The sequence below is a fragment of the Desulfofundulus australicus DSM 11792 genome (assembly GCF_900129285.1).
GTDB lineage: Bacteria > Bacillota > Desulfotomaculia > Desulfotomaculales > Desulfovirgulaceae > Desulfofundulus > Desulfofundulus australicus.
On record NZ_FQUW01000004.1, the window covers coordinates 113,811 to 171,481 of the forward strand.

Here is a 57,671-nt window from a genome sequence, read left to right on the forward strand (position 1 = left end):
AAGCCATCACCTTTTTGCAGCGACCCATTGACCCCTTATATATCCCAGCGGCGGCGCAGGGGGTTGGGCCCCAGTTTTTTCAACTCATCAACCATTTCCTGAACTGTTTCCGCAAACCGCTTGCCCTCGGAGGCGCTGATGAAGCGGAACCACACCCGCTCTTCCCCGATACCGAACTGCTTCAGGATGGCCTTTAAGGCTGCCAGGCGGCGCCGGGCCTTGTAATTGCCACTACCATAGTGGCAGTCACCCGGGTGTCACCCGCCCACCAGCACGCCGTCAGCCCCGTCCATGAGGGGGCGCAGGATGTACAGGGGATCCACCGAACCGGTGCACATAACCCTTACCAGGCGGATGTTGGGCGGGTACTGGATACGGGAAGTCCCGGCCAGATCGGCCCCCGCGTAGGAACACCAGTTACACACCAGGCCGATGATCCTGGGTTCAAAGGAAGATACCAGCTTCAAGCCGGGCTCCCGCCGCTCCTCTCCCACCGGCTCCGCCAGGGGCGGCTGAGAAAGCATCACGCTCATGGAAAAACCTCCTCCAGGTTAATGTTTTTCAGTAGAAACGCCGGTTTTACAGCCGGCCATATCCCGAAAAGACCCGCGCCCGCAGGTACCCGTCACACCGCTTCCAGGGCCGCCTCCAGCATGGCCAGGAGCTGGGCCTTTTCGTAACCCTTCTGCTGGGAGGCGCCGTTGGGACAGGCGGCCACACAGGCCCCGCATCCCTGGCACAGGGCTTCGTTCACTTCGGCCACCCGCCGCAGGGGGTCTATGCTCCGGGCCTGATAGTCGCATACCTGCACGCAGACCCCGCAGCCCACGCAGACCTCTTCTTCCACCGTGGCGGTGATGGCCACGTTGGCCAGGCGGTCCCGGGCCAGCAGCGTCACCGCCCGCATGGCCGCCGCGTTGGCCTGGGTGATGCTCTCCCCCACCAGCTTGGGCGAGTGGGCCAGGCCGCACAGGTACAGCCCCTCCGCCGCAAAGTCCACCGGCCGCAGCTTCATGTGCGCTTCCAAAAAGAACCCGTCGCTGTTCAGAGGTACCTTGAACAGCTGGCTCAGCTTCCCGTTGTCTTCACCGGGCTCCACACCGGTGCTCAAAACCAGCGCGTCCGGTTCTATGGCCAGTTCCACCCCTAAAATGGGGTCGACCACCCTGACTACCAGCCCACCGCCCGCTGCTTCCACCACCGGCTTCTTCTCCCGGTCGTAGCGAATGAAGATGATCCCTTTCTGCCGGGCCTGCGTGTAATATTGCTCGTTCAACCCGTACACCCGGATGTCCCGGTAGAGAACGTAGATGTTTACCCGGGGGTTTTTCTCCTTCAGCTTCAGGGCGTTCTTGAGGGCGTGGCTGCAGCATATGCGGCTGCAGTAGGGACGTTCGTCGTCCCGCGACCCCACACACTGGATCATGACCACCGTGTTCAGACCCTCTACTTCCCCGCGGTAAATCCGCTCTTCCAGTTCCCGCTGCGTCATGACCCGGTCGTGCTGACCCAGAAGGTATTCCCGCGGCCGGGCTTCCCTGGCCCCGGTGGCCAGAACCACCGCCCCGTGGTTGATCTCCACTTCCTTCTCCGGCGTCCTGATGCGGCTGTGGTAGTTCCCCGGGTAACCCCCCGCTTCCACCACTTCACTGCCCGTGTATACTTGTATCTGCGGGTGGCCGGTTACCTTCTCCACCAGCCCGGCCAGAAATTGCTGCGGGTCCGAACCCTGCAGGGTATAGTAGAGATGCCTGGCGTTTCCTCCCAGCACCGCTCCCTTTTCCACCAGGCTCACGGCAAATCCCTGTTCCGCCAGGGAGAGGGCCGCCGTCATGCCCGCCACTCCCCCGCCCACCACCAGGGCACTCTTGTTGATCCCGGTGTAGGTCTGGGCAATGGGAGCCAGCAGGCGCACCCGGGCCACGGCCATGCGCACCAGATCCCTGGCCTTTTCCGTGGCTTCTTCCGGCCGGTCCCGGTGCACCCAGGAGGAGTGCTCCCGGATGTTCACGTGCTCATACAGGTAGGGGTTCAACCCCGCTTCCCGCATGACGCCCTGGAACAGCGGCGCGTGGGTCCGTGGCGTGCACGACGCCACCACCACCCGGTTCAAACGGTGCTCATGAATGCACTTTTTAATTTCCTCTACGCTATCCTGGGAGCAGGTGAAGAGGAATTCCCTCGCGTAGACTACACCGGGCAGGCGTTTGGCGTACTCCACCACCTCGGGCACCCGTACCACGCTGCCGATGTTGATGCCGCAGTGGCAGACAAACACCCCCACCCGGGGCGGCTGTTTATGCACCGGTCTTTCTGGGGGGTACTCCTTGACCCGGGTCTCACTGCCCCGGGCGGCGCTCAACAACCGGGAAACGCAGCCCGCCGCCGCGCTGGCCTCGGTCACCGTCTCCGGTATGTCCTTGGGACCGGCAAAGACGCCGCCGGCAAAGATCCCCGGCACCGACGTTACCCCGGGACTGAATTCATTAAAGCGGCAGAATCCGAAAGAATCGGTTTCCACACCCAGCCGGGAGGCCAGTTCCCTGGCCTTTTCCCCAGCCGTAAAGCCCACGGAAAGGACCACCAGGTCGAATTCTTCCTCCTGCACCTGGCCGCCGGGCAAAACGTAGCGGATGCGCAGATTTCCATTGTCCGCCTCTTCCACGTTATAGATGCGGCTGCGCACAAAACGCACGCCGTGTTCTTCTTCCGCCCGGCGGTAGTAGCGTTCAAAGTCCTTGCCGTAGGTACGCATATCCATGAAGAAGATGGTGGTCTCCAGGGGCCCGTGGCTGTGCTCCTTGGCAATTACCGCCTCCTTGATGGCGTACATGCAGCAGACCGAGGAACAGTAGTCGTGCCCCAGGCGCAGGTTGCGGGACCCCACGCACTGGATCCAGGCAATGCGCCGGGGCTCTTTTCCGTCGGAGGGGCGCACTAGATGGCCCTGGTAGGGTCCGGAAGCGCTTAAAATGCGCTCGAACTGGATGCTGGTAACCACGTTGGGGTAACGCCCATAGCCGTAGTAGGCCAGCGCCGCCGGCTCAAAAACCTCCCCGCCGGGGCTCAAGATCACCGCCCCTACATTTACTTCCAGTTCCTCATCCTGCATTTCGTGATCGATGGCCCGGGCCAGGCAGGCCCGCACGCATTCCTGACACTCGGAACAGACGGCGCAGTTCAGGCAGCGCTCCGCCTCTTTTTTTGCCTCCTCCGCGGTGTAGGTCCTTGCTTCCTCTACAAACCCCTTAACCCGTTCCTGCGGGTCCAGGTGAACCTCGGGCCGGGGCTCACACCGGGGTATTTCATGGAGTGCCTGGCGCAGGGGAGCAACCTTTTCTGCCGGTACCCCGAACTGGCGCCCCTCCTTTAAATCCTGCCCGGAGAGGTAACGGTGGATGGATTCGGCAGCCACCTTGCCGGCGGCAATGGCATCGATCACCGTTTTCGGCCCGGTGACACAATCTCCCCCGGCAAACACTCCGGGGATGCCGGTGGCCAGGGTATGGGGATCGGCAGGGATGGTGCTGCCTGCCGGGATACTTTCCTTCAAGCAGGAGAGATCCGGCTGCTGCCCGGTGGCCAGGATGACCATATCCGCCTCCAGGATAAACTCGCTGCCTTCCACGGGTACCGGGCGGGGACGGGCGCCGTCCCGGGCCTGCTCCAGCCGGTTTTTCACGCATTCCATCCCCACCAGCCTGCCCTCTTCGCCGATGAAACGCACGGGGCTGGTCAGCATGACAAACCGGATGCCTTCTTCTTTAGCCGCGGCTATTTCCTCGGGGAGGGCAGTGATTTCTCCCTCGGAACGGCGGTAAACTATGAAGACCTCACCTGCACCAAGGCGTACGGCGGTACGGGCACAATCCATGGCCGTGTTGCCCCCGCCGACTACGGCCACCCGCCGCCCGACGGTAACCGGCTCGCCCAGGGCCACCCGGCGCAGGAAACTTATCCCCTGCTCTACCCCCGCCAGATCCTCCCCGGGGACACCCGGAGTAGTGCTTTTATGGGCTCCCACGGCTAGAAAAACGGCCTCGTAATCCTGCCGCAGACCTTCCAGGGTTATGTCCTTCCCCAACCGGGTATTGAATTTGAACTCCACCCCCAGCCGGGCAAGCAGTTCCACCTCCAGGTCGACCCATTTCTTCGGCAGGCGGTATTCGGGAATACCCACCCGCATCATGCCCCCGGCCACGGGCAGCGCCTCGAAAACAGTTACCCCATAGCCCTTTTTAACCAGTTGATAGGCGGCGGAAAGGCCGGCCGGACCGGCACCCACCACGGCCACCCTTTTGCCCCGGGGCTCCTCCACCCCGGGCAGGGGAAGGGCATCGAGATTACGGTAGACCTGATCGGCAGCAAAGCGCTTTAAGGCCCTGATATTCACCGCCCCGTCCACATCCGCCCGGTGGCAGGCGGACTGGCAGGGGTGGGTGCAAACCCGCCCGCAAACGGCGGGGAAGGGATTATCACGGTAAATGGTCTGCCACGCCTCGGTATATTTTCCGACTTTAATCAGCTGCACATATCCCTGCACGTTGACCCCGGCAGGGCAGGCCGCCCGGCAGGGGGAAATGCCCCGCTTATCGATGGCGTAGGCACCGGGCGTAGCCTGGGGGAAAAGCTTGTAAATGGCCTTGCGGCTGCCCAGACCGGCGTCAAACTCACTGGCCACCTCCACCGGACAAACCCGGGCACATTCCCCGCAGCCGGTGCATTTGGCCAGGTCCACATAACGGGCCTTTCGTTTTAAAGTGGCACGAAAATTGCCTGCCTCCCCCTGCAGGGACACCAGGCTGGTATCGGTAAGTATTTCAATGTTCAGGTGCCTTCCCGTATCCACCAGTTTCGGGGAAACGATACACATGGCGCAGTCGTTGGTGGGAAATGTTTTATCCAGCCTGACCATGGTGCCGCCAATGGCCGGCTTCTCCTCGGCCAGGTAAACCCGAAAGCCGCTTTCCGCCAGGTCCAGGGCCGACTGCATGCCGCTGATCCCGGCCCCAACCACCAGTACCGAACCGGAAACTCCGTTATTTTGCTTCACCGGACCACACCCGCCTTGACCTGGATTAGCTTGCTTAAATATTAGCGAAATAAAACCAATAAGATTTACTTATAACTTCAAATATTATTAATAATGTTTTCGCCATGACTAATTGGTAATCCCATTATAACAAAGGGGGAAGGGGGATTTCAACTATATTCCGTTAAATTTTCGCCAATATTAATTATCGTATGTACATTTTAGAAATTGGAAATATGTCCGTTAGTACTCTGGAGCCCCGGCGCTATTTTCTTGCGCTGCATAAGCCGCAAAAAAGAAACCGGTGTGCTTCCTGCACACCGGTCAAAAAACAGTAAGGACCGGCACAGAGCCGGCCTTGATTATCCGCTATGCTGTCCGGTCACTGCCCTCAGCGCACCAGGGCGTTGGCCAGCAACTCGCTGACCCCGGCATAGCGCATGGGCAGCTTGTGGTAATTGATAATCTCCCGGAACTGCGCCTTGCAGTTGGAGCAGGCGCAGGCAACGACTTTGGCCCCCGTGGCCTTGAGCTGCTCCGCCTTGAGCCTGCCGTAGGTTTCCATGCGGAACTTCAGGAAACCACCCTTTTCCATGATGGCAAAGCCGCTGCCGCCGCCGCAGCACAGGCTCATTTCCCGGTTGGGCGTCATTTCGCGGAAATCGGGGCAGCAGGCCTTCAAGATCCGGCGGGGCTCTTCAAACATTCCGCCCAGGCGGCCCAGCTTGCACGAATCATGGAAGGTAACCGGCTCCGGGTTTTTCTGCGGGTCCACTTTCAGGCGGCCTTCCCGGAGCCACCGGTCCTCCAGTTCCAGGATGCTTATCACTTCAAAGGGTCTCTCCTCGGGCGGAATCAGCCTCAGGATCAGGTACTTCAACGCCTCGAAGGCATGACCGCACTCCCCGACCACCAGCTTTTTAATCCCCAGCTTCCGGGCGGTTTCCACATGGGCTTTGATCACAGCCGAAAATTCCACGTCACTGTAAAATACACCGTAGTTAACGGCGTCGTTAATCCCCGTGTTCGGCGAGTTCAGGGTCCAGTCCACACCGGCCGCATGCATGACTTCTGCAGCACCCATTACCGTCTCCGCAAAGGCCAGGTAGTCACCGGCGTTATGCATGAGCAGGTATTCCGCACCCTCTTTATCCACCGGTATTTTAATACGATAGCCCCTGGTTTCTTCAATTTCATCCTCCAGGAATTCCACCATGTCCAGGAAGGCTGCCGTGGGCATACCGGTGGCGTTACCCACCTTTAGCTGCAGCCGGGTGCCCTTTTCCTTCAGTTCGCCGGGGGCAATGCCAATTTCATCCAGGATCTTCCTGGCCTCCCGCACAATCACCCCGTTGTCAATGGCCACCGGGCAGACATAAGAACAGCGCCGGCAGATGGTGCACCGGTAAACGCTTTCCGCCAGGGCGTCAAGTTTTTCTTCCGTAAGGTCTTCCGCCCCCACCAGCCAGGGGAACAGCCTCCCCGGCAGGGTGAAATACCGCTTATAGATCTTCCGCAGCATGTCGGCCCGGAAAACCGGATGGTAGATTTCCCTGCGCCCCGTGGCCTGGTAAACGGGGCAGACCTCGGCACAGGTGCCGCACTTCATGCAGGTATCCAGGGAAAGGATGTAAGGCAACCAGAAGGTCCAGTTTTCCTTCTGCTGGAGCGATTTCCGCATGGCCTGCAGGAATTTTTCCACCCGGGGCTGCCCGGGTTTTAAAACCTCATCCGGAAGGACACGGTAGTCATCAAATACTTTTTGCGGGACTGCGGCAGACATCAGTGAAGCTCACCCCATTTAATTTTGTGGTAGGTAAAGAACTTGACCGCAAAGTGGGCCATGCGGGTAAAGGGTACGTAAATAAGGAACAATTCCAGCAGCAACAGCGGCACATGATAGTTGGCTACAATGGATAGAGCAGGTTTAAGGGTGAATAAGCTCAATAAATAAAACCTGACCTGGAAATCGGCCAGAAAACCGGTAAACAAACTGCTCAGGGCGAGCAGGAAGATAAAGATCAGGTTAAAATATTCCACCGGAACTGAAATTTTCCTTACCTCATCGATGAAAAGGCGCAACAATAACAGTGAAAATGAACCGGCAAGGGCCAGAACCCCGCCCAGCATGCCCAGATAGGGAGCAAACGGAAAACCTAATAGCAAAACAACCAGCCAGGTAACTACCAGATAAATACCATAGTGCATCATCAGCGAAGGCAGCCAGAATTTGCGGTTAAAAAGGTAGAGGCTGCGCAGGGTGAAAACTTCCGTCAGCATTTCTTTCAACTGTTCCGAAACAGTATGGGGATAAGGAAACAGTTCCCAGTGCAGGTTAACGGGAGCTTTCGACCAGAAAATTATTTTATATCCCAGGCCGAAAACAAAAAAAGCAACAGCAACATAGGGCATAATCGCGGCAATTAAATAGCCGAGGTCCATGGTCACCCTCCTCAAACGTGAAGATAAGGCTTTTCAGTTAAAATTAAAATTTAAATTAAAAAATACAAGTGAGTTTTTACCTAAGCCTGCAACCCACCTGCCTTTAACCATTTTTCTCATATTTTCTCATAACAAAACCAGAAAAGTGCACCTTTAATATTTTTGAACGGCTTCAGATATTATTTTACATAATTTCGCTGTAACTTATAAAGCAATGTCATTATAACAAAGGAACAAGCGATTTGCAACACATTTTTGCATATAATTTGCGTTACCTGCCAATATGAACGTCTTTTCAATATATTTAGAAAAAACACGATAATACCAGCACCTTGCGTTGATTTTAGACATTATTTCGCAAAAACATGGATAAAAGCAAGATTGCAAGTATAAACCCTCCCCGAAGGGAGGGATCGTGTAGTTAAAACCGGGATCTTAACCGCAACGGCGACGGCATGGAAAAAAGCAGTGCAAAAACCAGTTTGGTGACCACTAACATGGCCATCCCAGGCCGGCCCGGCGTTCGTTGATGGCCTCTATGAGCTTTTCGGCCGCGGATTCGGGGTCCGGCTCCAAAATGAAGTAACCTCCGGTCAGCCCTTTAACCTCTTCCGCAAGAATACGCTGCACCAGGGGCCCCCCCGCCACCGGGAGCATAACGCCCACGTGGGTGGGCAACCCCAGGGCCACGGCCCAGGCACCTATGGAAACGGCCTTTTCGTGCATTGCCTCAGCGCCGAGGCCACCACCGGCAGCCTGTCCAGATCCACGCCCAGGCGTCCGGCCAGCGCCGCGGCCAGGGCCGCCGCCCGGGAATTGTCCACGCAGGAACCCACGTGAAGCACCGGTGGCAGGGGTCCACCCAGCCCGTTGGCCTCACCAATGGCCGTCAGGACAGTTTTCAGGCCGCCGCCGCACAGCTCCTCGACGCTGGCCGGGTCCATAAACCCGTGGCGCATGAGGGCGCCTGCACTGCAGCCGCTGGCCAGCACCAGAACGTCTCGCTCCAGAAGCCTGCGGGCTGTGGTAATGAAGTTGTAATCCTGGGGAACTTTCACATTGTTGCACCCGGCGAAAAGGCATACACCCCGGATATTGCCGGCGGCAAGATGATCAACCAGCGGCTTCAGCGGGTCGCCGGCATCGAGCCTTCCCAGGGCACTTAAAATGGCTTCGACGGAAAAACCGGCAAGCACTTTCTTTTTCATTGCCGGGATTTCCACCGGTTTACCCCGGCGGCGGGTAAAACTTTCAATGGCCAGGCGGAGAATTTGCCGGGCGCTTTCAACGGCAGTTTCTTCGGAGAAATCAACATGCGTGGTGCCCGTGATCTTCGCCATGTCCATGGTGGTGATCACCGTCGTCCCCATGCACTCAGCCACCGTGGCCACGGCGGGCTGTATACACTGGTAGTCGAACACCATGGCATCCAGCGCCCCGGTGATGATGGCCATCTCCTGGCTCACCGAGTGGGTGCAGGGGGAGATGCCGTGGCGCATCAACACTTCATTGCCGGTGCAGCAAATACCCACCACATTAATACCTTCGGCTCCGGCTGCCCGGGCCCCGGCCTCCATCTCCTTGGCCACCAGCACTATTATGTCGGACAGTACGGGATTGTGCCCGTGAACGGCCACATTGACGGCACCGGCCTTAAGCACGCCGAGATTGCACTCGGTAACCACGGGGGAGGGCGTGCCAAAGAGGATGTCGGACAGGTCGGTGGCCATGTAGCAGCCGGCCAGATCTCCCAGGGCGCAGCGCAGGCCCCCCAGGAGCAGGTTGGACGCGTCGGCATCGCAGCCCATGGAGGTACGGTGCATGATCTCCGCTATCTCGTGGTCAATACCGGCGGGAACCAGCCCGTGCCTGGAAAAAACCTCGAGGCGGCCGGGTGGCAGGACGCTGGTTACCCATGCTACCGGCGTGTCCTTCTCATGAAAGTCCGCCAGGGCGGCCCGGGCCACGTCCAGGGCGATTTCGTTCTCCGGGCGGCCGTCTGTGGCAATGCCCAGGCGCCCGGCTACGGAGCGCAGTTTTTCCCTGTCTTTAACCAGGTAATCAGGAGCCTTGCCTTCAGCCGCCTTCTTCAGGGTATGGGCCAGGTGCTTGGCGTGGCCGGAGTGTCCCGCCGCCCCGGCGGCAATGGCCCGGTCCAGCCCCCGGGCAACGATTACGTCGGCAGTGGCGCCGCAGATGCCCACCCTGGGCTCACGGCCCGAGGGATTGATGCGGCACGGCCCCTGCAAGCAGTGGCGGCAGCACAGGCCGCCTTCACCAAACTTGCACAGGGGGCGCATGGCCTGATAGCGGTCCCACACGGTCTGGGTCCCTTCCCGCGCAGCCTTCTCCAGCATCTGCTGTACGGCGGGGTCGGTGGATTTTTTGCCGTGGTCGGCTCCGGCACTTCCACCCTTTAGAGAATTCGTTTCAGCGTTTCCTGTTAAATCAGACATTTTAAAGCCCCCCCCTTGCCCTTAATTGGAGTAGTTATTAGTATAGCTAAGGGGGGTTGTAATTTCCGTAAAACATTTTACGTTTTTTAATTAATTTTCAAAAATCATTCTCCTTAACACCTCCAGGTCCGGCACGAAAATGCTCCTCCCGGACACTTTGATAACCTGCCGGCCCTCGAAATCTTTAATTAGGGTAGCCAGCGTCTGCCGGGTGGCCCCAATTAAGCTGGCCAGTTCCTCCCTGGTCAGGCCGGTGTTCACCAGAACTCCCCCATCCCGGGGAACACCCCGGCTGCACGCCCATTGATACAACAGTTTGGCCAAGCGGTCCCTGGATTCCATGAAAACCAGCTGCTCGATCACATCCAGGGAATGCTTCAGGGCGTCTCCCAGCACCCGGACCAGGCCGGACGTCAGCTCGGGATATTTGACCAGCATCTTCTGGAATGTGTGCAGAGGCACCAGCAGCATGACCGAATCCTCCAGGGCCTGGCCGAATGCCCGGGTGTGGCCGCTGAAGATGTCCCCCGGCTCCAGCAGGGTCAGGATAAACTCCTTACCGTCGGGATAGGTGAGAAATACCTTGATGCGTCCCTCCGTGACCAGAAAAATTTCCCTGGGATAGCGTCCCGGGGAAAAGGCCATTTCCTTTTTCTTAAACCTGACCTCCTTGAAGCTGGCAGCAAATTCCTTTAGCTGCTCTTGCGACAGGCCCCCTAGCAATTTGTTGTTTTTTACAAAACCGAAATTGCGCAAAGTAAAATTCACCTTTAAGCTATTTTACCTGCAAGCCCCTGATTTCCAAGACCCCATTTCCACTTGGTTGGGTAAAAATAAAACCCCTTCCTTACGAAAGGGGTTCGTGCAATTACTTAAAAAAGCAGGCCCTGCGGTGTGGGAACCTTCAAAAACAGCCAGAATGTAGCGTACAGGGCGCCGGTCACCAGCAGTCCAAACAGGGTGGAAATGCCCAGGGAGGGCAGGTTCCGCCCCCGGTCGTTCAAGAACCACGAAAGAAGGGTGAGAAATACAAAGCTGGAAACGTAAAAACCGATGTAGTTAATGGCGGCCACATAAACCAGGGAGGCCAGAACTACCAGCCACGCCCGGGTGTAATCAATTTGCTCCTGTCCGCCCTGCTGCTCTTTGGATCCTCTAAGGCCGCGCAGAATAAGGACTGCGCCCATCAACACCAGGAAAACCTCCAGCACCAGGGGGAAGATTTTACTGGCCAGGGAGAGCTCCCGGCCTTGAAAACCAAAGAGCAGCGCCACCACAATGCTGGCTACGCCGGCAATCAGGTCCGCTTTACGCCCGGCCACTCTCAACCGCCTCCTTTACGTCGCCACCCCGCCGCCTGCTTAAAAGCCAGGAAGTGATCACCGAAAGTACGGTCAGAATAATTAAAATCAGGGAAATGGGACTGGTAAAGAACACCTTGAACACCGAGCCGTCGGCTCCGGCCAGGGCGAGGGACTTGGCCAGATTTTCCTCCGCAATTGGTCCCAGGATAATGCCCAGGGCCATGGCACCGGTATCCAGCCCGATGCGGCTGCCAAAGTAACCCACCAGGCCGAAGAAGATCATGATCATCACGTCCAGCATGCTGTTCCGGATGGCGTAGGAACCGATGATGGACAGGGCCACAACGGCTACCCCTATATAGGAGGTGGGTACGTTGAGCACCCGCGCCGTACCTTTAATTAAAATGCTACCGACCAGAACCATGAGCACGTTAACCAGCAGTAGAGAAGTAATAAAGGTGTAAGCCAGGTTACCGCTGTCGGTAAAGATCTTAAACCCGGGGGTAATGCCGTGCACCAGGAGAGCACCCATCATCACCGCCGCCACGGCGCTACCGGGAATTCCCAGGCAAAGCATGGGGATCAGGCTGCCGCCGATGGTGGCATTGTTGGCACTTTCGCTGGACGCCAATCCCTCAACGATTCCCGTCCCGTAGCGGGAGGGATTTTTATCCCAGCGCTTGCTCTCGTTGTAGGCAATGATGGAGGCAATCTCCCCGCCCGCCCCGGGCAGTATACCCACAATGGTACCGATGATGGAGGAGCGGGTTAAAATCATCTTGCAGTCCTTCCACAGCTTGCGCACCACCCGCATAAAAGCACCCGGATTGGGTTTATAGTCGGCAATATACTTCTGCCGGCTGCCCACCAGGTTGATCACCTGGGAAAAGGAAAAGAGACCGATCATGGCCGGGATTACTTCAATCCCCTGTACCAGGGGGTAGTAACCGAAGGTAAACCTGGGCACCCCCTCGATGGGATCAAGGCCGATGGTGCTCACCAGAAGGCCCAGGGCCCCGGAAACCAGCCCTTTGAACACATTGCCGGTGGACATGGCCGCAATGGTGCTCAGGCCAAAAATGCACAGCCAGAAAAACTCCGGCGCGCCGAATTTCAGGGCCAGCCGGGCCAGGGGAGCGGCCAGGAACAGCAGGAACAGGGTGCCCACTAACCCCCCGAAAGCCGAAGCAATTAGCGATGTATTGAGCGCCTCGTCGGCCTTCCCCGCCCGGCACATGGGCCAGCCGTCAAAGGTAGTGGCCACCGCGGATGGGGTCCCCGGGGTGTTGATCAGGATGGCCGAATTGGAACCGCCATAAATGGCCCCGGAATAAATGGCTCCGAGCATGATGAGCCCGCTGGCGGGATCCATGGCAAAGGTCAGGGGCACCATCAGGGCCACACCCATGGTAGCCGTTAACCCGGGCAGGGCACCGATAATAATTCCCCCGGTTAGACCGGCAATGGCCAGGAAAAGGTTAAAAGGCTGCAGGGCGTTTATCAGGCCCGCTCCGATCTGTTCCCACATCCTAAAATCCTCCTTCTTTAATGAGGGGACAGGGGACTGCCCCCTCATCCACTTTTGGACCTATGACTTCAACAGACCAAACTTGGTGAGCAGTTCCCTGGCCTTTTCATTCTGTTCACGGACGTATTTTTCAAACTCTTCCCCGGACATATATTCCGCCGGCTGGCCGGCCTTTTCCATATCCTTCAAATATTCCGGGTCCTCGGCAATTTTCTTGAAGGTGTCCCGCAGGAACTGTACCACCCTGGGATCGGTCCCCTTGGGAACCACAAAGCCCCGGCGGATGTCAGATACAATGTCAATGCCTTCTTCCTTAAAGGTGGGTACATCGGGCAGGAATTTGGAGCGTTCCTCGCTGGCCACGGCCAGAATGCGCATCTGTTCCAGGCTGCGCATGACGTCGTTGACATTGCCGATCATCACGTCGATCTCGCCGCCCAGAAGGGCCGCGTTCTGGTCGGCCGCCCCCTTGTAAACCACCTGGGTTACCTTGATACCCGTCTTATCCTGCAGTTCAAGGAGCATGAGATGGTGACCGGTGAAGGTTCCCACAATGCCCACCTTCAGCTTGCCGGGGTTTTCTTTGGCATAATCCAGGACTTCCTTAACGGACTTAAACTTGCTGTCCTTGCGCACTGCCAGCACCTGCGGGTCGTTAACCACCTGGCAGATGTACTCAAAATCATCGATGGAATACTGGGCATTCTGACCCAGGGGCTGCAGTACTATATGGGGTACGTTCACGCCGCCAATGGTATAACCATCCGGTTTGGCCCTGGCAATTTCCGCAAACCCAATGGCCCCGCCGGCACCGGGTTTGTACTGGAATACCCAGGGCTGATCGACCAGTTTATCCCAGTATTTCTGCATGAGCCGGGCCTGCACATCGCTGGAGCCGCCGGCGGTGAAGGCGATAATCATATTCACCGGTTTGGTGGGATAATTCAGTTCACTGGAAGAAGAACCGGACTGCTTCTGCCCGCAGCCGGCAGAAATAGCCACCAGGAAAACCATGATGCCCGCCAGTAACAGGGTAAATAGTTTTCTTTTTCCTGTCATTCATAACCCTCCTTGCCTGTAGGTTTATCAAAGCATAATCAAATTAACCGTACTGCTTCTTCCCCGCATCCCTTTCCTGCCCGGATCCCACCCCCTGTTTATATCAAACAGTTCATGTATGGCCCACGGATTTAACCTTCCAGGGGCCGTACACCCAGTTCTCGAGCCAGCTCGTTTAATTCTTTGAGCAGGTTATCACTGACCGGGATACCCTCATTCATCCTGGCCTGCGCCTTTATCTGCCGCCTTTCACCCGGGATGAAAATGCGCTCAAACCCCTCGGCCAGGGGAACAGCTTTTATGCCGCGGATCATATCAGCCATCCGCTCGTGGAAGGTTTCCACCGGCATCAGGCGGGATATATCAATGGCAATAAAACTGTGGCCGATGTTCACGGGCTCCAGGCTGTCGTCATAAATCCAGCCTACTTCGGGTCCGTAAGCGGAACCGGAGATTATTCCCGACATCACTTCCACGGCCAGGGCCAGGGCGTACCCTTTGGCACCGCCCACCGGCAGCACGGCCCCTTCCAGGGCCTTCCCGGGATCGGTGGTGGGCCGTCCCTCAGCGTCGATGGCCCAGCCGGGGGGAATCTCCCGCCCTTCCCTGGCCGCCAGGATGATGTTCCCCCGGGCCACGGTGGAAGAGGACATGTCCACCACCACCGGGTGCTTGTCCGTGGGAAAGGCAAAGGCAATGGGGTTGGTGCCGAAATAAGGCCGCCTGCCACCCCAGGGAGGAATTCCGGGAGGGGTGTTGGTAAAGGCCATGCCTACCATCTGCCGCCGGGCGGCCATCTTGCAGTAATAGGAAGCGGCACCGAAATGGTTGCTGCGCCTGGTGGCTACAAACCCCACGCCGCATTCCGCCGCCAGATTTATGGCCACCTCCATGGAGCGCACGGCCACCAGCTGTCCCAGGCCATTGTCACCATCCACAGTGGCCACGGCTCCCGATTTTTCCACGGTAATCCGGGGTCGGGCGTTTATCCGCCCGTTGCGAACCCGGGACAAATAGATGGGCAGGCGGCTGATGCCGTGGGTATCAATGCCTTCCAGGCTGGTATCGATCAGAACACCGGCAACTACCTCCGCATCCTCCCCGGGTACTCCGACAGCAACCAACAGTTCCCGGCAAAAACCGGTCAGGGTTTCTACGGAAAATTTTCCTGCCATCAAGGTTACCTCCTTACTTAACCACGCAGCTTGACGGTTCACCCCGCAGGATCTTGACTACCTCCTGCGCTACCAGAACAGATGTTTTTACCTGTGCTTCCTCAGTCAGACCGGCAATGTGGGGGGTCAAAATGACGTTGTCCAGTTTAAACAGGGGGGAATCCTGGGGCGGCTCCTGAACCAGCACATCCAGCGCGGCTCCGCTGATCCTGCCTTCCTTCAGAGCATGGTACAGGTCGTCTTCATTCACCACCCCGCCGCGGGAAGTGTTAATCAGGTAAGCAGAAGGTTTCATCAGGGCCAGGGTTTCCCTGTTAATCAGGTTGCGGGTGGCGCTATTTAACGGTACGTGCAGGCTGACAAAATCAGCCCGGGAAAGGACGGTTTCCAGATCGGTCAATTGTACACCAAATTCCGTACAGGCCACTTCATAGGGTGGAATAAAAGGATCATAGCCCAGAATTTTCATGCCGAAAGCCTGCGCCCGGTGAGCCAGGCGGGTACCGATTTCGCCGGTTCCAATAAGGCCCAGGGTTTTGCCGTATAGCTCCATCCTGGTGTAGAGGCGACGGTTCCAACCGCCCCCTTTTACATGAGCGGTAGCTTCCTCCAGCCGCCGGGCAAAGGTAAGCATGGCTGCAAAAACATACTCGGCCACCGAAATGGCGTTGGCGTTCCGGGCATAAACTACCGGAATACCCGCTTCCCTGGCTGCTGCCAGGTCTATGTTATCCAGGCCTACCCCCAGCCTTCCGATAACCTTGAGGCGCGAAGCTCTCCGGATCATCTCCCTGGTTACCCGGGTCTGGTTGCGCACCACCAGAGCATCGGCATCTACCAGTTCCCGGACCAGGTCCTCTTTCCACAGGTCGGCGTTATAGACCACGTCTCCCTGTTCGGAAAGGATTTGCAGGCCTTCTTCCCAGATGAACTCACTGACAACTATTTTCACACCCGTTCACTCCCGGTTTGGATTATAATTATAAATATTAGAATTTCTAATCGTCACCGGTAAAAAATATAATGCCTCTTACCTCAGAGGTCATACCACAGTAATTTACTAGTATTGTATCTGTACCTGTGGGCGGTGTCAATGGCCTAATTTTTTGATATTTACATTTTTAGTCTTTATATTGGTTAAAGGGCACGGTCAACGCTTTCGATATGTTCCAGCATGGCTTTTACAGCCGCCTCCCTGTCACGACGGGCCATGGCCTCCACAATGCGCAGGTGATCCTTGATGGACTGAACGGCACGGCCCGGAATTGCTGTGGTGCGGCTGCGCATGCGGTCGTACACATGGTACAGGCTGCTCACAATAGCAATTAAAATGTGATTGCGGGTGGCGTTAAAGATGAGCCCGTGGAAGCGGGTGTCGTGCTCCCGGGCATAGGCGGGATCAATATCGTTTCCCGTAACACGGCCCAGGGCATCTTCCACTAAACGCCGCAGGGTTTGAATTTCCTCGTCGGTGGCCCTTTCTACAGCCAGGGCGATGGCCTGAGTTTCCAGGACCTTGCGCACCTCCAGCAGTTCCTTGACTTCGTCCTTTTTCACCACCAGGAACTCACTCAGGGTATTCATTAAAGAACACACATCATTCTGGGCAATAAAGATCCCCTGACCCTTCTTAATGGTCACCATCCCCATGGTGGCCAGGGTCTGGATGGCCTCCCGCACCGAAGTACGGCTCACATTCATTAACTGGGCCAGCTCCCTTTCCGGGGGAAGGCGATCACCTGGCTTCAACTTTCCTTCAGCAATCAGGGTGCGAATTTGAGCCACAATGCGTTGAGAACGATTGATATTTTCCGAAACGACCGGCACAAACATTTGAACATCATCCCTTTTACTATAATTGCCAGAACAATCATCATAAAATCCAGGTGGAATTGGTAATACCTCATGCCTGATGCCTGAGGAAATCTTACCAAATCCCCAATCTCAAAATCAAGAGGTTAAATTCAGGCAAATTACCGGATAGATGCTTTTTCCCCGTGCACCCCCGCTTTCCGGCGCTGCAGGCACCCGGTAATTACGGCCAGAACTAACCCCACCGCCAGCGTCCCCAGCATGGAGGGAAGGCCAGGGAAATGGTGCCAGACCAGCAGGTAAATCGTGGATACGGCAATGGACATAAGCATCAAGGGGAAAGCCACCTTGAAATAGCCGATGAAGGTTATGGGATAACCCCGCTTTTCGGCCATACCGGTAACCACCACGTTGGCCGAGGCGCCAATGACGGTGCCGTTGCCCCCCAGGCAGGCCCCCAGGGAGAGCGACCACCAGAGCAGGTTCAGGTTGCCCAGGTCCCCCAGGCGGCCCATATCCTGAATGAGAGGGATCATGGTGGCCACGAAGGGGATGTTATCCACAAAGGCCGAGGCAAGGGCCGACAGCCACAGAATCAGCATAGCCGCAGGTACCAGCTGCCCGCCGGTTACATCCAGGGAAAACCGGGCAATGGCTTCAATCACACCCACCTTTTCCAGGGCGCCCACCACCACAAAAAGACCCGCAAAGAAGAAGATCACCGGCCACTCTACGGCGTGCAGGGCGTGCTCGGGATCCTCCCGGCTGAGCAGCAATAGCAAGCTGGCGCCGGACAGGGCAATTACCGAGGATTCCAGATGGACGTACTGGTGCAATACAAAACCGCCGATGGTGAGGAACAAAACCAAAAGGCACTTTTTGAGCAGCACCGGGTCCTTGATTGCCTCCCGCTCGTCCAGATCCATGATGGCCACCTGCAAATCGGGCCGGGCCACCAGCTGGCGGCGGTAGAGCAGGCACAGAACGAAGATGGTCAATATATAAATCACCACTATTACCGGGGTAAGGTTGATGACAAAGTCCATAAACCCCAAGCCGGTCTTGCTCCCAATCATTATATTAGGCGGGTCCCCGATCAGAGTAGCCGTACCGCCGATGTTGGAGGCAAGGATTTCCGCAATCAAAAAAGGTACGGGGTTAATCTGCAACTGGTTGGTAATGGCAAAAGTAACAGGGACAATGAGTAGAACCATGGTTACGTTATCCAGAAAGGCTGATAGTACCGCCGTAACCAGGGAAAGGGCGGCCATGATGCGCAGGGGCTCCCCCCTGGCCTGCCGGGCAGCCTTGATGGCCAGGTATTCAAATACTCCCGTCTGCCTGGTGATACCCACGATCACCATCATACCCACCAGAAGACCGATGGTATTGAAGTCAATGGCCAGCGTAGCCTCTTCGGGATTGATAATGCCAAAAAGAACTACCAGGGCCGCACCGGCTAAAGAAGCCACCGTGCGGTGAATTTTTTCGGAAACTATCACCGCGTAGGTTATAAGAAATACCGCTGTGGCAAAAATAACCTGGAATTGTGAAGACAAGCTATACTCCCCCCTTCTTATAAACACCATCCCTCGATCAAAATAGCCGGAATACTTTAATTTGCGGCCATACCTCATACCAGTTTATCCTAGTTTAACACAGGCCAGTAGCATCAGCAAGCCCTTGCGCTTATATCCTTTATTCGACCCCAACAGCGACTGTTAATTTTCTTTATCAGAAGAATAAGCAAAGTGGTTGACACCAGAGGAAATTAGCAGTACAATCTATCCAAAACAGCGGTCATACCACATACCACAGACCTAATCAACTGGTTAACCCGGGTATTTTAAAATACCTTAGTCTTCAGGCCGGGCCCGGCCAGCAACATAAAGTAAACATTTAAGGAGAGGGGAGGCCAGAAAATGGCGGTAAAGTTTTTTGTACACCATGAAAAGGACACCGTAGGAGTGGCAGTGGCCGACATTAAGGCCGGTGAAACCGTCACCGGCTGGGTGATGGATAACGATAATGAAGTCACCGTCACTGCCCTAAACGACATTCCCCTGGGCCACAAAATTGCCCTGTGTGATATTGCCGCCGGCGATACCGTAATCAAATACGGCGAGTCCATCGGCAAATCTACCCAGGCCATTAAAAAAGGGGAACACGTACACATCCATAACCTGAAGACTGCGAGGTGGTAATGATGTCTTTAAAATTCATGGGTTACCGCAGGGAAAACGGCAGAGTGGGAGTCCGCAACCACGTCGTAATTCTGCCCCTTGATGACATATCCAATGCCTGCGCGGAAGCAGTGGCCAACAACGTAAAGGGCGCCATCGCCCTCCCGCACCATTTCGGCCGCCTGCAGTTCGGCCGTGACCTGGAACTTTTATTCCGCCAGTTAATTGGTATTGGCAGCAACCCCAACGTAGCCGCCTGCGTGGTTATCGGCATTGAAACTTCCCACTGGACCACCCGGGTAGCCGAGGGAATCGCCAAAACCGGCAAGCCCGTGGCCATGTTTGGCATTGAGAGACACGGGGACTTCAACACCATCGAACGGGCATCCAGAAAAGCCAAGGAATTCGTGCACTGGGCCAGTGAACTCCAGCGGGAAGAATGCGATATATCAGAACTGGTGGTCAGCGTGAAATGCGGCGAGTCGGACACCACCTCCGGTCTGGCTGCCAATCCTACGGTGGGTAAAGTGCTGGAAAGGCTGACCGCAGCCGGCGCTTCCTGCAGCTTCGGCGAAACCACCGAATTAACCGGGGGCGAGCATATTGTGGCCGCCAGGATGAGAACACCGGAACTCCGGGAAAAATTCATGGCCCTTTTCAATGACTACCAGGAGCTCATCATGCGGGAAGAAGCCGACCTGCTCGGTTCCCAGCCCACCCAGGGTAACATTATCGGCGGTTTGACCACCATTGAAGAAAAAGCCCTGGGCAACATCCAGAAGATCGGCAAATGCATGGTGGACGGCGTCCTGGAATCCGCCGAATACATTCCTCCCAAAACCGGCAAGCTGTGGTTCATGGACACTTCTTCTGCAGCCGCGGAAGCCGTGACCCTGTGGGCGGCCGGCGGCGCTGTGATCCACATCTTCCCCACCGGCCAGGGCAACGTGGTGGGTAACCCCATCGTCCCGGTCATCAAACTGACGGCCAACCCCGTAACCGCTTCCACCATGTCCGAACATATCGATGTGGACGTATCCGGCATACTTCGCCGCGAGATAAACCTGGAACAGGCTGCCGACAAGCTGATGGATATGATCATCCGCACTGCCAACGGCCGCCTGACCGCCGCCGAAGTGCTGGGTCACAGGGAATTTGTCATCAACAAGCTCTACCGGAGCGCTTAATTTGACATCCCCTCCTTAATCCTTCCCCCATTTAACATAGAACGGCCCCGGGAACAGGCTTCCCGGGGCCTCTTGCTATAAGGCGGGGCAGTTATAACCCTATCATAGTTCACCGCCTGCTACCATTTAACCTTTATGGCCGGATGACAGGCAACATGATGCCACTATTTCTGCAACCGGGGCAGGATCTGCTCGAAGTAATCCAGGCTTTCCGGGTTGGACAGGGCGTCCCTGTTGGTCACCGGCCGGCCATTGACGATATTGGTAACCGCGCTTTCCACTTTCTTCATGTTCAGGGTATAGGGTATATCCGGCACATCCACGATCAGGGCGGGGACGTGCCGGGGCGAAGCTTTTTCCCGCAGGGCTTTCCTGATCTTGTTCTGCAGTTCTTCCGTCAGGGCGTAACCCGGGTTCAACTTGACAAACAGAATGATCCGCTGATCCCCCTGCCAGTTCTGCCCGATGGCCAGGCTATCGGCTATCTCCTCCAGTTTTTCCACTATGTTGTAAATCTCCGCCGTGCCGATGCGCACCCCCGACGGTTTCAAGACGGAGTCGGAGCGGCCATAGAAAGTCACCCCGCCGGTATCGCTGTGGATGACGATGTAATCGCCGTGCCGCCACACACCGGGGAAATAGCTGAAGTAAGCGTTTCTGTATCTTTCCCCGTCCGGGTCGTTCCAGAAGTACAGGGGCATGGGCGGCGCGGGGGCTTCACAGACCAGCTCCCCCTGCCGGTCATAAACAGGCCGGCCGTTTTCATCATAAGCTTTTATTTTCATGGCCAGGGCCGGGCTCTGCAGCTCGCCAGCATACACCGGGGTGATGGGACTGCCGGCGCAGAAGCAGCCATTGATGTCCGTCCCGCCGGAAATGGAGTTGAAATGCACGTCGGCCTTGATTTCCCGGTAGACATATTCAAAACCATCGGCAGACAGGGGCGAACCGGTCTGGCAGATTTCCTTCAGGGCCGACAGGTCATAATCCCGGCCGGGTTTCAGTCCCTGGCTGCGCAGGTAGTTGATGTAGCTGGCGCTGGTGCCGAACACGGTGATTTTCTCGTCCTGGGCCAGCTGCCACATTGCCCCGGCATCGGGATAGTTGGGGTTGCCATCGTAGAGCACGATAGTGGCCCCTACCCCCAGGGAGCACAGGAGCCAGTTCCACATCATCCAGCTGCAGGTGGTGATATACATGATGGTATCTTCCCGCTTCAGATCCACGTGCAGGAGCAGTTCTTTAAGCTGGTTGATCAGCACCCCGTAGCCCTGCACCATACATTTGGGTTTGCCGGTGGTGCCGGAGGAAAACATGATGTAAACCGGATGGTCGAAGGGCAGCTGCTCGAACTGCAGTTCCGTGTCCCGGGCCAGGAATTCCTCATACAGCACCGCTTTGGGAATGGTGCCCAGGTCGGGTTTATCCTCCACGTAGGGGACAACGACCACCTTCTGCAGGGATGGGATGCCCCGGGCGATTTCCGCCACGTTGGGCCGGCTGTCAAAGGCTTTCCCCTTATAGAAGTAGCCGTCCACGGTGAAAAGCACCTTCGGCTCGATTTGTCCCAGGCGGTCCAGGGCTGCCTGGGGGCCGATGTCCGTGGCACAGGATGCCCAAACGGCGCCGATGCTGGTGGCTGCCAGCATGGCCACGGCAGTTTCTATTAAATTGGGCATATAGGCGGCCACGCGGTCCCCCGGCCTCACCCCCAGCTCGCGCAGGGCGTTGGCCAGCCTGCCCACCGTTTCGTAAAGCCGGGCATAGGTCATGCGGGCGGTCTTCTGGGTTTCTCCCCGGAAAATAAAGGCCAGGCGGTCGTCCCGGTAGCGCAGGAGGTTTTCGGCAAAATTAAGCCGGGCGCCGGGGAACCATTTCGCCCCGGGGAATTTAGCCAGATCGTCCACCACCCGATCATATCCCCGGGATGCCTTGATGCCGGCAAAATCCCACATGCAGGCCCAGAAGTCCGGTATGTTTTCAATTGACCAGTTATAAAGCTGGGAGTAGCCGGTTATCTTCAAACCGTAACGCTCATTCACCATCTCCATAAACCGCGTAATATTGGCCTGCTTTTTTCTTTCTTCCGATGGTACCCACAGAGGTTTTTTCATTCCTGTTTGCCCCCTTAAAATAAACTTGCATTTTTTAAGCAACTGCCGACCGGCCGGAATCCCCGGCGCAAGCTGCCTTTATATTTATAATACTTTGAATATTCGTAATGCCGGGGCTTATTCCTGCTGCCACGATAAGAAATATTGAACACCCCTTTCTCAACCGAAATCTCAATGTTTTAAAGGAAATACAGGCCCAGGGCTATGATTATGCCCGTGTATAACAGGGTCATAGTACAGTATCCCATAATATCCCGGATACCCAATCGCGCGATGGCCAGAAGGGGTAGCGCCCAGAAAGGCTGGATCATATTGGTCCAGGCATCCCCGAAGGCTATGCCCATGGCTACCCGGGCAGGATCTGCTCCAATCTCAATGGCTGCTGGAATATTAATGGGTCCCTGCACAATCCACTGTCCGCCACCGGAAGGAACAAAAAGATTAATCAGGCCCCCGGCCAAAAAAGCTCATACGGGCAAGCTTTTCGCGGTGGACAGGGAAATAAAACCCTGAGCTATAACGGCTGCCAGGCCGGAGCTAACCATAATCCCCTGAATCCTACCGTAAAGCGGGAATTGCAGGGCAATGCCACCGGCTCCCTTGATGGCGTTATTTACTGCTCTAACATAATTTATAGGTCTTCCATGTAAAATAATGCCGACCATAAGAAAGATCATAATTACTATGTTCAAGTCCAGGGTGCCGCCTTTAACGAAATAATTAACCAGGAAAATAACCCCCATTAAACCCAGGAGCATATTAAGAATTATGCTATTCTCCACACGTTGGGCAACAGTAACCTCACCGGAAGCCGCCACTTCCTCTACCCGGTCTTCCAATAATGCCGGATCGATCTTGATGATGTGGCGATGTCCCCGGGCCATCAAATAGAAAAGAATCGGCAGGGTAAAAATAATAAACCAGGTTATAATCAGGCTCCAGGAAGAAAAAATGGTCTGGGATACCGGGATTACGCCCGTTAAATCTTCCACCAGGTGTCCCTTGGTAGCCAGGGCTAAAGGAATGGAACCGGATAATCCGGAATGCCAAACCACAAAACCGGAGTAAGCTGCAGCCACCAGCATGGGATAGTCCGCATCCCTGACTACTTTGGCTACTTCCCGGGCCAGTAAAGCACCCACCACCAGGCCAAATCCCCAGTTCAACCAGCTGGCAATAGATGCCACAAACACCACCAGCATTACCGCGGCCACCGGCCCCTGGGGAAGGCGGGCTATTGTCTTTAAAATGGAATGTACCGGCTTGCTACTGGCGAGAGCATGGCCGGTAACCAGAATCAGGGTCATCTGCATGGCAAAACTCGGTATCCCCCACAAACCTTGACCCCACATATCGACCAGTTCCAGAAAGTTTTTATCCGCTAACAACAGGGCCAGCAAAAATGATAGAAAGGTAAGGATAACGGCAAACAGGTAGGCATCCGGTAAATAATTACGGGCAATGCGTACGAAAAAGGCAGTTAAACGTGAATTTCTGAGTGCTGCCGTTCTAAAATATGGGGCTGGTACGGTAGGGACATCATCAATGGCACCTCCGTCCGGCAAATACTTGTGTCAGACAATCCGCTTATGGCACGGCCCGGCACCCAATGCAAGTCATGTTCTCGAAATGACTATTGTTCGCACGGCAATATATTCCGGTCTGGAAGCAGAAAAACCATTGCGTGGCCCGTTCAGGTGCTTCGCGCCAACAACACCACCGCTGGTCCCGCTCCACGCAAAAACCTTAAACGCCCGGCCGGTTAAAGTCCACGGGTAAAAAAACGGTAAATGTGCTCCCCTCCCCCGGGCGGGATTCCACCCGGATGCTCCCCCCGTGTTTTTCCACTATCCGCTGGGATACGGGCAGGCCCAGGCCGGTACCCTTTACCCGGGTGGTAAAAAAGGGGTCAAAGATTTTTTTCACCTGGCCGGGATCAATCCCGCAGCCGGTATCGGCGAAAATGGCCTGCACGTGGCTGCCCTCCCGGCGGGTGGTAATTGTCAACCGGCCGCCCCTTTCCATGGCCTGGACGGCATTGAGGCACAGGTTTAAAAAGACCTGTTTCAACTGCTGGCTGTCCCCGTATATTTCGGGCAAATCCGGCGCCAGGAACAGTTTTACTTCCACCCCCGCCTTCTGCGCCCGTGGTGAAATGAGAACCGCCGTTTCTTCAACCAGCTGGTTGACATCCATTGGCAGCACCCTTCCGTCCCGGGGCCGGGCAAAACTAAGCAATTCTTGAATAATCCTTTCAATGCGGATTACTTCACTGATAATGATTTCCGCCTGCTGGTGCAGCTCTTCACCGGGAGGCAGTGCCCGGGCCAGGCACTGGGCAAAACCGCTGATTCCCGTCAGGGGATTGCGGATTTCGTGGGCCAGGCCGGCCGCCAGTTCTCCCACCGCCGCCAGCCTCTCCATACGGCTCACCTGCTCCTGCAGCGCCTGGCGGGTATCCACCATCCGGTTGATGGCCCCGACTATCTCCCCCACTTCCCCGGACATGGGGTTGAAACGGAAGGACGGCTCCCTTTCCAGGCGCACCAGCCCTTCTTTGATCATTTCCACCTTGCGGGCCAGATTCCCCGACAGCACCACCGCCCCGCCCACGGCCACCAGCAGGGCCAGCAACAGCACGATATAAAAGGGCCGCAGCATCAACGCCACCTGGTTGCGCACGTCGGCGGTAAAAACATTGGCCCAGATGTAGCCGATTACCCGGCCGTCCCTTTTAATGGGAATCATGGCGTTGACAATATCCCCCCGGACCAGGTTGGCAATCTGCACCCGGGGCTCACCGGTGGCCATGACCCTTCTTCCCTCATGGTCGGGGCCGATGGACAGCCCCACCTTATCCTGGTACTGGCTGCTGGGACCGTAAGTGATAATAGCATCCAGATCCAGGGAATAGTAGCCCACCCCCACCCCGGGATAGGCCGCTGCCACCTCATCGGTGATTCCCGCCAGGGCCCGGTTTAACGCCCGGATTTTGGCCTGCCGGTCCGCCGCGGTGAGCCCTTCCTGGGCCAGCAATTCATCAAAACCGGCCGGCAGGGCCGCATCCAGCTCCCGGGCCGCCCCAAAAAGCCACCATTCCTTTTCCTGTAAAATCCCCCGGGAAGCCTGGCGGATCATAAAGTAGCTGGCAGCCAGCAGGGGAACCACGGCCAGGACGATGGTAAGCAGCATGATCTGGTAGCGCAGGCGGTGGTAAAAAGCCATTTTTTCTTCTCCCGAAGGAAGGTTTTGAAAGTAGCTTATTTAATTAATTTTCTGCATTTAAAGAGCATCTCCTGCCGGGAAAGGGTGGCATATGTCGAATAAACAAAAGTGCCGCCGGGACGGAAGTAGAGCGGCAACTTCTGTTCCCCAAAGGTCCCCCAGCCCAGAGGGAGTACACAACCGGGGCCTGAAACTGTGCCGGGCCGTAACCCTTAGACCATGGACCCGTTTTACACAAAAAACAACCCGCGCTTTTACAGGCTGTTGCGCAAAAGCGGCGGTACCACCCGTTCAAAATGCTTCTTCACCTGGTCCCAGCCGACGTCGCGCAGCAGGACGGGATCCCTCTCCTTTTCGGCATCGGCAAAATAGGTGAGGCTTTTCAGTACATGATACAGGTTGAAGTTGGATCCGGCAAACTTGCGCCGGTAAAGTTCCAGGCACACGCGCAAGTCCGCAATTTCCCGGTTAATAAAGTAAAGGTCAAAAAAATCCTTTTTGCTCCCCCTGGAGGCAATGGCTTCTATTTTCATCGGGGCAATATCCTGGGGACAAGCCACCTTGCAGTCCAGGAAAAGGGCAGGAGGAAAGAGCAACGGATAGCGGTAGTACAAAAAGCTTATTTTGGTTTCCCGGAATATTCCGTGCAGTGTCCCCCACCGTTCCTCCAGAAGCAGAAACTGTCCCACTTCCTGCAGCCTTTGCTTGAGCAACAGGGTATCTACATGGAAAGGTGAAAAAAAATCCAGGTCTTCGGAAAGGCGGTGCCCCAAATGCAGGGCCAGTGCGGTGCCGCCCGCCAGGTAAAAATCCCGCAGCAAGCCGGCGGAACTTAATAATTCCAGTGCCTTTTGTCCCCTCTGTGGGAGGGCGGACGCAAACATCTAAGCTCATCCTCCCGCAAATGGTAATAACAGCGCCAGAAACTACCCGTTTTGGCTGAAAGCCTGGGGCTGGTTTTGATCACTTCCAGCAACTCGGCATCAGTATACTGTTCCAGCACCCAGCAAATGGCCCGGTCATTGCCCAACTCCAGCAATCGCTCGATGATAAAATAATAATCGGCCCGGGCATCCAGGTCGGCAAAGGCAACATCCCAAAAAAACTGTTTTAAAAACCCGGGCAGCGACACCGGAGATCACCGTCCCTTATCAACCAGTGGGTACTGTCGCATAACCGGTTGGGCGGCGGTCATCCTTAGTATAACGACTGCCGCCCGCACCATCAATGGTTTCGTAACGGTATCCAGTGAGGAAGCATAACCAACCACTACAGGTGTTTTCCAGTGGTGCTCTCTCCCACTCTTTTCGCGCTAAGCCGCGTGCACTTTGTTTGCCTCATGGAGATCCCGCAGGAAATTTTCCAGTCCGCCCAGGTAATTCAGGGGATCGTCCGGGGTATTCCGGGTCCGGAGGCGGATTTCAAATTCTTCGTTACTGTTGCTGAATTTTACCCGGTTGGTGTACTGCTTGCTTATCTCCACCAGCGCCTCGCCCCGGAGGTTGTGCTCAGGCGCAAACAGCAGGCGGAAACTCCCCGGCTGGGCTGTAATAGATTTAATACCCAGGGAGCTGGCCAGGGCCCTCAAGCGGGCCACGGTAAGCAAAGTGCATACCGGCTGCGGGGGATCCCCGAAGCGGTCCACCAGTTCATCCTCCAGCTCGGACACCTGTTCTTCCCGGCGCACCACGGCCAGGCGCCGGTAGAGCTCCACTTTCTGGTCGGCATCCCGGACATAGGAATCGGGAATATAGGCTTCCACCGGCAGTTCGATGGTGGTTTCCACCACCTTTTCCGGCGCCTCCCCTTTTGCTTCCCGGACCGCCTCTTCCAGCAGCCGGCAGTAGAGATCGAAGCCCACCGCGGCAATATGGCCGTGCTGCTCGGCACCCAGCAGGTTACCCGCACCCCTTATTTCCAGATCCCGCATGGCAATTTTGTATCCGGAGCCAAACTCGGTAAACTCCCGGATGGCGGCCAGCCTTTTTTCCGCCATTTCGTTCAAAACCCGGTCCCGGCGGAAGGTGAAGTAGGCGTAGGCCAGACGGTTGGAACGGCCCACCCTTCCCCGCAGCTGGTAAAGCTGGGCCAGTCCGAAATTGTTGGCATCCTTAACAATTAATGTATTAACATTCGGAATATCCAGGCCGCTTTCAATGATGGTGGTGCAGACCAGTACATCATAGGCACCATCCATAAAGTCAAGCATGATTTTTTCCAGATCCTCTTCTTTCATCTGTCCGTGGGCCACCGCAATGCGGGCCTCCGGTACCAGCCCGTGCAGCCAGGCAGCCACCTGATCCAGGTCCATTACGCGATTGTGCACAAAATAAACCTGACCGCCCCGGCCCAGCTCGCGCCGGATGGCTTCCCGGATGAGCACCGGGTCCTCCTCCAGAACGTAGGTCTGCACCGGAAAGCGGTTTTCCGGAGGGGTTTCCAGCAGGCTTGTATCCCGCACCCCTACCAGCGACATGTGCAGCGTCCGGGGAATGGGAGTGGCGGTGAGGGTAAGCACATCCACATCCTGTTTCAACCTCTTCAGCTTTTCCTTGTGGGCCACCCCGAAGCGCTGCTCCTCATCCACCACAAGGAGACCCAGATCCTTGAAAACCACATCATCCTGCACCAGGCGGTGGGTGCCGATGACAATGTCCACCTGCCCCGAAGCCAGTCCCGCCAGAACCTGGCGCTGCTCCTTCGGCGTGCGGAAACGGCTCAAGACTTCGATGGTCACCGGGAAGCCGGCAAAGCGCTCCCGGAAGGTATTGTAATGCTGCTGGGCCAGGATGGTGGTGGGCACCAGAACGGCCACCTGCTTCCCATCCATAACCGCTTTGAAGGCTGCCCGCAGGGCCACTTCGGTTTTGCCGTAACCCACATCACCGCAAAGCAGACGGTCCATGGGGCGGGGGCGTTCCATATCCGCCTTGACTTCCTGGATGGCCCGGAGCTGGTCCGGGGTTTCCTGGTAGGGAAAGGCCGCCTCAAATTCCTGCTGCCAGGGAGTATCGGGGCTGAAAGCATGGCCGGGCAGGGCCTGGCGGGCGGCATAAAGGGCGAGCAATTCCTGGGCCATCTCGCGTACCGCTTCCTTTACCCGCCCCTTTACCCGGGACCACTCCGCCCCCCCAAGGCGGGAAAGCCGGGGTGTTTCTGTCTCCGCCCCCAGATATTTCTGGATGAGCCCCACCTGGTCGGTGGGCACGTACAGCTTATCTTCGCCCGCGTATTTGATCAGCAGGTAGTCCTTCTGTACCCCGCCAATATTGAGGGACACAATACCCATGTAGCGCCCGATACCGTGGTTTACGTGCACCACGTAGTCGCCCACTTTTAAATCCGTAAGGGGTTCCGCCCGGCCGGCGGTCCGGGCACGTGCCCGCTGGGTTCTCTTCCAGCGCTGGCCATAGATATCCGCCTCCGTAATGACCACCAGCCGCCCCGAAACCAGCTCAAACCCCCCGGACAGGCGGCCGGCTGCAAGGGCAACGTTACCGGCTGCCACAGGCCGGTCCAGGTAACCGGTAACGTAAACGTCCAGCCCGGCCTGGCGCAGTTCTTCCGCCAGATGGCGGGCCCGTTCCCCGGTGGACAGCAGCATGAGCACGGCATAGCCGGACTTGCGCCAGTGCCGTACCTCATCGGCCAGCACATCCACGCGCCCCAGGAAGGAATGCATTCCCCGGGTGGAAAAAGTAACTACATTATGGACCACCAGGTTCTGGGGCTGGCGGGCCAGGTAAGAAAAGTACACCCCGGTACGCCTTTGCAACCGCTGTTCTACCTGCTGCCAGGAAAGGTAGCCCTGCATCTGCCCGGGCAAAACGCGGCCGGCGGACAACAGCTCGCTGAAGGTTTCCGCACGCTCCTTGAAAATGCTCTCCGCCAGCTCCCGGATGCGGATGAGGTCATCCACCACAGTTAAAGGGGCGAAGGGCATATAATCCAGCAGGGTGTACGCATGCCGGTAAAAATAGGGCAAAAACTGGTCCAGCGCCGGGCTGTTAACCCCGGAAGCAATTTGTTCCTTTATGCTTTCTCCCAGTTCCTCCAGCCGGTGGCGCACCTCCAGGGTGGAGTTTGCGGTAACTTTTTTTAGCTGCAGGCGATATTCCGTCTCCAGCACATCCAGCGCCCGGGCCCGGCTTTCCTCAGTAATCACCAGTTCCCGGGCGGGGGGAAGGGAAATTTTATCCATCCGGTCGATGGAGCGCTGGGAATCAACATCAAAAATGCGGATGGAATCCACTTCGTCATCAAAAAATTCCAGCCGTACAGGGTTATCCCGGGTGAGGGGAAAGACATCGAGGATACCGCCCCTTAAGGCCAGCTGCCCCGGGCCTTCCACCATTTCCACCCGCTCATAACCCGTATTGATCAGCTGCCGGATCAATTCTTCCAGGTTCACCCTCTGACCAACGGCAAGGTCGATGATCGCCCGGCGAAAGACCTCCGGCGGGGAAAGACGGCGCAAAACAGCCTCCGCCGGAGCCACCACCACGCAGGGTTCATCCCGGGAAAGGGCCACCAGCGCCTTCAAGCGCTGGGCAACCACCTCTTTCCCATGGGCCAGAACCTGGTAAGGCAACAGTTCCCAAACGGGGAAAAGATAAACGGGAACCCCGGGCAGCAGGGAGCTGAGGTCGTCAGCCAGCACCGAGGCCTCACCGTCCCCCGGGGTAATAATTAAAGCCGGTCCCCCCAGGGCGTCAATTAAACCCGCAGCAACCACGCTGCGCTGGGCCCCGGACAGGCCATAGACCAGGTGCTGCCCTCCCTGCCGGGACAGGGCGCGAAGCAGGGTATTAAATTCTGAACTTTTTTGCAACGGCTCCAGGATGGCACGCATTTCAGGACGAACCCCTTTCGAAAAAGGGCATCACAAAAAGAGCTTTAGCGCAGCTAAAGCTCTCCTACCCTTAAGCTACGTTTTGCTCAGTGCAACCAGACGGGCCCCTTATAAAAAAAGGCTTCCGCAGGCCCGTATAGCATCTCGCGGCATTCATCACAAAGGCAATACTGAAAGATCAAGTTCATTATATCCCCGGAATCCCCCCCCGTCAAGGCGGCAGAATCCGCTTCCCCGGCCCCGTTACTCATGATAGTTTCTTCCCGGACCACCTGATCGCAGCATTCACATATATGGATTATTTTCATCCTGCAGGTACATCCTTTCTTTTAACGGCAGCTTTTCGTTAACAGGTTCATTTAAGCTGCAACCTTACGGTTTCCTGGACAGATTTAAAATCAGCCCGTTCCAAATCATGTGCAGCAAACAGGATCCGGCCACGGCCAGCAGGACGCTGGCCGTAAGACGGTATAGCCAGCCGGCGGCCAGGCCGAAACAGGTATGGGAAACCAGGCTCAACAGGCCTGCCGCAAAACCCCGCCCGCCCCGGGCGGCATCCCACACCCCCTCAATCAGGCCGAAAATGCTATGGGTCAGGGGAATGGATGTCCCCAGCAACCAGGCAAAACCTGTTTTGGCCCCCTCTTCAACCCCGGGAGCCACGTAAACCAGGGCAATGCTGCCGGCGATGCGGCGGGAAAAAAGCCCGTTAACCAGCCAGGAAACGGCAGCTGCCAGCACCCCGGCTGCGACTAAAGTTAACAAGTGGTTCATTTTATCTTCAGCTGATTACTGTCGCCCGCCAAAAGGAACCGCCGGGCAGACGAAAAGAATGCTGTCCCGGAAATGTTATGTGCCAGTATCTAGTATGGACCAGAAAAGCCGGCCTCTATACCCGGCCGGCATTAAAAATATTCATGGCCGTATCCAGCCCCCGGGTAAGGGCTACCTGAACGGCCCTGGAAGCATCATCCACCGCTTTTTCAATCAGCGCTTTTTCTTCTTCCGTAAACCGGCCCAGAACCCAGTCCACCACCTCATAATCCGGAACTGCAGGGCGCCCTATGCCCACACGCAGGCGGGCAAATTCCCTGCTGCCCACCTGTTCAATAATGGATCTCAACCCCCTGTGTCCCCCATCACCCCCGCATTTACGCAGACGCAGGCGCCCGGGAGGCAGGTCCAGGTCATCGGAAATAACCAGCAGCCGGGATGGTTCCAGCTTATACCAGCCCATCAGGGCAACCACCGCTTCCCCGCTCCTGTTCATATATGTCAGGGGCTTGGCCAGGATTACTTTCTGACCGTCCACCTGCCCCTGCCCCACCAGAGCACGCATGAACAGGCGCTCCACTTTAATATTCAGTTCCCGGGCCAGCCTGTCCAGGACCATAAAACCCACATTATGCCGGGTCCCGGCATATTCCGGACCGGGGTTGCCCAATCCCACTACAAGCCACATGGATATACTCTCCTTTCCATGTCCATTGTATCCACTGCGGCTTCCCCCTGCAACCGGCAATAAAAAAGCCCCGGGTTTTCCGGAGCTATTTGAACCGGGTTAAATATACTTTTCTTATAACCCCCCGTAGGGCGGGTAAACACCTGTTCCCGGGGAATAGGGCAGGGGTCCACCAACCAGAACAGCTCCAATAGCCGCAACGGGAATGAAAGCATAGCGCAGAGGGTTGGGCGAATTTCCAATGTGCAGCTCCACGAAATCTACACCCACGCCATGCAGTACGCCCGTAAACTCCAATGTCCCTGCCTGGGGCCTCATGAGGTGCATAACGTGAATGGTTACCTGCTGTCCCTGAAGCTGGCGCAGGCGCTCAACCAGGGGGAGGCCAATCCCGGTGGTGGGGCCGTAATAGGACTGTATTTGGGCTTCAGGCATAGACTACCCTCCTTTAATTCGTTTTGTTTCCATAATATGTTAATAAAGCAGCTTTGGTGTTAGCGTCCTGCCGGTACGATTATCCGGGCCACCGGGCAAAAGAGGACGGTATTAACTGGATTGACAGGCAACCGGCTTCTTGTTATACTGTATACAGGATTCATAATACATTTATGTTCCGAGGTGTTTACCATGACGCTCAATGAAGAAGCAGTTGAAATGCACCGGAAATTTCACGGGAAAATAGAAGTGGGCAGAAAGGTATCCATTGACAATGAACACGACCTTTCACTGGCCTATACCCCGGGAGTAGCCGAACCCTGCCGCCAGATTTACGCCCAGAAGGACCTGGTCTACGAGTATACCGCCAAGGGCAATCTGGTGGCCATCGTTTCCGATGGTACTGCCGTCCTGGGGCTGGGGGACATCGGCCCCGAAGCAGCACTGCCGGTAATGGAGGGCAAAGCCCTGCTCTTCAAGCAGCTGGCGGGTGTCGATGCCTTTCCCATCTGTGTGGGCAGCAGGGATATCGATAAAATTGTGGAAACGGTAAAAATGCTGGAACCAACCTTCGGCGGTATTAACCTGGAGGATATTGCGGCACCGGCCTGTTTTGAAATTGAGCGTCGCCTGAAAAAGGAAGTGAACATTCCCGTTTTCCACGACGACCAGCACGGCACGGCAGTGGTGGTCGCAGCCGGTTTGCTCAACGCCCTGAAAGTGGTGGGTAAAGGGATAGGTGAAATACGGGTGGTCATAAACGGGTGCGGGGCAGCGGGTATAGCTACGGCCAACCTCCTGCATTACCTGGGTGTACGGGATATGGTGCTCTGCGACAGCAGGGGAGTGATCTACCGCGGGCGCAGCGGGCTCAACAAGTATAAAGAAGAAGTGGCCTGCCGCACCAACCCGCGGGAAATCAAGGGCCAGCTGGCGGACGCTTTGAAAGGGGCGGATGTTTTTATCGGCGTTTCCAAACCCAACCTGGTAACCAAAGAGATGATCCGCAGTATGGCCCCGGGTGCTATCGTCTTCGCCCTGGCCAACCCCGAACCGGAAATCATGCCCGGAGCCGCCCTGGAAGCCGGGGCGGCCGTGGTGGCTACGGGAAGATCCGATTTCCCCAACCAGATCAATAATGTGCTGGCCTTCCCGGGCATTTTCCGGGGCGCCCTGGACGTAAGGGCAACCGACATCAACGAGGCCATGAAGGTGGCTGCCGCCCGGGCCATTGCCGGTCTGGTGGCTCCGGGAGAACTGGAACCCGGCTATATTATTCCCAAACCCTTTGACCCGCGGGTAACACCGGCGGTGGCCGCAGCCGTGGCGGAAGCGGCCATGCAAACAGGAGTGGCCCGGTTAAAAGTAGACCCTGAACAGGTAGCCCGGCATACCCGTGAGCTTACTGCCCGCCACAGCCACCACCTCACCGAACTAAAGGCCAGCTGAAAAGAAACCCCGGTTTTTTACCGGGGTTTCTTCCATTTATTCAGCAGACTTGTTTATAATCCCAGATAGGCTTTTTTAACATGTGGGTTATTCAATAACTCCTCAGCAGTACCCATTAAGGTAATAGAACCATTTTCAAGTACATAACCCCTGTTACATAGCTTGAGAGCATGATAAACGTTTTGCTCCACTAGAAGTATAGTAACTCCCTGGGCGGCGATATTTTGAATTAGTTCCAGTACGTGACTTACCATCTTTGGCGCCAGGCCCAAAGAAGGTTCATCGAGCATCAATAACTTGGGATCCGCCATTAAAGCCCTGCCTATGGCAAGCATTTGCTGCTCACCACCGCTCATGGTTCTGGCTATCTGCTTCCTTCGTTCAGCTAGACGCGGCAGTAGTGTAAAAACTTTTTCCATGTTTTCTTTACGTTTTTTACGACTGGTGGGAGTATAGGAACCAATAAGCAGATTTTCTTCTACAGACATATTGGGAAATAACCTGCGGCCCTCAGGAACCTGAATAACGCCTTTTTCTACAATCTGGTAAGGCTCTAATTTACTAATCACTTCACCATTAAATAATATTTTTCCAGTTTTGGGTTTTAAAAGGCCGGAAATTGTATTTATCAACGTGCTTTTGCCTGCCCCATTGGCACCGACAACGCATATAATCTCTCCACTGTCTATTTGAGCAGAAACATCTCTTAAAACACACATTTCGCCATAATATACGCTTATATTATCTATTTCAAGCAATGCCATAATTATCACCCAGGTATGCTTTAATTACTTCTGGATTACTGGTAACTTCCTCAGGACTTCCTTCTGCAATTTTTTTACCGTAATCCAAAACCATGATGCGCTGAGATAACGCCATAGCCGCTTTAAGCACGTGTTCAATTAATAATATTGTTATACCCGATTTATGAATTTGCCTTATCATCTCAACAGCTTCATCTACCTCCGCGGGATTTAGACCGGCCAGCACTTCATCTAACAAAAGCAGCTTGGGTTCTGTGGCAAGAGCTTTGGCAACTTCCAACCTCTTACGATCTACAATGGTTAAATTTTTAGCCAATACATCTTTCTTATTATATAATCCTACCAACTGCAACACTTCCAGTGCTTTTTCTCTGCTTTTACGAGTATCGTTCGTCCTTAAAAAAGCACCTACCATAACGTTATATAAAACACTTTTGCCGCCAAATGGCCTGACTACCTGAAATGTTCTACCAATCCCCCTGTGACATATCTGAAAAGGCTTTAAACCTGTTATATTTTCACCATTCAGGTATATTTCCCCTTCAGTTGGCCTGTAAACGCCGCTAATAAGATTGAAAACAGTCGTTTTACCGGCCCCGTTTGGACCTATAAGACCGACAATTTCACCCTCAAAAAGCTTAAAGCTCAAATCACTTACTGCCGTTAAACCACCAAACTTGATTGTTACATTTTTTAACTCTAATAAAACTTTAGCTGGCACCTTCCACCCTCCTTCCATTCAGCATTTTTACCAGTTTTTCATATGGCTTTTCCACCAGCTCTATTAAGCCTCTTGGTTTAAAAATCACGAACAGCACAACTATAATACCATACAAGAATAGGTGTAATCCCATAACCTGATCAAAGAGAATTCTGGTCATCTCACCAATTATAGTCAAAAAGATACCGCCAATCACAGGTCCCAGCACAGTACCCCTTCCACCGACAATGGCCAAAAAAACAATTTGATTGGACATTATGGCACCAGCAATCGCATTGGGTTCCAGATAACGAATTAATTGTGCGTAATAAACCCCACCAACACCGGTAAAAAAAGCGCTCAAAGCCGCTGCGATCAATTTTGCCCTGGCAGTATTAATACCCAAGGCAAGGGCCGCATCTTCATCCTCTCTTATTGCCGTTAAATAATACCCTAGTTTAGACCTGTCAAGCCAGAAAGAAAACCCTACAATAATTAGTAATAATACCAAAGCCAAATAGTAATAAGGCACCTTAGACATAAACTGCATGTGTTGAGGGGCATCTCCCAGCAGGGGTACCAAAAACCCTTCGGCACCCCCGGTATGCCAGGAACCAATCTTTGTTGTATTAATCAGAATAACCCGAAATCCTTCAGCAAAGCCCACTGTCGCTAAGGCATAATATGCACCCCTTAAACGCAGGGTTGGGTAACCTACAATGACACCCAGCAAAGCTGCAACAAGTCCACCAATTATCATACCAAACCACGGTGAAAGACCAATATTGGCAAATAATAATGAGGAAACATAGGCACCGGCAGCTACGTAGACGCCGTGTCCCAGGGACAACTGGCCGGCAAAACCGCCTACAATATTCCACGCGCTGGCCAGGTAAGCCCAGAAAAGAACCATTGCCATTATATGAAGAATGTATGGGCTGGATATAAATAACGGTATCAGCAGTAAGATAAAGATCATCAAAGCAGGTAAATAATATCTCGGAGTAATAAAGTTCCTCAAAGCTCAATCACCTACCATTCATATCTGGAACCAAAAAGACCTGATGGTTTTAGCAATAGAAAGGCAAGAAATGCAAAATAAATCAAAATCGCTGTCCAGGTGGCTGTCATGTACTGGGCTGCTACAGATTCAATAAGCCCAATAATTAATCCACCTACCAAGGCACCGTGAACGCTACCCAGTCCACCTAAAACCACAATAATAAAAGCTTTAGTAATAAAGACTGCTCCCACAGATGGGTGGGCATAGTAAAAGGGAATTAAAACGATACCCGCTAGTCCTGCAAGGGCAGTGCCGATGCCAAAAGCAATACTATAAACTTTACTTACATTAATGCCCATTAATAACGCTACGCCGCGATCCTGCCCGGTTGCCCGCATAGCCCGCCCCAGTTCAGTTTTTATCAAGAACTGATAGAACAAAAAGGCTACAACCAGTGAGGTTACGAATGCATAAAGCCTGGGCACACTGATAGAAAGACTGGAAATATTAATACTCGCCCCTGAATAAGCAGTTTTTGCCATTAAATAGTCGGCACCGAATACCATCAATATAAAATTTTCAATGGCTACTGCCAGCCCTGCCGTGAGCAATAATGCTCCTATCGGTTCTCTAACATCCTTTTCTGCGTCAAGAACGGGTTTTATTGTAAAACGCTGGGTCAGATAACCTAATAAAAACATAAGTGGAGCAATTATAATAATACTCAAATACGGATCTAGCCCCATAATTTTCCACAACCAATAGGAAAGAATCATGGCTACCATTAAGAAGGCCCCGTGGGCAAAATTTATTATTTTCATTATGCCAAAAATTAAGGTTAAACCCATGGCCAGGAGTCCATAAACCCCTCCCATTAAAATTCCGTTAATGATAGAAGATAGCACGCCCATGCAATTTTCAACCTCCGGGACTTTGAAATTAGGGGATAGCTTAAAAACTATCCCCTATTTTCTTCATTTCTATTTATCCCAGCCGGGGAAAGGCCAAACTGGCTTCCAACCCGGTCGAGCTTCTTTTTCCGGCCATACCGTTACCCGCTCCATTTTTCCGTTAATCTTACGAAACTGACTGATAATTAATGGAGCATTGACCATCTGCCCGGATTCATCAAAAATGATCTCGGAAGCATACATTTGTGTTACACCGCTGGTTAATTTAGTTTCGGCTAGAGCTTTACGAATAGCTTCGGGATCAAGTGAACCCGCTCTTTCCAGGGCATCTTTAATAACGTACATGGCGGTATAAGCCTTAACTGCTTCGGCATTCATTGGGTAACCATATTTTTGTTTAAATTTTTCGTTTACCTCTTTGGAAAATGGCCGGTTCACATCAGGTTCCCAAGTGGAAATATCAAAGAAATATTCACTGTTATCTCCAGTAGTCTTAAAATAAACCGGATCGGCAAACCCACCGCTGGTACCAATAAAAGCTAGAGGTTTAACCTTGTGCTCGGCAAAAGTATTGGTGAGCAAGGCTGCATCTGAAACATATGAACACATCATAATGACATCGGGCTTCAATTGCTTGACTTTAAGCACCACGGGAGTTAAATCAGAAGAGTTGGCAGGATAAGGCTCCTTAAGAACAATTTTCAGTCCTGCCTCTTTTAAGTATTTTTCCCATCCTTTTACTGCTCCCTGGCCCCAGGCAGTATTTTCATAGATTAAGGCTACAGTTTTCACAGGCGTACCAAATTTTTTCGCCATATCTTGTATAAATCTAACCTGCTCTCTGTTGCGCCATGTTGTTTTTTCAGCTAAACGAAAAACATATTTAAAACCGCGCTCAGTAATAACATCTTCGGAAGGAACCGGACAAACGAATGGTACTTTATAGCGCTCTGCCACTTCGGTAGCAGGTAGTGTTACCCCGCTTTGATAAGCACCTGTAATTAAAGCAACCCTTTCCTGGGTTATTAAACGCTCCGCCTCCGCGACGCCCGTAGCCGGATCTCCTTTACTGTCTGCGTAGATCATTTTAATCTTTGCTCCACCGAGAGATTTAATACCACCGGCAGCATTGATTTCTTCTACGGCCATATCCCTGGCCTGCTGCCCAATCTTGCCAACCGGCGCTGCAGAACCTGATAGTGGCAGAATATTGCCAATTTTAATTTCCTTTACCTCACCAGATGATTTGCCTCCCCCACTACAGCCAGCAATTAACATCACAAGAAGCACGGTAATGCATAGTAAGAAAATCTTGTAATTGCGTTTTATAAACACAAGAAAACCTCCTTTACTTTTTAAATTTTTTAAAGCTTTTTAAGTTTATTTTAAAGGGCTTTAAGGTAGATATTTTTTATGTCTTCCCTGGTTATAACCCGGGGGTTATTTGATAAAAGACGGGTCTGCTTTTCAGCACTTAATGTTAAAAACTCTATATCAGATTCGGATACGCCAACATCCCGTAGAGATTGTGGAATGCCTACATCCGCAACCAGTTCTTTAATTGCTTTTACTACCAGCATAGCGGCTTCCCGAAGGGACTTTCCGGCTACGGGTTCACCCATGGCCTCGGCAACACGAGCAAACTTGGCCAGGTTGCTAACGCAGTTAAACTCGATTACAGGAGCAAACAGAAGGGCATTGGATACTCCGTGACTGACGTGGAACTTCCCTCCCAGGGGATAGGCCAGGGCATGTACCGCCCCCACTCCCGCGTTGGCCAGGGAAACTCCCGCAAAGAAAGAACCCATAGCCATTTTCTCCCTGGCTTCCAGGTCGGAACCGTTTGCAACTGCCGTCCTCAGGTTGGCTGAGATCAACCGGATTGCTTCCAGCGCATAGATGTCGGTATGTGGTGTAGCCTTAAGAGCAGTGAATGATTCCACTGCATGAACCAGTGCATCCACCCCGGTAGCAGCGGTTATATGAGGAGGGCAAGAAAGAGTTAGCTTCGGATCCACTATGGCTACCCTGGGCAGCAAGTACTGGCTGACCACACCTTTTTTTACCTGTTCCTCCTTGAATGCGAAAATGGCGTTTTGGGTAACCTCCGATCCCGTACCGGATGTGGTAGGGATTAAAATTGTAGGTATACCTCTCTGCGGAATCAACTCAATACCCGCGTAATCCTTGATGCTGCCACCATTTGTAGCCAGTACTGAAGCTCCCTTGGTCACATCCATGGGGCTGCCCCCGCCCAGCCCCACCAGCAATTGATAACTATTTTCCCTGACCAGCTGGCCTACTCTATCAACTGTGTCCGTACTGGGCTCTGCTTCAACCTCTGCATAAACCTCTACCTGCGCACCTCCCCTCTCAATAATTTCAATAACCTGCTTGTCCAGGCCGGCTTTTTGTACTCCGGCATCAGTTATCAGTAGAACACGTGTGGCATTGAACTTTTTAACTTCATTGCTCAAGTTTTCGATTGCACCCTTGCCGAGGTATATAACCTCAGGCAACCTGAACGGAAACACCATGGTTAGCTTCCTCCTCCTGCTTGCTTAAATTTCTATCAACCAGTCAAGACCCAGTTCATATAGTTTAGCTTTAGCAGGCCTGCCGGTATCCACCTCCCAACCAGCCATTTCGTAAAACAGCCTTACAGCTTCGTAAAATTTGTCACGGTCCAGGCCCGGCTCACCATCCCGCGAACCACCTTTTAAAGGGGTAAAAAATTTCTCCGGCAATCTATCTTCGCTGAAAGTCAATCCCTGGCGCACGTTGTATTCCTTGGCCATGGCCAGGAATCTTTCACCGGCCTTTAAGAGCTCCCACCAGCTGGTTTTCCAACCCGTTACCGCTTCCACAAGGTTTAAGAGCTTGTCCAGCGGGGTCAGGCTCCGGGCAACATATCCAAAAACACAAACCCCAAGCATATCATAAACACCGTTCAGATAACTCGTATACAGGACATGCCTCACTTTTTTAAAGCTAAGGTCATTTGCGTCCACCGGTTCACCGAGACCAATCGTGGAAGCGGCCTGCACTCCCAGCGATTCCCTACTGGTAAAGAAGGGGTCATGCTGGGCAAACCAGTGGTCGGCCCCGTTAACCGCCAGCGCAAATTGAAGGCCGAGGCCACTTTTCACCCGTGGATCATGCATGGGAACCTCTTGTCCTTTAACCTCGAGCAGATACTTTTCACTTCTCTTACCAAATCTGGCTGCAGCGGCCCTGCTGCCGTCTGCCAGCACATTCCCCAATCCTTCTCTGTTGGCTATTTTTTCAATCAAGGGAAGCAGGACTTCCTCGTTGCCAAAACGCAGATCCAGGCCGTCCGTCTGGGTTTTATCAATAATACCTTCTTCATAACACTTCATAGCAAAGGAAATAGTCATGCCCAGGGAAATGGTGTCCAGGCCATAACGGTTGCATAATTCGTTTGCCTTGATGATCAATTTCAAATTGCTGATACCGCAATTAGAACCCAGGGCAGCAAGAGCTTCGTACTCGGGCCCGCCATACTTGCTGTCTACAGTAATATCCTTATCTTTTACTTCCACTACTCTCTTACACCTGATGGGACAGGCAAAACAGTTACCTCGCCTGATAAGATAATTTTTGATAAGCTCTTCAGAACCAATATCTTCAGCCCGTGCAAAATAACCGTAATCCCAGTTATTAGTTGGTAAGCATCCCCCGGCATTATTGCTAGTTATACCAATTGGTGTACCATGTTCATACAGAGCTGCACTTAACGGATGAATATTAACCTGTTCTGTAACCCAGCGCAGCACCTCTTTTACAACAGACCGGTCCTTTACCTCCACTGCTTTAGTTCCCCTTACAGCAATGGCTCTGAGATTTTTCGAACCCATTACTGCACCCAGTCCATTGCGTCCATTGAAATGGGCCAGGTTGTTACATATATTAGCAAAACGCACCAGTTTTTCCCCGGCCGGTCCTATCTGGGCCACCTGGACCCTCTCATCGCCCAGCTCCCGGCGGATGCCCTCCTGCACCTCCCCGGTTTGCAGGCCCCAAAAGTGAGAAGCATCCCTAATTTCTGCTTCCCCGTCCTTTATCCACAAATAAACCGGCCGCGGGGCACGGCCTCTCACTACTACGGCGTCAAAACCCGCCCGTTTAAGTTCAGGCCCCCACCAGCCGCCCGCTTCCGACTTACCCAATGCCCCTGTGAGCGGTGACTTGGCCAGGACCGTATAACGTGGTGCACTGGGGGCACTGGTTCCGGTCAGTAAACCAGGAGCAAATACCAGGGTGTTTTCAGGCCCTAAGGGATCAATATAACGTTTATTGTTTTTTAACAGGTAATATAGACCAATTCCCGGTCCTCCGAGATACTGCCGGTAGAATTCCTCAGATGGCATCTCAACCAGTATTTCTGACTTTGTTAAATCTACCAGGAGAATCTTACCTGTAAAACCGTAGGCCACAAATCTTTCCTCCCCCGCCATCAAAAACTTAAAATAAAATCTCATCCCCCACCAAAAATGGGGAATATCTCCACATAATCCCCTCTCATTAGCTGGATTTCCCTTGACGCAATCTTACCATTTACCAAAACCAGCCCTACCGCTCCGTTATTCAAATTTAACTGTTCAAGTAATTTCTTTACAGTTAACCCTTCTATATACTGGAACTGCAGCATACCATCATTTTGGGGGCAATATCTTTTTAAAGCCGTGTGAAATTTAACGGTTATCAACAATTTCACCGCCCAAACCTGCCTGAAAGCCATTCTGGTAAATAGTTAACAAGCAATTATTGTTCCAAACTTATTTGTTTTTTGCAAATCCCCGATTTATCTGTATTTAATAAAAGTTTAATAATTTATTCTGTTTACAAAGTAACCATTGAGACTGTGTAAAAATGACTCACCCCGATTGCCTGGAGTGAGTCATTTTTACACAACACGCATTAGTTAATTTGTCTTTTCGCAGGTATCACTTTTTCGCAGGTATCATTATGCCGTATTTATTAATTTTCCTGTACAGTGTTTTCCTGGTTATACCCAATTTTTCTGCCGCCCTAGAAATATTACCCTGTGTTTGGCTTAAAACTTCCACAATTACCTGTTTTTCCATTGTTTCCAAATTACCCGTATTGCTAAATATTTTAAATTCATCCGGTTGGTCTCCAGTTTCCAATGCCTTTTTAATACCGGGATAACTCATTACATCCTGCTCCTCGATACAGTTGCTGGAACGACTATAGGCCAGTACGGCGCAGCGTTCGATTACATTTTCCAGTTCCCGGACATTCCCCGGCCAGTGGTAAATCTTAAGCAATTCCAGGGCCCTTTCAGAAATGGTAAAGTTAAAATTCAATCGACTGGAATGTTTTTGGCAGAAATGGTGAATTAACTCTTCAATATCTTCCCTGCGCTCCCTTAATGGCGGGATTTCTACAGTAATAACGTTTAAACGGTAGAACAGGTCTTCCCTAAAATTCCCCTGGCGTACCTCTTCCCACAAGTCCTTGTTGGAGGCAGCAATAATCCGCGCCTTGAGGGGAATTTCATTAATCCCCCCGATCCTGGTAAAGCTACGATTTTGAAGCACCCGTAATAATTTAGCCTGCATGGCCATTGACATGGCGTTAACCTCATCCAGAAAAAGAGTTCCGTCAGCTGCCAGTTCAAATTTACCCGGTTGCCCCTCACGCTTGGCGCCCGTAAAAGCTCCTCCTTCGTAGCCAAACAGTTCACTTTCTATCAATTCCGCAGGAATGGCAGCACAATTAATGCCCACAAAAGGACCGTCACTCGAACCGCTGGCGTTATGAATAGCCTGGGCAAACATTTCTTTACCGGTGCCGCTCTCTCCCAGGATTAAAATATTGGAAGGTAAGGTAGACGCCTGCCGGGCCAGCTTAACAGTTTGGGTGAATCGCGGCCCGCTACCTTTTAAATCCGCAAAAGTAAAATAAGCCTTAAAACCGGCCAGATTTTTAATAAATCCCCTGGCACGGCTCAATTCCTTAAATACGGCCAGGACGCCGTTAACTCCTTCATTACTAGTCACAGGCACCACATTACCAATAACTGTTTTACGTTTATTCCTAACGTTAAAAATCATCTCCCTATCGATACAGCCCTTCCCGGTTCGCAAAGCTTCATAAACGACTGGTTGGTAACCCAATATTGTATCCGCCGGCTGCTTTAGTGCCTCCAGGGGTGATATACCTAAAATTTTGCCTGCGGTGCGGTTAAAAACAGTGATATATCCCTCGTCATTTAGAGCAATCAGCCCATCCGAAATGGAATCTACAATGCTTTCTATATACTTGCTGGTCAGTTCTTTTTCTTTGCGCAATCGATTCTGGCACCAGCTAAATTCTATCGCTTTTCCCAGGGCAATGGTCATTCCCAGGGTATGCTGGTGGAATCTGAGATAATGTCCGGCTATATTAACAACACCTATCAACTCACCGTTCTCATCAAAAAGAGGCGTGGCTGAGCAGGTCCAGTACTGTAACTGGGCATTATAATGTTCAGGTCCTACCAGTTGAATGGGGCGCCCCAGAACAGCAGCTAAATTTATGGCATTGGTGCCGGTGACTTCTTCACACCTGCTTACCCCCGGGTAAGAACCCTGTTTTCTGGCCGTTTCCAATAACTCGGGCTCACCAAACTGCTTGAGAATGTATAGATCTTTATCCAAAAGATCTACACGGAAACCAGAACCCCTGAGATTTGAAACAAAAGCATCCAGAAAAGGAGAAGCTATATCTATAAGCTCCTGATTTTCCCTCAACTTTTTCTTTAGATTTTCCGGTGTTAGCGTTATAGGGTACAGGTTATAGGGATCGACACCCCGTTCCCTGGAGCGTTTCCAGGAACTGAGAACTTCTGGCCTGATAAATTTAGCGTTATCTATTTTTCCTTTGGTGATAAACGTTTTCCAGTTATCTTTTAAACATTTCAAGTAATTAAGGAAATTTATGCTTTCTTCCATATACTTTTTAATTAACCTTTTATATTCCTCCGGCAAGTCCATCCCTAGATCATCCCGGGAATGCATGGCACCACGCCCCCTGATATAACGAATTTCCTGGAAAAATAATTGGAAAATAAGAGGTTTTTATAAAAATAACCAAACGCCGGGGCATATCTGAAAGCCCCGGCGAATATTTTTATCCTGCCCGGCGTGCTGCGCTGGTCCGGCAGAAAGCCAAACTTATTCCTCCCCGGCCTCCGGGGAAGCTTCCTTCCCTTCGCCCGCTTCTTCCTCCTCTTCGCCCGGCACTCTTTCTATGGCCGGAGCTACCACGGTGGCCACCACTTCTTCGGGATCGTTGAGAACCTTTACACCCTCCGGTACGGGAAGATCCGACACATAGATGGTATCTCCCATTTCCAGGCCCGAAACATCCATGGTGATGGCCTCGGGAATATCTGCAGGCAGGCAGGAAATTTCCAGCTCCCGCAGCTGCTGTTGCAGAATGCCGCCCTGCTTAACCCCAACCGGTTCCCCTTCAAGTTCAACCGGCACGGTGGTGGTAATCCGGTCCGTCAGCGACACCTGCTGGAAGTCCACGTGAATTAACTCGCCGCGCATGTTATCGAACTGCAGTTCTTTGATCAAAACCTTATCCTGGCGCTCCTGCCCATCACCGGTGATCTTCAGGTTGATCAGGGTATTCCGCCCGCCTTCACCGGCCAGGATGTTCTTAACTGCCCGCAGCTCCACCTCCAGCGGGATACTGCCGATTGTCCTGCCATATACAACGGCAGGGATTTTCCCCTGTGCTGCCAGCCGATGACGGTAACCTTTTCCCCGGCCGCTCCTAACCTGCGCTAATAAACTGGCTTCCATGGTAACAATCCCTCCTCAATCCTGGCATAAAACATCATTCTTCTCTAGTATTCCCTTTTTTTGGTCATATCAACTCGAAATGAAGCATATGGATTAGGGACAGGAAAGCTACCAAAAGGGGGTCAGCATATGCGCAAGAGCAAACAATTCATCGGCATGCCGGTGATCAGCCTGCAGGAAGGCCAGCAGATCGGCGTGGTCCGGGGGCTGGTGGTGGACCCGGAGAAGAAAGCGGTGGCCGCCCTGATCATAGAACAAAAAGGCTGGTTCAAGGAACAAAAGTATATCCCCTTCAACCGCGTGCACAGCGTCGGGGAAAATGTCATTACCATAGACAGGAGCAGCAATGCTGAACGGGGGGCCAAACTGCCCGACATTGTAAAATTAGCCCGGGAGCGAACCGGTGTTACCGGCGCCCGCATTGTTACGGAAAACGGTACCCTTTTAGGGCATGTGGACGAATATTACGTGGATCTGGAAACCGGGGATATCGTGGGCCTTGAATTTTCCGGCGGGTTTCTGAACAGCGTTATTTCCGGCCGGGCCTTCCTGGATACCGCCTTTATCCGTACCATTGGCAAGGAAGTAATTGTTACCGGCAATGAAGCCCTGGCCAATATTATCAAACTCGAAGGCGGGCTGGCGGAATCCCTGCGCCAGCTGCAGAAAACAACCAGCCAGGCCTGGGATACCACCCGGCAGAAAACCCGGGAACTGGGAGAAGCCATAAACCGTTCCCTGGAACGGGTCAGGGGCCCCCGGGAGGATGATACCACCTGTTCCTGCCACCAGCCCCCCGGCCCCAACGGCGAAGCCCGGGAACAGCAGGATCAACCACCGCCGGGGAAATAAATCCGGCAAAAAACACTGGAAAACTTTAAACCGGCACCACAGGCCGGCCAGGCCGGCCTGATAATTTTAATCGAAAAGCTTGCTCACCGATAAATCTTCGTGAATGCGAATGATGGCCTCACCCAGCAGGGGAGCCACGGAAAGAATCTTTATCTTATCAATCATTTTCTCCGGGGGTATGGGGATGGTGTTGGTCACCAGCACTTCTTTGATTGGCGCTTCCTGCAGGCGCTGAACCGCCGGACCGCTGAGCACGGGGTGGGTGCAGCAGACGTAAATCTCCTGCGCACCGAACTTTTTCAATGCTGCCGCGCCCTGGGTAATGGTCCCGGCAGTATCTATTATATCATCAATCATGATCACTTTCTTGCCTTCAATGTCACCGACTATGTTCATTATTTCCGCCACGTTGGGTTCGGGGCGTCTTTTATCAATAATGGCAATGGGAGCACCTATGCGTTCGGCAAGGTCCCTGGCCCGGGTCACCCCACCCAGATCGGGTGAGACAACCACCACATCCTTCAACCTCTGCTGGATGAAATACTGGGCCAGCAGTGGCACGCCGGGGAGATGATCCACCGGGATATCGAAAAATCCCTGGATCTGTCCCGCATGCAGATCCATGGTTATCACCCGCCGGGCACCGCTGGCAGTGAGGAGGTTGGCCACCAGTTTCGCCGTAATGGGGTCCCTGGCCCGGGTCTTCCGGTCCTGCCGGGCATAGCCATAGTAGGGCAAAACTGCCGTAATCCGCCGGGCAGAAGCCCTTCTCACCGCATCCACCATAACCAGCAGTTCCATCAGATGCTCATTCACCGGGTGGCAGGTGGGCTGGACAATGAAAACATCGGCCCCCCGCACGCTTTCGTTTATCTTGACCTGAATTTCTCCGTCGGAAAAACGGGAAACCTTGGCCGCACCTACGCTAACACCCAGGTACTGGGCAATTTCTTCGGCCAGCTGGGGGTTAGCATTACCGGTAAAGATTTTTAATTCCTTCCGCGACGACATCCTTCTACCTCCAACACTGATTTCCGAAAACCAGGGTGCCCAACCCGGCGGCCCGGGAAGCATGACAACCCCTCCTTTTATTCCAGTACAGGCTCACCTGCGGGGCTTTTTCTGGAGCCAGTTCTCTATGTTCCGCTGGCGCCCCCGCTCTATACCCAGCGCCCCCGGAGGCACATCTCTGGTTATGGTGGAACCGGCACCTATAAAAGCTCCTTTCCCCACTTCCACCGGGGCCACCAGATTGGTGTTGCTTCCAATGAAAGCCCCGTCACCAATAACGGTGGGCCATTTCTTTTCCCCGTCATAATTGCAGGTAATGGTCCCGGCACCAATATTTACGCCCGAACCGACGGTGGCGTCACCCACATAGCTCAAATGAGGAATCTTGCTTCCCCTTCCCACCACTGTTTTTTTCAATTCCACAAAGTCCCCCACCTTAACCTCCGGTGCCAGGACGCATCCCGGCCGGATGTAGGCAAAGGGACCAATGGTACAATTATCCCCTATTTTACTTTCCCGGATTACCGAGTGTTCTATTACCACACCTTCACCTGTCTGAACATCGATCAGGCGGCTGCCCGGACCGATAACACAATTCCTGCCGATAACGGTGTTTCCTTCAATTATGGTAAAGGGGTAAATTACCGTATCTGGACCAATTTTGACATTTCGATCGACAAACGTGGTGGCGGGGTCCACCACCGTCACACCCGAAAGCATCAGTTCTTCCAGGATTTGCTGGCGAAGGTAGGCCTCCATACGGGCCAGCTGCCGCCGGTCGTTGATGCCCTCCACCTCGCGGGGATCTTCAACTTTTAACGCTGCTACAGGTTCACCCTGCTGCACCAGCTGGCCTATGATATCGGTAAGATAATATTCACCCTGGGCATTTTCGCTTTTAATAGCGGAGAGGGCGTCAAAAAGCCCGGGGGCGGAAAAACAATAAATGCCCGTATTTATTTCCTTCACCGCCAGCTCCCGGGGAGTGGCATCCCGCTGCTCAACAATCCTTTGCACCCGCCCCTCCCCGTCCCGGATTACCCGGCCGTAGCCGGTGGGGTCCTCCAGGATGGCCGTAAGAATAGTGGCCCTGACTCCCATTTCGGCATGGGCCGCCGCCAGCCGGGCCAGGGTGCTGGATGTTACCAGCGGGGTATCCCCGCAGACTACCAGGATGGCCCCGGGGAAATTACCCAGCACGGGTGCAGCCTGGAGGAGGGCGTGAGCAGTGCCCAGCTGCTGGTGCTGGTAGACCACCCGGGCCCGGTCCTGAACGGTACGGGCTACCAGGTCGCCGCCGAAACCAACTACCACTACAATTTCTTCCACCCCGGCCCCCTGGACTGCATCCAGCACGTATTCTATCATGGGCCGCCCGCAAACCCTATGCATTACCTTGGGCAGGCCGGATTTCATCCGGGTCCCTTTACCTGCCGCCAGAATTACGGCTGCCAGTGACATCAGGCGCCCCTCCTGTATCTTTTCGGGGATCGCATGAAGGGGCTGCCCCCGGCAGCCCCGCCGTTAAAAACGCATATTCATATCCCCGATAACAGGATTCAACAAAAAACGCAAATATCCTTTCTAACGAATAATTTTTACACTTTTCGCACAAAAAGAGAGCATAGTTCAGGAGATGGTGCAAATCCTCTACTATGCTCCGCTCCCGAAAAAACATATACATCGACCAGTAACAGCGTTGCTTTACTGCCTAAATAGCCTGTTCATAAGCCTGCAGCACTGCCGTCTCGATGATGGCTCTGGCTGAAGAGTTAATGGGGTGCGCAATATCCCGGAATTCCCCGTCGGGGGTTTTGCGGCTGGGCATGGCCACAAACAGGCCCTTATTACCCTCCACCACCTTTACATCATGAATAACAAACATATTATCCAGGGTAACCGAGACGATGGCTTTCATCTTCCCTTCGGGGAGAATTTTGCGCACCCGCACATCTGTAACTACCACTCCCTCACCACCTTCCTGCTTTGCACTGTATTTTTGTATCACCGGGTTACACCAGTGATATTACCCTTTTGTTCCAAACCTATTTTCTCCACGAATGTAAAAATTCCTGCAATTTTCCATTTTGCTATTTAAAAAATTTTCCTAGATGACCTCAACTGTATACCCTTCCCGGGACAGGGCATCCACTACCCTTCTGACATGATCTCCATCACTGGTCTCGAGCAGCAGTTCAACCTCTGCCTGCTTCAAGGGAACCTGGGGCTTGATCCGGTCGTGGTTAATGGAAATTATGTTGGCCCGCACGGCAGCCACCGCGGCCAGGAGGCGCTGTAAACTGCCCGGCTGGTCCGTAACCACGGTGCGCAGGCGAACGATACGCCCCGATTTAACCAGCCCGCGTTCAATGATGATGGAGAGAATGTTAACGTCAATATTTCCCCCGCTTAAAATGAGGGCAACCTTTGCCCCGGGCAACGACAGGTGCCCGTGCAAAAGGGCGGCCAGGGTTACCGCTCCCGCCCCTTCCACCACAATTTTAGAACGCTCCAGGAGCATTAAAATGGCACGGGCAATTTCTTCATCGTCCACCAGAAGCAGATCATCCACATAACGGCGGATAACCTCCAGGGTAAATTCGCCCGGCCGGCGCACGCTGATCCCGTCAGCAATGGTGGCAACGGCAGCCAGCTGCTGGCGGCAGTCACCTTTGAGGGACAGGTAAACCGCCGGCGCGCCACGGGACTGCACACCAATAACCCTTACCCGGGGCTGGAGGGATTTAATGGCCACCGCGATGCCGGCAATCAACCCGCCCCCACCTACAGGAACCAGCACGGCATCCAGGTCGGGCAATTCCTCCAGCAACTCCAGGCCTATGGTACCCTGCCCCGCAGCCACCAGGGGGTCGTCAAAGCCGTGGACAAAGGTTGCCCCGGTCTCCCTCTGTACCCGGCAGGCATGATCAAAAGCTTCATCATAACTTCCTCCCGCCAGGATTACCCGTGCACCGTAGCCGCGGGTAGCCATGATTTTGGAAATGGGGGCACCCTCCGGCATAACCACCGTGGAAGTTATCCCGGCCCTGGCGGCAGCACAGGCGACTCCCTGGGCATGGTTCCCGGCGGAAGCGGCTATCACACCCCGCTGCCGCTCCTCTGAAGATAATGACATGATTTTGTTGTAGGCGCCGCGGATTTTGAAGGACCCCGTCTTCTGCAGGTTCTCCAGCTTAAAATAAACTTCGCTGCCGGTTAAACGGGAAAAGGTGGTTGAGTGATCCAGAGGCGTACGGTGAATTACTCCGGCAAGGCGCTCCCTGGCCTCCCGGATCATGGCCAGGTTGATGGGAAGGGACATGGAATACACTTCCTTAAAAATAATTTCCCTGAAATAATATTACGAAGCCTGCTGCAGCGTTCTGGCCACCAGGGCCAGATCCACGGGTTTATCCACATCCACACCCACTTCCGGATAGCGGCTGACGACCACCACCCCGCGGATGCCCAGAAGGCGGGAAACCCTTGCCTGGGCTTCCTCCAGGGTAACCCGGTGCAAAAGGAAGCGAATTAAAAAGCCCAGGCCAACCAGGCGGCACAGGCGCAGGGGACTTTTCCGGGCGGCCACCAGCTGCTCCCCCACGGGCAGGCAGCGGGAAACAACCTCGGGGTTAAGCAAAAATAGATTCCCGCCGGTGAAAATACCTTCCTTGAGGCTGACATAGGTCCGCCGCACCGGATTGGTAAAACGGCTGTCCACGGCATCCTTGGGTATGATGGGGTAGTACAAATCCGCTTCCTGGTCCCGGCAGAGATCCAGGAAATCCTCAATGGCCCGGGGAGTAATCAGGGGGATATCCGAACTCACCAGCAGAACCCGGCGGGCTCCCGGCAGCTCCTTCAAGCCGCGCTGGACGTTGTCCAGCAGGCCGCCCCCCGTGGAAGAAACAACCCGCACCCGGCTGTCCTGGAAGCAGTTCACCAGCTCCTCCCTGGGCCCCACCACTACAATTCTGTTCACTCCCCTGGCCAGCATCAGCGCCTCTACAACATACTGCACCATTGCTTTGGAACCTATGGGGATGAGCGCTTCGTAGGGTACCGGGCTGCACTCCCTGAGCGGCCCGTTATTGGGACTGCCGGCCAGAACCACCGCATCAACCATCTTCCCTGGCCTCCCCCAGGGCGTTCAACAGGCTCTGCTCGGCATTTTCAATATGCTCCCTGGCCAGAACCTGGGCCAGCTCCACGTTACGCTCGCTGATGGCCTCCACAATTTGCTTGTGTTCTTCCAGGGCGTGCCTGGTCCTCCCCGGCTGCGCCAGGGAAGTGGCCCGGAAGCGCTGAATCTGGTCTGCCAGGTTGGTGATGATCTGGACCAGCCTTTCATTCCGGCTGGCTTTATAAATGAGCTCGTGAAAAGCGGTATCCGTTTCCACCAGCGCATCCAGGTTGTTTTCGCCAACTTCGTAGGTTTTGACCAGTGCCCGCTCCAGTTCTTCCAGCTCCTCGTCGGTAATGCGCTCGGCAGCCAGGCCGGCGGCCAGGGCCTCCAGCGCTGCCCGCACTTCGAAAACATCAACAATATCTTTAACGGAAATACCTGCCACATAGGCCCCTTTCCGGGGTACCATAACCACAAAGCCTTCCAGCTCCAGCTTGCGGATGGCTTCCCGCACGGGAGTGCGGCTGACCCCCATTTCCTCCGCCAGCTGGATTTCCATCAAACGCTCCCCGGGCTTCAGGCGGCCCTGGATAATTGCCTCCCGCAGGGATTCAAAAACCAGTTCCCTCAAAGGTTTATAATTATCCAGCTTGATTGGAATGAGTCTTGGTTTTTCCACGGCCGCTGCTCCTTTACCATACTTTTCGGGTCATATACTATATTTTACCTTTTGTTTTCCCTTACTGCAAGTTCTATTGACTGCCTGCATAAACGGGTACACAAAATCCGCCCCAGACCCGGATCCAGGCGCCCGGCCACCCGGCGGGCTTCCTCTTCATCCCGGCACAATCCCAAAACGGTGGGACCGCTACCGCTCATGACCACCCCCAGGGCACCGGCCGCCTGCAGGGCTTCTTTAACCGCGTTTACCCGGGGGTAGAGGGTGGTGGTCACCGGTTCCAGGGCATTCCCCAGGAAGGCAGCCACCGCCGCAGCATCTCCCTTTTCAATGGCTGCCACCATGGCTGAAGTATCGGGATGGACGCCGGGCAGGAGACGGTCGTATTCCCGGTAGATTTGAGCCGTGGATACAGCCAGCGGCGGGGTGACCAGCACCACTCCCAGAGGGGGAAGGGGTTTCAAGGGCGTGATAAGTTCCCCCTTCCCCCGGGCCAGAACAGTTCCTCCCATAAGGCAAAAAGGTACATCCGCCCCCACCCTGGAAGCCAGCATGAGCAGCTCGTCCCGTGAGAGACCCAGGGACCACAGCTCATTCAGGACCACCAGGGTGGCCGCCGCATCGGCCGAACCTCCCCCCAGGCCGGCGGCCACCGGAATATTTTTAAATAAAAAAATATGGGCACCACGGCGGCAACCGGTGACCTTCTGCAGCAACTCCGCCGCCCGGTAAATCAGATTTTCCGGTCCGGAGGGTATTAATTCACTGTCGGTCTGAATCTCAAGACCCCGGGAGCGGGGTGTAAACACCAGCCGGTCGCAGAGATCTACACTCTGCATTACGGTTTCCAGCTCATGATAACCGCCGGGCAGAAGCCCCTTTACGTCCAGGGTGAGGTTAATCTTGGCACGGGCCAGCACTTCCAGCACGGGCATTTCTCCCTTATCTTTTTTAGTTCAATATTTACGTTACCGGGAGAATATTTCCCTGCCACCCGCACCCGCTTTTTCGCCGCCTGAAAGCTGGTGGCGGGCACGAAAAATATGAATGGCCTTCATTACTGTATCCAGTTTTTCGTAAAATATGGCTACCGTCTCACCGGTCCGGGCCATTAAAAGAGCCTGCAGCACCGCCTCACCTTCTGGCAGAACCACCCGGATCTTCCCGGGCGGCATACCCCCTTCCAGCGCTCCTCCCCGCAGCAGGGCTGCCACCTCTCCGGGCTGCCGGCCGCGCCGGTGGGCATCTTCCTTGATGAACAGGGCGGAAAAATTACTGCCGGCAATGCGACCCACTTCTTTTATCTGTTCATCCAGGCGGTCCCCGGGCACGCCAATGACGCCAATCAGCCGCCCCCTAAAGTGACGCAGCACATTAACCATACTGAGGTAGCCGGCGGCATTGTGGGCGTAATCAATCACCACCCGGATACCCTCTACATCCAGGATGTTCAACCGGCCGGGATTCTGTTCCAGGTTGCAGTGGAAGCTTTCCAGACCCGCCCGGATATGCTCCGGGGACACCCCCAGGCCCACGCAGGCTGCAGCTGCCGCCAGGGCATTCTGGATATTGTGCCGGGCAAGACCCTCCAGGGAGGACGGCAACCGGCGTACCGGCAGCAGGCGGCGCACCTGCTGCCCCCGGGCCACCACCAGCATCCTGTTTTTCACAAACACTGCCGTACCGCCGGCTCCCAGGTGGCGGCGCACGGCAATGTTATCGGGTACCAGGGAAAAGTATATAATTTTACCCCGGACCCGGCCGGCCATGGCCAGGACATGGGGATCGTCGGCGTTGAGTACCGCAAAACCGTTTTGACGTACGGTTTCCACCACCAGGGACTTCACATCGGCCAGGTCTTCCAGCGTCTCTATGCCGTCCTGCCCCAGGTGATCCCCGCTGACGTTGATGACCACCCCCACATCGCTGCCTTCGTAACCCAGGCCGGCCCGCAGGATACCACCCCGGGCCGTTTCCAGCACGGCCACATCGATTTCCGGCTCCGAGAGCACCAGCCTGGCACTGACCGGCCCCGTGGTATCGCCGGCCAGCACCCGCCGCCCGTTAATGTATATACCGTCGCTGGTAGCCATACCCACCACCAGGCCGGCCCGGGCCAGAATGGCCCCGATCATCCTGGTGGTGGTGGTCTTGCCGTTGGTCCCCGTCACCGCCACCACAGGAACGCGGCAGGGTGTACCGGGGGGGAAGAGCTCGTCCACAATGGCCCTCCCCACGTCCCGGGGCTGACCCTCCACCGGGTGGGTATGCATGCGCAGCCCCGGGGCAGCATTTACCTCGATAATAGCTCCTCCCTGCTCCTCCAGCGGGCGGGCAATATCCCCCGCCACCACATCAATGCCGGCTATATCCAGGCCGGTGAGGCGGGCCACCCGCACGGCCAGCCGGACGTTGGCCGGGTGCACCTGCTCCGTAACATCAACGGCAGCCCCACCGGTACTCAAGTTGGCATTGTCCCGCAGGAAAACAACCTGCCCCTTCCCGGGTACATCCCGGGGTGTGAAGCCCTGGCGGGCAAGGCAGGCCAGGGATACCGCGTCCAGGCGGATCCTGGAAAGGGGCCGGCCGTGGCCGTCGCCACGCCGCGGGTCCCGGTTGAGCTCATCCACCAGCTGGCGGATGGTGCGCTTCCCGTCCCCCACCACCCGGGGGGGCAGGCGCAAGGACGCAGCCACCAGGCGCTCCCCCACCACCAGCAGCCTGTACTGCCGGCCGGGAACCTGCTTTTCCACCAGCACCCGGCTGTCATAATAGCTGGCCAGTTCATAAGCCCGGCGCACCGCTGCCTCTCCGGATACAAAGAGGCTGACCCCCTGACCGTGGTGCCCGCGCACGGGCTTGAGGACCACGGGCGGGCCCAGCTTTTCAGCCAGGGCTACAGCCTCCTCCGCAGAGCGGGCCACTGCCGACTCCGGAACGGGCACCCCGTGATCGGCCAGCAGCCGGTTGCATAACTGTTTATCCTGCACCAGATCGACGGCGGTGCAGGAAGTGCGATCGGTAATGGTTGCGGCTATCCGCCTGGCGTAGCGGCCGTAACCCAGCTGGTAAAACCCTCCCCCCAGGGGTAAAACGGGTATCTTTCGCTCCCGGGCCGCCTCCAGGATGGCCCGGGTGCTGGGACCATACTCCTCTTCTGCGGCCAGCCGCACCCTTTCCACCAGTTCCGCCACTTCCACCGCCTTTTTCTCCAGCAGGGCCTGCACCAGTTCCACCGCCGCCCGGGCAGCAGCCAGCCCGCCGGGAGCGGATTTATATTCGAAAATCACCTCATAAACCGTTTCCCCGGCCCCCTGCCGGGTTGTGCCGTAAAACACCTCCTGGCCGGCCAGCTTGCACAGCTCCAGGGCCACGTGTTCCACCACATGGCCCAGGTAGGTGCCCTCTTTCAACCGCTCCACAAATCCCCCGGGGCGGCGGCGGGAGCAGTGGTGTTCCTCCAGGCCGGGCAGGAGGGTCAACAAGCGCCGGTTGAAATCCCCCAGCTCGCTGGTAGGCCGGCAACCGTCGGGGGCCAGATCCAGAATCATCTTCACCACCGGCCGGTAGCTGTAAATGTTGCTGCCGTAATAAGCCCGCAAATCCAGGATCTTCACTTTCAATTGCCCTCCGCAAATTAACTATATTACCATTATTGACCAGCATAATAAAAAAAATACCCATGTTAGCGGAGGGTCCATTCAGATTCAGACCGGCCAGCTTTATTAACTGTCTGGCACTGCGGTAGTTGTTCAGATCTCCCACTTCGAAAACTATGGTAGCCACTTGCAGTATTGCTTAAAAAATACATTCCACTTTTATCACTAATCCCGGGATCACACGGGATTGAACCTCCCCCTGCTGCTCCACTTCCTGGTCCAGGGCATATTTACCGCCCTTCAGGCAAAAAACCTGAACCGATTTACTATGGGGATCAACGATCCAGTATTCCCTGACACCGCTCTTTTCGTAAACCTTATACTTGGTTCGCAGGTCGTAATAACCGGTACCGGGGGAAAGGATCTCCACCACCAGATCCGGGGCGCCATTAATCCGCTTCTCTTCGATAATGGACAGCCTTTCGTTGGAAATATAAATTATGTCCGGCTGGTAGGTTTCCGTTTCTTCCAGATAGACGTCGACGGGAGCGTCTAAAACAATGCCCAGTCCCTTTTCCAGGACATAACCCGCCATTTTTAATTCCAGTTTCATGGACACCATCTGGTGGTATGGTGTGGGCGAGGGTGTCATGACCAGTTCCCCCCCAATCAGTTGATAGGGTGAACCTTCCGGAAGGCGGCAGTAGTCTTCGTAGGTATACCTTTGCCGGCCGGCCGCCAGCTCACCCGGGACGACGTTCATTTTTCGCACCTCCATTCTCCGGTACTGGTTCTGGCATTGTCTTAATCCGCGGTTTTTTCATTATTTTACCTGAACACAGCAGTTTTGCGCAAACCCTCTAAGCCTGCCTGGCTGCAAAAATAAACAAATTAAAGTATTCCTGGACAGCAGCGTAATTATTGCCGGCCTGGCGTCGAGAACCGGCGGTTCGCCCGGCATTCAGATCAAACCAAATCTCTGAAGGCCTCTCTCAATAGTCTTTTGGTGTAAACATGTTCCGGGTTTTCGAATATTTCGAAGGATACACCCCTCTCCACTATTTCACCTCGATACATAACATAAACTTTATCGGCAATTTTACGGGCCAGATGCAAATCGTGGGTAATATAAAGCATGGCAAATCCATGCCTGTTCTGGAGCGCTTTCAGCTCCCTTAAAAGATTGGCCTGGGTGGAAGGGTCCAGCATCGAGGTCACTTCGTCGGCAATCAACAGCTTCGGCTTTGTCACCAGGGCGCGGGCGATGGCCAGACGCTGTCGCTGTCCTCCACTTAAGGCGTAACAGTAACGATTTAAAAATTCCGGGGAGACGGGCAACTGTACCTTCTGCAAAGCCTTAATTGCTTCTTCTTCCCTTTCTTCTTTACTGCCCCACTTAATTATGTCCAGCGGTTCTCTAACCACTTCCAGAACCTTCATGCGGCCCGCTGCCTCATTCCCCCTGATAACTGGTGCGGGTAATAGTGCCGCCACTCCGGCTCAAGGCCTGCCATTTCCAATAATTTTACAACCTTTTGGTCAATCTCCATGGGGGATAAGTTATATAATGAGCCCGCAAAGGCTCCCCTATTTGTTCTCCAATGCTGAGTACGGGATTAAGCACTTCCAGGGAGTTTTGAAACACCATGGCACTGCCGGGAACAGCAGCACCGCGGGCCACTTTTTCAATCAATTCTTTGGCATCAATGGCGTAAGCGATGGCCTGCCTGAGTTCTTTATGCCGCAAAACCGGGTAATCGCCCATGTTAAATAGCAAACGATATCCCCAGAAGCCCGGATTTTCACTATTTTGTACTGCGGGTCATTTTGAAAACGGGGCAATACGTCGGGAGTAACACCTGCCAGATCGATTTCCCCTTTTTCAAAGGCCAAAATTTCTTCACTAACCGGCACAAACTCAATAACCTTGACTCTCTGCCGGGGCCCCCAGAAATCCTCGAAAGCCTCAAAGCGGTAAGTGCCATGTTCCTTGTTATAGCCCGTCAGGCGGTAGGGGCCGGTCCCGATGACCGCTTCCGGCTTTGTAAACTCCTTCGGGTTATCAACGTTTTCCCAGATGTGTTTGGGAATGATGCGTGTCAAGCCCAGGTTATAAAGCATAGCTGCATTCGGTTCCGAAACGGTAATCAAAACCTGGCGATCTCCCACCACTTCCACTTTTTCAATATCCTTACTGCCGATATATGACGACACCATGGGATGTTTACTTGCATATTCAAAAGTGAATTTAACATCCTCGGCAGTCAAAGGCTTCCCATCTTGCCATTTAACGCCGTCTCGAATGGTAAACAGGTACTGTTTACCACCTTCTTTAATTTCATATTTTTTCAGCCAGCCAGGGGATGAGCCCCTTTTCATCCCGCTCCAAAAGGCCGTCAAAAATCAGGCACATCTTAAAAATCCCCGGCCCTCTGGGATAATGGGCATAAGGACTCGGGTAACCCCAATC

At 54.3% G+C, this 57,671-nt stretch carries 45 protein-coding genes and 3 pseudogenes (1 of these 48 only partly in view); 4 read left to right on the forward strand and 44 right to left on the reverse strand.

The window, feature by feature from the left end:
- Positions 1-35: 35 nt before the first annotated feature.
- The 13 genes and pseudogenes from BUB44_RS00600 to BUB44_RS00660 all read right to left on the reverse strand — a co-directional run bounded on the left by BUB44_RS00600 (position 36) and on the right by BUB44_RS00660 (position 18,367).
- Entirely contained in the window at positions 36-533 is a 498-nt protein-coding gene (locus BUB44_RS00600) for a hydrogenase iron-sulfur subunit (RefSeq protein WP_242655767.1), read from the reverse strand.
- A gap of 92 nt (positions 534-625) precedes the next feature.
- Complete coding sequence (locus BUB44_RS00605) at positions 626-5,053, reverse strand: NAD(P)-binding protein (protein ID WP_073162394.1); 4,428 nt, start codon at positions 5,051-5,053, stop codon at positions 626-628.
- Between the two features lie 370 nt (positions 5,054-5,423).
- On the reverse strand, positions 5,424-6,815 hold the full coding sequence (locus tag BUB44_RS00610) for a (Fe-S)-binding protein (protein WP_073162396.1): 1,392 nt from the start codon (positions 6,813-6,815) through the stop codon (positions 5,424-5,426).
- Positions 6,815-7,474 (reverse strand): respiratory nitrate reductase subunit gamma, encoded by a 660-nt coding sequence (locus BUB44_RS00615; RefSeq protein ID WP_073162397.1) that lies wholly within the window; start codon positions 7,472-7,474, stop codon positions 6,815-6,817. The genes BUB44_RS00610 and BUB44_RS00615 overlap by 1 nt, the downstream gene beginning before the upstream one ends.
- A gap of 492 nt (positions 7,475-7,966) precedes the next feature.
- Positions 7,967-9,831, reverse strand: a pseudogene (gene cooS, locus BUB44_RS00620) (anaerobic carbon-monoxide dehydrogenase catalytic subunit).
- Between the two features lie 189 nt (positions 9,832-10,020).
- The gene (locus tag BUB44_RS00625; protein WP_083543012.1) at positions 10,021-10,686 is read right to left on the reverse strand and encodes a Crp/Fnr family transcriptional regulator; all 666 of its coding nucleotides are present in this window, start codon (positions 10,684-10,686) and stop codon (positions 10,021-10,023) included.
- A gap of 116 nt (positions 10,687-10,802) precedes the next feature.
- A complete protein-coding gene (locus BUB44_RS00630; protein ID WP_073162401.1) occupies positions 10,803-11,252 on the reverse strand; it encodes a tripartite tricarboxylate transporter TctB family protein in 450 nt (149 codons plus the stop codon).
- Entirely contained in the window at positions 11,239-12,762 is a 1,524-nt protein-coding gene (locus BUB44_RS00635) for a tripartite tricarboxylate transporter permease (RefSeq protein WP_073162402.1), read from the reverse strand. Before BUB44_RS00635 ends, BUB44_RS00630 begins: the two co-directional genes overlap by 14 nt.
- Positions 12,763-12,822: 60 nt before the next feature.
- Positions 12,823-13,821 (reverse strand): tripartite tricarboxylate transporter substrate binding protein, encoded by a 999-nt coding sequence (locus BUB44_RS00640; RefSeq protein WP_073162404.1) that lies wholly within the window; start codon positions 13,819-13,821, stop codon positions 12,823-12,825.
- Between the two features lie 131 nt (positions 13,822-13,952).
- Positions 13,953-14,996 (reverse strand): Ldh family oxidoreductase, encoded by a 1,044-nt coding sequence (locus BUB44_RS00645; RefSeq protein WP_073162406.1) that lies wholly within the window; start codon positions 14,994-14,996, stop codon positions 13,953-13,955.
- A gap of 13 nt (positions 14,997-15,009) precedes the next feature.
- Positions 15,010-15,948 carry a hydroxyacid dehydrogenase gene (locus BUB44_RS00650; protein WP_073162407.1) on the reverse strand — a complete coding sequence of 313 codons (939 nt, stop codon included), beginning with the start codon at positions 15,946-15,948 and terminating at the stop codon, positions 15,010-15,012.
- Between the two features lie 185 nt (positions 15,949-16,133).
- Positions 16,134-16,829, reverse strand: a complete 696-nt coding sequence (locus BUB44_RS00655; RefSeq protein ID WP_073162409.1) for a FadR/GntR family transcriptional regulator — start codon at positions 16,827-16,829, stop codon at positions 16,134-16,136.
- A 140-nt stretch (positions 16,830-16,969) separates the two neighbouring features.
- On the reverse strand, positions 16,970-18,367 hold the full coding sequence (locus BUB44_RS00660; RefSeq protein WP_073162411.1) for an ArsB/NhaD family transporter: 1,398 nt from the start codon (positions 18,365-18,367) through the stop codon (positions 16,970-16,972).
- Positions 18,368-18,730: 363 nt separating this feature from the next.
- On the opposite strand from BUB44_RS00660, the gene BUB44_RS00665 reads away from it, so the two are divergent.
- A complete protein-coding gene (locus BUB44_RS00665; protein ID WP_073162412.1) occupies positions 18,731-19,012 on the forward strand; it encodes a UxaA family hydrolase in 282 nt (93 codons plus the stop codon).
- A gap of 2 nt (positions 19,013-19,014) precedes the next feature.
- The gene (locus BUB44_RS00670; RefSeq protein ID WP_207545596.1) at positions 19,015-20,178 is read left to right on the forward strand and encodes a UxaA family hydrolase; all 1,164 of its coding nucleotides are present in this window, start codon (positions 19,015-19,017) and stop codon (positions 20,176-20,178) included.
- Positions 20,179-20,342: 164 nt separating this feature from the next.
- Here the strand turns inward: BUB44_RS00670 and BUB44_RS00675 are convergent, their stop codons facing one another.
- The 9 genes and pseudogenes from BUB44_RS00675 to BUB44_RS00720 form a co-directional block, all read right to left on the reverse strand.
- Positions 20,343-22,292, reverse strand: a complete 1,950-nt coding sequence (locus tag BUB44_RS00675; RefSeq protein WP_073162416.1) for an acetoacetate--CoA ligase — start codon at positions 22,290-22,292, stop codon at positions 20,343-20,345.
- 179 nt (positions 22,293-22,471) lie between these two features.
- A pseudogene (locus BUB44_RS00680) lies at positions 22,472-23,857 on the reverse strand (short-chain fatty acid transporter).
- 181 nt (positions 23,858-24,038) lie between these two features.
- Complete coding sequence (locus BUB44_RS00685) at positions 24,039-25,517, reverse strand: ATP-binding protein (protein WP_073162417.1); 1,479 nt, start codon at positions 25,515-25,517, stop codon at positions 24,039-24,041.
- 254 nt (positions 25,518-25,771) lie between these two features.
- The gene (locus BUB44_RS15660) at positions 25,772-26,401 is read right to left on the reverse strand and encodes a nucleotidyl transferase AbiEii/AbiGii toxin family protein (RefSeq protein ID WP_073162419.1); all 630 of its coding nucleotides are present in this window, start codon (positions 26,399-26,401) and stop codon (positions 25,772-25,774) included.
- Positions 26,350-26,649: a DUF6922 domain-containing protein gene (locus tag BUB44_RS00695; protein WP_073162421.1), complete on the reverse strand. Its 300-nt coding sequence runs from the start codon at positions 26,647-26,649 to the stop codon at positions 26,350-26,352. The genes BUB44_RS15660 and BUB44_RS00695 overlap by 52 nt, the downstream gene beginning before the upstream one ends.
- A 180-nt stretch (positions 26,650-26,829) precedes the next feature.
- Positions 26,830-30,369 (reverse strand): transcription-repair coupling factor, encoded by a 3,540-nt coding sequence (gene mfd / locus BUB44_RS00700; RefSeq protein WP_073162422.1) that lies wholly within the window; start codon positions 30,367-30,369, stop codon positions 26,830-26,832.
- Positions 30,370-30,741: 372 nt separating this feature from the next.
- The gene (locus BUB44_RS00710) at positions 30,742-31,143 is read right to left on the reverse strand and encodes a hypothetical protein (RefSeq protein WP_051617921.1); all 402 of its coding nucleotides are present in this window, start codon (positions 31,141-31,143) and stop codon (positions 30,742-30,744) included.
- 115 nt (positions 31,144-31,258) lie between these two features.
- Positions 31,259-31,831: an aminoacyl-tRNA hydrolase gene (pth, locus tag BUB44_RS00715; RefSeq protein ID WP_073162424.1), complete on the reverse strand. Its 573-nt coding sequence runs from the start codon at positions 31,829-31,831 to the stop codon at positions 31,259-31,261.
- A gap of 114 nt (positions 31,832-31,945) precedes the next feature.
- A complete protein-coding gene (locus BUB44_RS00720) occupies positions 31,946-32,266 on the reverse strand; it encodes a hypothetical protein (RefSeq protein WP_027356206.1) in 321 nt (106 codons plus the stop codon).
- A 192-nt stretch (positions 32,267-32,458) separates the two neighbouring features.
- Here BUB44_RS00720 and BUB44_RS00725 point away from each other — a divergent pair, with 192 nt between their 5' ends.
- Positions 32,459-33,715, forward strand: coding sequence for an NAD(P)-dependent malic enzyme (locus BUB44_RS00725; protein WP_073162426.1), 1,257 nt, complete (start codon positions 32,459-32,461; stop codon positions 33,713-33,715).
- Positions 33,716-33,768: 53 nt separating this feature from the next.
- On the opposite strand, the gene BUB44_RS00730 is transcribed toward BUB44_RS00725, so the two are convergent.
- From BUB44_RS00730 to BUB44_RS00775, 10 genes are all read right to left on the reverse strand, one after another.
- Positions 33,769-34,479 carry an ABC transporter ATP-binding protein gene (locus BUB44_RS00730; protein ID WP_073162428.1) on the reverse strand — a complete coding sequence of 237 codons (711 nt, stop codon included), beginning with the start codon at positions 34,477-34,479 and terminating at the stop codon, positions 33,769-33,771.
- Positions 34,466-35,200 carry an ABC transporter ATP-binding protein gene (locus BUB44_RS00735; RefSeq protein WP_242655768.1) on the reverse strand — a complete coding sequence of 245 codons (735 nt, stop codon included), beginning with the start codon at positions 35,198-35,200 and terminating at the stop codon, positions 34,466-34,468. Before BUB44_RS00735 ends, BUB44_RS00730 begins: the two co-directional genes overlap by 14 nt.
- Positions 35,190-36,200 (reverse strand): branched-chain amino acid ABC transporter permease, encoded by a 1,011-nt coding sequence (locus BUB44_RS00740; RefSeq protein WP_083543014.1) that lies wholly within the window; start codon positions 36,198-36,200, stop codon positions 35,190-35,192. Before BUB44_RS00740 ends, BUB44_RS00735 begins: the two co-directional genes overlap by 11 nt.
- An 11-nt stretch (positions 36,201-36,211) precedes the next feature.
- Entirely contained in the window at positions 36,212-37,093 is an 882-nt protein-coding gene (locus tag BUB44_RS00745) for a branched-chain amino acid ABC transporter permease (protein ID WP_073162432.1), read from the reverse strand.
- Positions 37,094-37,162: 69 nt separating this feature from the next.
- Complete coding sequence (locus BUB44_RS00750) at positions 37,163-38,428, reverse strand: ABC transporter substrate-binding protein (RefSeq protein WP_207545597.1); 1,266 nt, start codon at positions 38,426-38,428, stop codon at positions 37,163-37,165.
- 50 nt (positions 38,429-38,478) lie between these two features.
- On the reverse strand, positions 38,479-39,630 hold the full coding sequence (locus BUB44_RS00755; protein WP_073162433.1) for an iron-containing alcohol dehydrogenase: 1,152 nt from the start codon (positions 39,628-39,630) through the stop codon (positions 38,479-38,481).
- Positions 39,631-39,654: 24 nt separating this feature from the next.
- Positions 39,655-41,550, reverse strand: coding sequence for an aldehyde ferredoxin oxidoreductase family protein (locus BUB44_RS00760; protein WP_073162494.1), 1,896 nt, complete (start codon positions 41,548-41,550; stop codon positions 39,655-39,657).
- Between the two features lie 41 nt (positions 41,551-41,591).
- Positions 41,592-41,831, reverse strand: coding sequence for a MoaD/ThiS family protein (locus BUB44_RS00765; protein ID WP_242655769.1), 240 nt, complete (start codon positions 41,829-41,831; stop codon positions 41,592-41,594).
- Between the two features lie 229 nt (positions 41,832-42,060).
- A complete protein-coding gene (locus BUB44_RS00770) occupies positions 42,061-44,139 on the reverse strand; it encodes a sigma-54-dependent Fis family transcriptional regulator (protein ID WP_083543015.1) in 2,079 nt (692 codons plus the stop codon).
- 156 nt (positions 44,140-44,295) lie between these two features.
- Positions 44,296-44,934 (reverse strand): 50S ribosomal protein L25/general stress protein Ctc, encoded by a 639-nt coding sequence (locus tag BUB44_RS00775; protein ID WP_073162435.1) that lies wholly within the window; start codon positions 44,932-44,934, stop codon positions 44,296-44,298.
- Positions 44,935-45,063: 129 nt separating this feature from the next.
- Between BUB44_RS00775 and BUB44_RS00780 the strand changes: the two genes are divergently transcribed.
- Positions 45,064-45,786, forward strand: coding sequence for a PRC-barrel domain-containing protein (locus BUB44_RS00780; protein ID WP_073162436.1), 723 nt, complete (start codon positions 45,064-45,066; stop codon positions 45,784-45,786).
- Positions 45,787-45,852: 66 nt separating this feature from the next.
- Here the strand turns inward: BUB44_RS00780 and BUB44_RS00785 are convergent, their stop codons facing one another.
- The 12 genes and pseudogenes from BUB44_RS00785 to BUB44_RS15670 form a co-directional block, all read right to left on the reverse strand.
- A complete protein-coding gene (locus BUB44_RS00785) occupies positions 45,853-46,797 on the reverse strand; it encodes a ribose-phosphate diphosphokinase (RefSeq protein WP_073162438.1) in 945 nt (314 codons plus the stop codon).
- Positions 46,798-46,890: 93 nt separating this feature from the next.
- On the reverse strand, positions 46,891-48,258 hold the full coding sequence (gene glmU, locus BUB44_RS00790) for a bifunctional UDP-N-acetylglucosamine diphosphorylase/glucosamine-1-phosphate N-acetyltransferase GlmU (protein WP_073162440.1): 1,368 nt from the start codon (positions 48,256-48,258) through the stop codon (positions 46,891-46,893).
- A gap of 250 nt (positions 48,259-48,508) precedes the next feature.
- Complete coding sequence (gene spoVG / locus BUB44_RS00795) at positions 48,509-48,763, reverse strand: septation regulator SpoVG (RefSeq protein ID WP_013821316.1); 255 nt, start codon at positions 48,761-48,763, stop codon at positions 48,509-48,511.
- Between the two features lie 141 nt (positions 48,764-48,904).
- Positions 48,905-50,119 (reverse strand): threonine ammonia-lyase, encoded by a 1,215-nt coding sequence (ilvA, locus tag BUB44_RS00800; protein WP_073162441.1) that lies wholly within the window; start codon positions 50,117-50,119, stop codon positions 48,905-48,907.
- Between the two features lie 39 nt (positions 50,120-50,158).
- Complete coding sequence (locus BUB44_RS00805; RefSeq protein WP_073162443.1) at positions 50,159-50,923, reverse strand: nucleotidyltransferase family protein; 765 nt, start codon at positions 50,921-50,923, stop codon at positions 50,159-50,161.
- A complete protein-coding gene (locus BUB44_RS00810) occupies positions 50,916-51,602 on the reverse strand; it encodes a GntR family transcriptional regulator (protein WP_027356197.1) in 687 nt (228 codons plus the stop codon). Before BUB44_RS00810 ends, BUB44_RS00805 begins: the two co-directional genes overlap by 8 nt.
- Positions 51,603-51,646: 44 nt before the next feature.
- Positions 51,647-52,531, reverse strand: a complete 885-nt coding sequence (ispE, locus tag BUB44_RS00815; protein WP_242655770.1) for a 4-(cytidine 5'-diphospho)-2-C-methyl-D-erythritol kinase — start codon at positions 52,529-52,531, stop codon at positions 51,647-51,649.
- Positions 52,532-52,570: 39 nt separating this feature from the next.
- Positions 52,571-55,219, reverse strand: a complete 2,649-nt coding sequence (gene cphA / locus BUB44_RS00820) for a cyanophycin synthetase (RefSeq protein ID WP_073162499.1) — start codon at positions 55,217-55,219, stop codon at positions 52,571-52,573.
- A 181-nt stretch (positions 55,220-55,400) separates the two neighbouring features.
- The gene (locus tag BUB44_RS00825) at positions 55,401-55,964 is read right to left on the reverse strand and encodes a Uma2 family endonuclease (RefSeq protein ID WP_073162446.1); all 564 of its coding nucleotides are present in this window, start codon (positions 55,962-55,964) and stop codon (positions 55,401-55,403) included.
- A gap of 203 nt (positions 55,965-56,167) precedes the next feature.
- Positions 56,168-56,641 carry an ATP-binding cassette domain-containing protein gene (locus BUB44_RS00830; protein ID WP_073162448.1) on the reverse strand — a complete coding sequence of 158 codons (474 nt, stop codon included), beginning with the start codon at positions 56,639-56,641 and terminating at the stop codon, positions 56,168-56,170.
- A gap of 85 nt (positions 56,642-56,726) precedes the next feature.
- Positions 56,727-57,580 (reverse strand): annotated as a pseudogene (locus BUB44_RS00835) (ABC transporter substrate-binding protein).
- Positions 57,540-57,671, reverse strand: partial view of a hypothetical protein gene (locus BUB44_RS15670; RefSeq protein ID WP_242655773.1) — the 3' portion only. It continues 159 nt past the right edge of the window; the window shows 132 of its 291 coding nt (coding positions 160-291); the start codon falls outside the window, past its right edge; it ends in the stop codon at positions 57,540-57,542. The pseudogene BUB44_RS00835 and the gene BUB44_RS15670 overlap by 41 nt, the downstream one beginning before the upstream one ends.

What these genes read in the sequence shown, in the direction of transcription:
- BUB44_RS00610 (WP_073162396.1), bottom strand. Translation starts at nt 6,815, where the DNA reads ATGTCTGCCGCAGTCCCGCAAAAAGTATTTGATGACTACCGTGTCCTT.
- BUB44_RS00615 (WP_073162397.1), bottom strand. Translation starts at nt 7,474, where the DNA reads ATGGACCTCGGCTATTTAATTGCCGCGATTATGCCCTATGTTGCTGTT.
- BUB44_RS00635 (WP_073162402.1), bottom strand. Translation starts at nt 12,762, where the DNA reads ATGTGGGAACAGATCGGAGCGGGCCTGATAAACGCCCTGCAGCCTTTT.
- BUB44_RS00640 (WP_073162404.1), bottom strand. Translation starts at nt 13,821, where the DNA reads ATGACAGGAAAAAGAAAACTATTTACCCTGTTACTGGCGGGCATCATG.
- BUB44_RS00645 (WP_073162406.1), bottom strand. Translation starts at nt 14,996, where the DNA reads ATGGCAGGAAAATTTTCCGTAGAAACCCTGACCGGTTTTTGCCGGGAA.
- BUB44_RS00655 (WP_073162409.1), bottom strand. Translation starts at nt 16,829, where the DNA reads ATGTTTGTGCCGGTCGTTTCGGAAAATATCAATCGTTCTCAACGCATT.
- BUB44_RS00665 (WP_073162412.1), top strand. Translation starts at nt 18,731, where the DNA reads ATGGCGGTAAAGTTTTTTGTACACCATGAAAAGGACACCGTAGGAGTG.
- BUB44_RS00670 (WP_207545596.1), top strand. Translation starts at nt 19,015, where the DNA reads ATGTCTTTAAAATTCATGGGTTACCGCAGGGAAAACGGCAGAGTGGGA.
- BUB44_RS00675 (WP_073162416.1), bottom strand. Translation starts at nt 22,292, where the DNA reads ATGAAAAAACCTCTGTGGGTACCATCGGAAGAAAGAAAAAAGCAGGCC.
- BUB44_RS00685 (WP_073162417.1), bottom strand. Translation starts at nt 25,517, where the DNA reads ATGGCTTTTTACCACCGCCTGCGCTACCAGATCATGCTGCTTACCATC.
- BUB44_RS15660 (WP_073162419.1), bottom strand. Translation starts at nt 26,401, where the DNA reads ATGTTTGCGTCCGCCCTCCCACAGAGGGGACAAAAGGCACTGGAATTA.
- mfd (WP_073162422.1), bottom strand. Translation starts at nt 30,369, where the DNA reads ATGCGTGCCATCCTGGAGCCGTTGCAAAAAAGTTCAGAATTTAATACC.
- BUB44_RS00710 (WP_051617921.1), bottom strand. Translation starts at nt 31,143, where the DNA reads ATGAACCACTTGTTAACTTTAGTCGCAGCCGGGGTGCTGGCAGCTGCC.
- pth (WP_073162424.1), bottom strand. Translation starts at nt 31,831, where the DNA reads ATGTGGCTTGTAGTGGGATTGGGCAACCCCGGTCCGGAATATGCCGGG.
- BUB44_RS00720 (WP_027356206.1), bottom strand. Translation starts at nt 32,266, where the DNA reads ATGCCTGAAGCCCAAATACAGTCCTATTACGGCCCCACCACCGGGATT.
- BUB44_RS00725 (WP_073162426.1), top strand. Translation starts at nt 32,459, where the DNA reads ATGACGCTCAATGAAGAAGCAGTTGAAATGCACCGGAAATTTCACGGG.
- BUB44_RS00730 (WP_073162428.1), bottom strand. Translation starts at nt 34,479, where the DNA reads ATGGCATTGCTTGAAATAGATAATATAAGCGTATATTATGGCGAAATG.
- BUB44_RS00745 (WP_073162432.1), bottom strand. Translation starts at nt 37,093, where the DNA reads ATGGGCGTGCTATCTTCTATCATTAACGGAATTTTAATGGGAGGGGTT.
- BUB44_RS00755 (WP_073162433.1), bottom strand. Translation starts at nt 39,630, where the DNA reads ATGGTGTTTCCGTTCAGGTTGCCTGAGGTTATATACCTCGGCAAGGGT.
- BUB44_RS00770 (WP_083543015.1), bottom strand. Translation starts at nt 44,139, where the DNA reads ATGCATTCCCGGGATGATCTAGGGATGGACTTGCCGGAGGAATATAAA.
- BUB44_RS00775 (WP_073162435.1), bottom strand. Translation starts at nt 44,934, where the DNA reads ATGGAAGCCAGTTTATTAGCGCAGGTTAGGAGCGGCCGGGGAAAAGGT.
- BUB44_RS00780 (WP_073162436.1), top strand. Translation starts at nt 45,064, where the DNA reads ATGCGCAAGAGCAAACAATTCATCGGCATGCCGGTGATCAGCCTGCAG.
- BUB44_RS00785 (WP_073162438.1), bottom strand. Translation starts at nt 46,797, where the DNA reads ATGTCGTCGCGGAAGGAATTAAAAATCTTTACCGGTAATGCTAACCCC.
- glmU (WP_073162440.1), bottom strand. Translation starts at nt 48,258, where the DNA reads ATGTCACTGGCAGCCGTAATTCTGGCGGCAGGTAAAGGGACCCGGATG.
- ilvA (WP_073162441.1), bottom strand. Translation starts at nt 50,119, where the DNA reads ATGTCCCTTCCCATCAACCTGGCCATGATCCGGGAGGCCAGGGAGCGC.
- BUB44_RS00805 (WP_073162443.1), bottom strand. Translation starts at nt 50,923, where the DNA reads ATGGTTGATGCGGTGGTTCTGGCCGGCAGTCCCAATAACGGGCCGCTC.
- BUB44_RS00825 (WP_073162446.1), bottom strand. Translation starts at nt 55,964, where the DNA reads ATGAACGTCGTCCCGGGTGAGCTGGCGGCCGGCCGGCAAAGGTATACC.
- BUB44_RS00830 (WP_073162448.1), bottom strand. Translation starts at nt 56,641, where the DNA reads ATGAAGGTTCTGGAAGTGGTTAGAGAACCGCTGGACATAATTAAGTGG.